This is a genomic window from Daejeonella rubra (assembly GCF_900103545.1).
Classification (GTDB): domain Bacteria; phylum Bacteroidota; class Bacteroidia; order Sphingobacteriales; family Sphingobacteriaceae; genus Daejeonella; species Daejeonella rubra.
Map to the genome: position 1 here is coordinate 1 of NZ_FNHH01000013.1, position 57671 is coordinate 57671.

Annotated in this window: 38 protein-coding genes and 1 CRISPR repeat array (1 of these 39 running past the window's edge); of the genes, 18 read left to right on the forward strand and 20 right to left on the reverse strand. The window is 38.0% G+C overall.

The annotated features are described in order from the left end of the window. Positions 1 to 126 precede the first annotated feature (126 nt). Positions 127 to 6321: direct repeats of the CRISPR family, unit length 46 nt; unit sequence GTTGTGATTTGCTTTCATTCTTTGAACTACTGATATTTACAACAAC. A 90-nt stretch (positions 6322 to 6411) separates the two neighbouring features. The 5 genes from cas2 to BLR27_RS10385 all read right to left on the reverse strand — a co-directional run bounded on the left by cas2 (position 6412) and on the right by BLR27_RS10385 (position 14868). Further along, positions 6412 to 6741, reverse strand: a complete 330-nt coding sequence (gene cas2 / locus BLR27_RS10365; protein WP_090704560.1) for a CRISPR-associated endonuclease Cas2 — start codon at positions 6739 to 6741, stop codon at positions 6412 to 6414. Positions 6742 to 6744: 3 nt separating this feature from the next. After that, positions 6745 to 7779: a type II CRISPR-associated endonuclease Cas1 gene (gene cas1 / locus BLR27_RS10370; RefSeq protein WP_090704562.1), complete on the reverse strand. Its 1035-nt coding sequence runs from the start codon at positions 7777 to 7779 to the stop codon at positions 6745 to 6747. Between the two features lie 97 nt (positions 7780 to 7876). Beyond that, on the reverse strand, positions 7877 to 9049 hold the full coding sequence (locus tag BLR27_RS10375; protein WP_090704730.1) for an ATP-binding protein: 1173 nt from the start codon (positions 9047 to 9049) through the stop codon (positions 7877 to 7879). A gap of 234 nt (positions 9050 to 9283) precedes the next feature. Next, the gene (gene cas9, locus BLR27_RS10380; RefSeq protein ID WP_090704564.1) at positions 9284 to 13561 is read right to left on the reverse strand and encodes a type II CRISPR RNA-guided endonuclease Cas9; all 4278 of its coding nucleotides are present in this window, start codon (positions 13559 to 13561) and stop codon (positions 9284 to 9286) included. Between the two features lie 389 nt (positions 13562 to 13950). Further along, on the reverse strand, positions 13951 to 14868 hold the full coding sequence (locus BLR27_RS10385; RefSeq protein ID WP_090704566.1) for a serine hydrolase: 918 nt from the start codon (positions 14866 to 14868) through the stop codon (positions 13951 to 13953). A 78-nt stretch (positions 14869 to 14946) separates the two neighbouring features. On the opposite strand from BLR27_RS10385, the gene lpxK reads away from it, so the two are divergent. The 3 genes from lpxK to BLR27_RS10400 are packed head-to-tail and all read left to right on the forward strand — an operon-like array spanning position 14947 to position 18810. After that, on the forward strand, positions 14947 to 16020 hold the full coding sequence (gene lpxK, locus BLR27_RS10390) for a tetraacyldisaccharide 4'-kinase (RefSeq protein WP_090704569.1): 1074 nt from the start codon (positions 14947 to 14949) through the stop codon (positions 16018 to 16020). Next, positions 15983 to 16798, forward strand: a complete 816-nt coding sequence (locus BLR27_RS10395) for a purine-nucleoside phosphorylase (RefSeq protein WP_090704571.1) — start codon at positions 15983 to 15985, stop codon at positions 16796 to 16798. The genes lpxK and BLR27_RS10395 overlap by 38 nt, the downstream gene beginning before the upstream one ends. Next, positions 16798 to 18810: a putative porin gene (locus BLR27_RS10400; RefSeq protein ID WP_090704573.1), complete on the forward strand. Its 2013-nt coding sequence runs from the start codon at positions 16798 to 16800 to the stop codon at positions 18808 to 18810. Before BLR27_RS10395 ends, BLR27_RS10400 begins: the two co-directional genes overlap by 1 nt. Before the next feature lie 103 nt (positions 18811 to 18913). On the opposite strand, the gene BLR27_RS10405 is transcribed toward BLR27_RS10400, so the two are convergent. Then, entirely contained in the window at positions 18914 to 20101 is a 1188-nt protein-coding gene (locus tag BLR27_RS10405) for an asparagine synthetase B (RefSeq protein WP_221406322.1), read from the reverse strand. 189 nt (positions 20102 to 20290) lie between these two features. On the opposite strand from BLR27_RS10405, the gene BLR27_RS10410 reads away from it, so the two are divergent. Further along, positions 20291 to 20728: a peptidylprolyl isomerase gene (locus BLR27_RS10410; protein ID WP_090704579.1), complete on the forward strand. Its 438-nt coding sequence runs from the start codon at positions 20291 to 20293 to the stop codon at positions 20726 to 20728. Positions 20729 to 20821: 93 nt separating this feature from the next. Then, complete coding sequence (locus BLR27_RS10415; protein WP_090704581.1) at positions 20822 to 21340, forward strand: DUF5606 family protein; 519 nt, start codon at positions 20822 to 20824, stop codon at positions 21338 to 21340. Positions 21341 to 21535: 195 nt separating this feature from the next. Here BLR27_RS10415 and rlmH read toward each other — a convergent pair whose 3' ends face one another. The 12 genes from rlmH to BLR27_RS10475 all read right to left on the reverse strand — a co-directional run bounded on the left by rlmH (position 21536) and on the right by BLR27_RS10475 (position 34970). Continuing rightward, on the reverse strand, positions 21536 to 22009 hold the full coding sequence (rlmH, locus tag BLR27_RS10420) for a 23S rRNA (pseudouridine(1915)-N(3))-methyltransferase RlmH (protein ID WP_090704583.1): 474 nt from the start codon (positions 22007 to 22009) through the stop codon (positions 21536 to 21538). Then, positions 22009 to 24543, reverse strand: coding sequence for a gliding motility-associated C-terminal domain-containing protein (locus BLR27_RS10425; protein WP_176767671.1), 2535 nt, complete (start codon positions 24541 to 24543; stop codon positions 22009 to 22011). The genes rlmH and BLR27_RS10425 overlap by 1 nt, the downstream gene beginning before the upstream one ends. A gap of 134 nt (positions 24544 to 24677) precedes the next feature. After that, entirely contained in the window at positions 24678 to 25544 is an 867-nt protein-coding gene (locus tag BLR27_RS10430) for an SDR family oxidoreductase (protein WP_090704588.1), read from the reverse strand. A gap of 102 nt (positions 25545 to 25646) precedes the next feature. Further along, positions 25647 to 27908, reverse strand: a complete 2262-nt coding sequence (locus BLR27_RS10435) for an aconitate hydratase (RefSeq protein ID WP_090704590.1) — start codon at positions 27906 to 27908, stop codon at positions 25647 to 25649. A gap of 182 nt (positions 27909 to 28090) precedes the next feature. Beyond that, positions 28091 to 28555 carry an OsmC family protein gene (locus BLR27_RS10440; protein ID WP_090704592.1) on the reverse strand — a complete coding sequence of 155 codons (465 nt, stop codon included), beginning with the start codon at positions 28553 to 28555 and terminating at the stop codon, positions 28091 to 28093. Between the two features lie 25 nt (positions 28556 to 28580). Further along, positions 28581 to 28967, reverse strand: coding sequence for a DUF302 domain-containing protein (locus BLR27_RS10445; protein WP_090704594.1), 387 nt, complete (start codon positions 28965 to 28967; stop codon positions 28581 to 28583). A gap of 142 nt (positions 28968 to 29109) precedes the next feature. Beyond that, entirely contained in the window at positions 29110 to 29466 is a 357-nt protein-coding gene (gene queD / locus BLR27_RS10450; protein WP_090704596.1) for a 6-carboxytetrahydropterin synthase QueD, read from the reverse strand. A gap of 96 nt (positions 29467 to 29562) precedes the next feature. After that, positions 29563 to 31587 (reverse strand): TonB-dependent receptor, encoded by a 2025-nt coding sequence (locus BLR27_RS10455; RefSeq protein WP_090704598.1) that lies wholly within the window; start codon positions 31585 to 31587, stop codon positions 29563 to 29565. A gap of 4 nt (positions 31588 to 31591) precedes the next feature. Next, positions 31592 to 32413, reverse strand: coding sequence for a FixH family protein (locus tag BLR27_RS10460; protein WP_090704600.1), 822 nt, complete (start codon positions 32411 to 32413; stop codon positions 31592 to 31594). A 159-nt stretch (positions 32414 to 32572) separates the two neighbouring features. Beyond that, positions 32573 to 32941 carry a hypothetical protein gene (locus BLR27_RS10465; RefSeq protein ID WP_090704602.1) on the reverse strand — a complete coding sequence of 123 codons (369 nt, stop codon included), beginning with the start codon at positions 32939 to 32941 and terminating at the stop codon, positions 32573 to 32575. A 232-nt stretch (positions 32942 to 33173) separates the two neighbouring features. Then, positions 33174 to 34010 carry a hypothetical protein gene (locus BLR27_RS10470; RefSeq protein WP_090704604.1) on the reverse strand — a complete coding sequence of 279 codons (837 nt, stop codon included), beginning with the start codon at positions 34008 to 34010 and terminating at the stop codon, positions 33174 to 33176. A gap of 342 nt (positions 34011 to 34352) precedes the next feature. Further along, on the reverse strand, positions 34353 to 34970 hold the full coding sequence (locus BLR27_RS10475) for a polysaccharide deacetylase family protein (RefSeq protein WP_090704606.1): 618 nt from the start codon (positions 34968 to 34970) through the stop codon (positions 34353 to 34355). 100 nt (positions 34971 to 35070) lie between these two features. Between BLR27_RS10475 and BLR27_RS10480 the strand changes: the two genes are divergently transcribed. From BLR27_RS10480 to BLR27_RS10490, 3 genes are all read left to right on the forward strand, one after another. Beyond that, the gene (locus BLR27_RS10480; RefSeq protein WP_245704492.1) at positions 35071 to 36420 is read left to right on the forward strand and encodes a TolC family protein; all 1350 of its coding nucleotides are present in this window, start codon (positions 35071 to 35073) and stop codon (positions 36418 to 36420) included. A gap of 30 nt (positions 36421 to 36450) precedes the next feature. Next, complete coding sequence (locus BLR27_RS10485) at positions 36451 to 37815, forward strand: efflux RND transporter periplasmic adaptor subunit (RefSeq protein ID WP_090704608.1); 1365 nt, start codon at positions 36451 to 36453, stop codon at positions 37813 to 37815. A 73-nt stretch (positions 37816 to 37888) separates the two neighbouring features. Beyond that, positions 37889 to 38896, forward strand: a complete 1008-nt coding sequence (locus BLR27_RS10490) for an NAD(P)H-dependent glycerol-3-phosphate dehydrogenase (protein WP_090704611.1) — start codon at positions 37889 to 37891, stop codon at positions 38894 to 38896. 475 nt (positions 38897 to 39371) lie between these two features. On the opposite strand, the gene BLR27_RS10495 is transcribed toward BLR27_RS10490, so the two are convergent. Next, positions 39372 to 41264 carry a DEAD/DEAH box helicase gene (locus BLR27_RS10495; RefSeq protein WP_090704615.1) on the reverse strand — a complete coding sequence of 631 codons (1893 nt, stop codon included), beginning with the start codon at positions 41262 to 41264 and terminating at the stop codon, positions 39372 to 39374. Positions 41265 to 41554: 290 nt separating this feature from the next. Here BLR27_RS10495 and BLR27_RS10500 point away from each other — a divergent pair, with 290 nt between their 5' ends. The 4 genes from BLR27_RS10500 (at position 41555) to BLR27_RS10515 (ending at position 47559) form a co-directional block, all read left to right on the forward strand. Then, positions 41555 to 42796, forward strand: a complete 1242-nt coding sequence (locus BLR27_RS10500; protein WP_090704617.1) for an amidohydrolase family protein — start codon at positions 41555 to 41557, stop codon at positions 42794 to 42796. A gap of 24 nt (positions 42797 to 42820) precedes the next feature. Further along, positions 42821 to 44110, forward strand: coding sequence for an amidohydrolase/deacetylase family metallohydrolase (locus BLR27_RS10505; protein ID WP_090704620.1), 1290 nt, complete (start codon positions 42821 to 42823; stop codon positions 44108 to 44110). A gap of 35 nt (positions 44111 to 44145) precedes the next feature. Next, complete coding sequence (locus BLR27_RS10510; protein ID WP_143007729.1) at positions 44146 to 45816, forward strand: aminotransferase class V-fold PLP-dependent enzyme; 1671 nt, start codon at positions 44146 to 44148, stop codon at positions 45814 to 45816. Between the two features lie 72 nt (positions 45817 to 45888). Further along, positions 45889 to 47559, forward strand: coding sequence for an aminotransferase class V-fold PLP-dependent enzyme (locus BLR27_RS10515; protein ID WP_090704624.1), 1671 nt, complete (start codon positions 45889 to 45891; stop codon positions 47557 to 47559). Here the strand turns inward: BLR27_RS10515 and BLR27_RS10520 are convergent. Next, on the reverse strand, positions 47504 to 49309 hold the full coding sequence (locus tag BLR27_RS10520; protein ID WP_090704626.1) for a glucosamine inositolphosphorylceramide transferase family protein: 1806 nt from the start codon (positions 49307 to 49309) through the stop codon (positions 47504 to 47506). The two genes, BLR27_RS10515 and BLR27_RS10520, sit on opposite strands and share 56 nt — an antisense overlap. 283 nt (positions 49310 to 49592) lie before the next feature. Here BLR27_RS10520 and BLR27_RS10525 point away from each other — a divergent pair, with 283 nt between their 5' ends. The 6 genes from BLR27_RS10525 to BLR27_RS10550 form a co-directional block, all read left to right on the forward strand. Beyond that, on the forward strand, positions 49593 to 50054 hold the full coding sequence (locus BLR27_RS10525) for a RidA family protein (protein WP_090704628.1): 462 nt from the start codon (positions 49593 to 49595) through the stop codon (positions 50052 to 50054). 229 nt (positions 50055 to 50283) lie between these two features. After that, positions 50284 to 50871, forward strand: coding sequence for an RNA polymerase sigma-70 factor (locus tag BLR27_RS10530; RefSeq protein WP_090704631.1), 588 nt, complete (start codon positions 50284 to 50286; stop codon positions 50869 to 50871). A gap of 111 nt (positions 50872 to 50982) precedes the next feature. Further along, positions 50983 to 51999 (forward strand): FecR family protein, encoded by a 1017-nt coding sequence (locus BLR27_RS10535; RefSeq protein ID WP_090704633.1) that lies wholly within the window; start codon positions 50983 to 50985, stop codon positions 51997 to 51999. Positions 52000 to 52190: 191 nt separating this feature from the next. After that, positions 52191 to 55649, forward strand: a complete 3459-nt coding sequence (locus BLR27_RS10540; RefSeq protein ID WP_090704634.1) for a SusC/RagA family TonB-linked outer membrane protein — start codon at positions 52191 to 52193, stop codon at positions 55647 to 55649. A 24-nt stretch (positions 55650 to 55673) separates the two neighbouring features. After that, on the forward strand, positions 55674 to 57221 hold the full coding sequence (locus tag BLR27_RS10545) for a SusD/RagB family nutrient-binding outer membrane lipoprotein (protein ID WP_090704636.1): 1548 nt from the start codon (positions 55674 to 55676) through the stop codon (positions 57219 to 57221). A 120-nt stretch (positions 57222 to 57341) separates the two neighbouring features. Continuing rightward, positions 57342 to 57671, forward strand: the beginning of a protein-coding gene (locus BLR27_RS10550) for a hypothetical protein (RefSeq protein WP_143007730.1). It continues 972 nt past the right edge of the window; 330 of the gene's 1302 nt are visible here — the first part of the coding sequence; the start codon lies at positions 57342 to 57344; its stop codon lies off the right edge, out of view.

Sequence of the window (57671 nt, forward strand, 5' to 3'; positions counted from 1 at the left end):
GGTAACCTTTCCCTCGGAATCGTGGCGTACTTTGCTTCGGAATGGGCGGCGTACTTTGTGTCGGAATCGTGGCGTACTATGGAGCGGAATATCCAACAGCATTGTGAGATGTAAGAGTAGGGTATAGTTGTGATTTGCTTTCATTCTTTGAACTACTGATATTTACAACAACTATTTGACCATTTTTATCATATTGAATAGAGTTGTGATTTGCTTTCATTCTTTGAACTACTGATATTTACAACAACTGGTAACATCAAAATGAACGGTATAATTCAGTTGTGATTTGCTTTCATTCTTTGAACTACTGATATTTACAACAACTTTTTGCTAATAATATATCGGTTGCACCCCGTTGTGATTTGCTTTCATTCTTTGAACTACTGATATTTACAACAACATATCTTCTGGATATATTGAGGATTCAATAGTTGTGATTTGCTTTCATTCTTTGAACTACTGATATTTACAACAACTAAAATCACTCACTAATGCGCCGCTTGATAGTTGTGATTTGCTTTCATTCTTTGAACTACTGATATTTACAACAACTTTTACGTACAGGGAATGTAATATGAAAGTGTTGTGATTTGCTTTCATTCTTTGAACTACTGATATTTACAACAACCCTACCAATGGAAGGGAAGTCTTTCGTATAGTTGTGATTTGCTTTCATTCTTTGAACTACTGATATTTACAACAACTTGTATCAGTTTCAAATGGCAAAAGCAATGGTTGTGATTTGCTTTCATTCTTTGAACTACTGATATTTACAACAACTAAAGTTGTTGTTTCCTGAGCCGCAGACTGGTTGTGATTTGCTTTCATTCTTTGAACTACTGATATTTACAACAACCACAGGATTTACAATGTTAATATCAGGACTGTTGTGATTTGCTTTCATTCTTTGAACTACTGATATTTACAACAACCATTGTTGTAAGCATTTGCGATAGCTTCAAGTTGTGATTTGCTTTCATTCTTTGAACTACTGATATTTACAACAACAGATAAGTATTGAAGCGTAGATGCTGACCAGTTGTGATTTGCTTTCATTCTTTGAACTACTGATATTTACAACAACCAGGACCTACCAAAGGAACCTTACTTGCTAGTTGTGATTTGCTTTCATTCTTTGAACTACTGATATTTACAACAACCCAGAAAACATCAGTAGCGATCCGTATTAGTTGTGATTTGCTTTCATTCTTTGAACTACTGATATTTACAACAACATTACAGGTGCAACGGTTACGGATTACATAGTTGTGATTTGCTTTCATTCTTTGAACTACTGATATTTACAACAACAAATCACAAATGAGGATAATATGGAATTGAGTTGTGATTTGCTTTCATTCTTTGAACTACTGATATTTACAACAACCTGAGTTCTGACCACCAACCAAAGATAATAGTTGTGATTTGCTTTCATTCTTTGAACTACTGATATTTACAACAACGGATAGCCAGAGGGATTATAAACGCCAATAGTTGTGATTTGCTTTCATTCTTTGAACTACTGATATTTACAACAACTTGATCCTGCGCTGGATTCCCTCGCCAAAGTTGTGATTTGCTTTCATTCTTTGAACTACTGATATTTACAACAACGTGTAAATAATGAATCCTAACAACTACATAGTTGTGATTTGCTTTCATTCTTTGAACTACTGATATTTACAACAACGCATGATAGGTTTTACGTAGTATCAATCCTGTTGTGATTTGCTTTCATTCTTTGAACTACTGATATTTACAACAACAAAAGACAAGATAAGAAAGTATGAACAAATGTTGTGATTTGCTTTCATTCTTTGAACTACTGATATTTACAACAACTATCATGGAATGAAACAAAAACCTATGATAGTTGTGATTTGCTTTCATTCTTTGAACTACTGATATTTACAACAACCCTGCTTGAAGCTAATGGGATAATGGATAGGTTGTGATTTGCTTTCATTCTTTGAACTACTGATATTTACAACAACTTATTAACAAATCCATTCGATCCAGTCAGTGTTGTGATTTGCTTTCATTCTTTGAACTACTGATATTTACAACAACATTATCCGTTTAATTATAAATTCAATTACTGTTGTGATTTGCTTTCATTCTTTGAACTACTGATATTTACAACAACGAGATAGTTTTTATATTAGGTTTAGGCTTAGTTGTGATTTGCTTTCATTCTTTGAACTACTGATATTTACAACAACTGTAAATAATGAACCCTTGCAACTACATAGTTGTGATTTGCTTTCATTCTTTGAACTACTGATATTTACAACAACGAAAACCACATTAACCTTTGAATCATATTGGTTGTGATTTGCTTTCATTCTTTGAACTACTGATATTTACAACAACAGCTGTCAAGTCCTCGGTTTCAGCTCTTTAGTTGTGATTTGCTTTCATTCTTTGAACTACTGATATTTACAACAACAAATGCTTCCGCATTAATGACTGATGCACTGTTGTGATTTGCTTTCATTCTTTGAACTACTGATATTTACAACAACCAAAGATCGCATCGTTCTTGGCATTAGATAGTTGTGATTTGCTTTCATTCTTTGAACTACTGATATTTACAACAACTACCAACATCCTCATAATAAACATCATTCAGTTGTGATTTGCTTTCATTCTTTGAACTACTGATATTTACAACAACAGGAAGCTTTGTTTATAGTTACTGGTTTCAGTTGTGATTTGCTTTCATTCTTTGAACTACTGATATTTACAACAACTGTAAATAATGAACCCTTGCAACTATATAGTTGTGATTTGCTTTCATTCTTTGAACTACTGATATTTACAACAACTTACACAAATTGCCAACTTTGCAGGAATTAGTTGTGATTTGCTTTCATTCTTTGAACTACTGATATTTACAACAACAATTTTTCCGCTTGGTGATGTAATTTTATAGTTGTGATTTGCTTTCATTCTTTGAACTACTGATATTTACAACAACCTTTATCCTTAGTGAATTTGGCATCTGCTAGTTGTGATTTGCTTTCATTCTTTGAACTACTGATATTTACAACAACACCAACCAAAGATAATACAGATCGTACAGGGTTGTGATTTGCTTTCATTCTTTGAACTACTGATATTTACAACAACTAGGGGAGCTGAAACTATTGTCAGCCCCAAGTTGTGATTTGCTTTCATTCTTTGAACTACTGATATTTACAACAACGGCAGCATTATTTGGCGTTCAGGAAGAAAGGTTGTGATTTGCTTTCATTCTTTGAACTACTGATATTTACAACAACTTACTAAAGGATTTATATACTTATCCATCGTTGTGATTTGCTTTCATTCTTTGAACTACTGATATTTACAACAACTTCCTTTAACTTTAATTTAGCTAATGCAGAGTTGTGATTTGCTTTCATTCTTTGAACTACTGATATTTACAACAACATAAATCAAGTGCAAGTAAGCGATCTTCTAGTTGTGATTTGCTTTCATTCTTTGAACTACTGATATTTACAACAACGCAGAAGTGTCTAAATATAGGATTGAAGTAGTTGTGATTTGCTTTCATTCTTTGAACTACTGATATTTACAACAACTTGTTTTCAATAACTCATTATGGATGTGTAGTTGTGATTTGCTTTCATTCTTTGAACTACTGATATTTACAACAACTTCAATGGCTTGCAAGTCATTCCAACAGTTGTTGTGATTTGCTTTCATTCTTTGAACTACTGATATTTACAACAACCCTACCAATGGAAGGGAAGTCTTTTGTATAGTTGTGATTTGCTTTCATTCTTTGAACTACTGATATTTACAACAACTATTTCAATCTGTTCTTTATCTGCCAGTAGTTGTGATTTGCTTTCATTCTTTGAACTACTGATATTTACAACAACGCAGTTGGCTCTTAAGTTTGCGGCCTGGTTGTTGTGATTTGCTTTCATTCTTTGAACTACTGATATTTACAACAACCTCTATTTATTCAACAAGTTTAATTGAGCAGTTGTGATTTGCTTTCATTCTTTGAACTACTGATATTTACAACAACAAAATATTACGAGCGATTTGGATATATCTAGTTGTGATTTGCTTTCATTCTTTGAACTACTGATATTTACAACAACTAGGGGAGCTGAAACTATTGTCAGCCCCAAGTTGTGATTTGCTTTCATTCTTTGAACTACTGATATTTACAACAACCTGAGTTCTGACCACCGACTAAAGACAATAGTTGTGATTTGCTTTCATTCTTTGAACTACTGATATTTACAACAACTACATTTTCGTATGACTTAATCATTGACGAGTTGTGATTTGCTTTCATTCTTTGAACTACTGATATTTACAACAACTTGCCCCTGGAAGCTTCCATTCGGGCTTGGAGTTGTGATTTGCTTTCATTCTTTGAACTACTGATATTTACAACAACTTAAATAGGGATATATTTCAGGGTCATTTGTTGTGATTTGCTTTCATTCTTTGAACTACTGATATTTACAACAACTGCTCGTAAAGCATTGGTTACCGATATTGTGTTGTGATTTGCTTTCATTCTTTGAACTACTGATATTTACAACAACGGGGAATGTAAGTATGAAGGGGTGCTCTGTGTTGTGATTTGCTTTCATTCTTTGAACTACTGATATTTACAACAACGAAAAGCTTTAAAGACCTCGGGATCACTCCGTTGTGATTTGCTTTCATTCTTTGAACTACTGATATTTACAACAACAGTATTTCAGTCATCCATCCATCCCGTTCAGTTGTGATTTGCTTTCATTCTTTGAACTACTGATATTTACAACAACTTAAAACTATTGAAGAATCCAAACCCAATGGTTGTGATTTGCTTTCATTCTTTGAACTACTGATATTTACAACAACTTAGCCTGTATTGCCTTATTGATTCCATTTGTTGTGATTTGCTTTCATTCTTTGAACTACTGATATTTACAACAACAATTCAATTTTTAGTTACAGGCGATACAGAGTTGTGATTTGCTTTCATTCTTTGAACTACTGATATTTACAACAACGCATCAATCATTGCTTCTGTCAGCTGTGTGGTTGTGATTTGCTTTCATTCTTTGAACTACTGATATTTACAACAACTAGTATACGCAATTTGCTGCCCAATAACAAGTTGTGATTTGCTTTCATTCTTTGAACTACTGATATTTACAACAACTTTTTAAGTAATCCTAAAGTATCAACTGCAGTTGTGATTTGCTTTCATTCTTTGAACTACTGATATTTACAACAACAATTGGCGTTGAATATACTCAATCAAATGAGTTGTGATTTGCTTTCATTCTTTGAACTACTGATATTTACAACAACATTATTGCATAAATGGTTGCGTTTGACCGAGTTGTGATTTGCTTTCATTCTTTGAACTACTGATATTTACAACAACTTGTTTTCAATAACTCATTACGGATGTGTAGTTGTGATTTGCTTTCATTCTTTGAACTACTGATATTTACAACAACCTACCAATGGAAGGGAAGTCTTTTGTATAGTTGTGATTTGCTTTCATTCTTTGAACTACTGATATTTACAACAACCAATATATATTTCCATTACCAATTTTATAAGTTGTGATTTGCTTTCATTCTTTGAACTACTGATATTTACAACAACTCCTTTAATCCTTTAGATGCTAATTCAATAGTTGTGATTTGCTTTCATTCTTTGAACTACTGATATTTACAACAACTCACTCGGTTTTGAAATTGAACAATCTGGAGTTGTGATTTGCTTTCATTCTTTGAACTACTGATATTTACAACAACATCAATATAATCCAAACTAACAGGCAAATAGTTGTGATTTGCTTTCATTCTTTGAACTACTGATATTTACAACAACGGCTTTATGACAAAGCCTCTTCGAGTAATTGTTGTGATTTGCTTTCATTCTTTGAACTACTGATATTTACAACAACAAATAGCTCGCGGGCATTGGTTTATGAATAGTTGTGATTTGCTTTCATTCTTTGAACTACTGATATTTACAACAACTTAATTCAATTCCTACTATGGATCGATTGAGTTGTGATTTGCTTTCATTCTTTGAACTACTGATATTTACAACAACCTAAAGGGCTGGATGAATCTTATTTGTATGGTTGTGATTTGCTTTCATTCTTTGAACTACTGATATTTACAACAACATCGAGCGGAGTACGAGAAAGTAAATCGGAGTTGTGATTTGCTTTCATTCTTTGAACTACTGATATTTACAACAACTACTGTTGCAGCTACATGGGAAAGGTTAGGGTTGTGATTTGCTTTCATTCTTTGAACTACTGATATTTACAACAACATACCATGGTTCAAATTATTCATTATCAGTTAATTAAGTTCAGAATTAGGAATTAAAAAATCCGGTTGCATAGCTTCCGGATTTTAAATTCTAAAACAATTCCAATTGCTGTGGGGTATCCGGAAGCTCTTTTTCTTCCTTTCCATAAAATAATTCCATCATTCCGAATTGTTTATCTGTTATCGTCATGATACCTATATGGCCTTTTGGAGGCAGATTTTTTTTAACACGTTTGATGTGTACATCGGCATTTTCGCGACTGCTGCAATGCCTCAGGTATATGGAAAACTGGAACATAGCAAAACCATCTTTCATAATATCCTTACGAAATCTGCTTGAAATTTGCCTGTCTTTTTTTGTCTCAGTTGGCAAATCGAAGAAAACTAAGACCCACAAGATCCTGTATTCATTTAAACGCATTTATCAAAAAGGTAATTCCTTTTCATTAGCTGTATCGCTATTATTATCCTCTGGATCTTTTGACTCATTAACTTCATAATTATTCTCCGAATCCTTATAGTCAGTTATATTTTTTGCCCCGAAAATTTTAATTGCCGGATAGTTAATTCTTCTTAAGCTGCCTTCATAGCATTTTGCCAATGAGGATGTTGTGTTTTGCAGTCCAACCATTAATGGGCTTCTCCCTTTTTCAAACTGAACATCTAGAGTGGCTATTCCTAATAGTTGCGATTTGATGGAAGTCCCCAATTCTAAAAAGTTTTCACCTTTATCTATGATCTTTAATACAATCCGGTCGACATATGGACGATAAGGTTCCATAATATCATCGGCAAGGCAGTAGGCATTGTATTTATTTCGATGATGGATACCCAGGGTAGGGAGCAGGCCGGAACAAACCAATCCCCTTGCCACGATCGCTCTTAAAATGGCATATCCATAGTTTAACAGGTTATTGGGCGGATCACCTTCTCTTCCGCGAAAAAATTCTATTTTTTTCGGGAATACATTCTTCCAGTAATATGCTGCTGCCCGGCCTTCGTAATTATCCGGATCGCCCGAGCGTACAGACCGGGCCCAGTAAAGCATATTCTCATGTTCAATATTTCGTTCTGACAGAACCGCCGCTTGATTGAGTATTTTTGCCTGTATGGTCTGCTGCCAGAGTTGTTTTTTTAAAGGCTGAGATGCATCTATCTGGTATCTGAACCGTTCACTTTGTATATCATGGCCATCAATGGGCAGCATCATCCCGGTTGGGTGATGGGTATGGTTGCAGGTAATGATTGCCGCATTGTTCTCTAAGAGGGCAGCTATGGCGCCATGGGTGATTGTGATCTGCTGATGGTCAAGCAATACAATTCCAATATCTTCTATTGGGACAGTTTTTTTCGACTCTTTTTCTCCGGGAACTTTTAAATGGGGGAGATCTATTAATAGTTGATCCTGTTGCAGACTGAGATATGCCGGGTTTCCAAAATGTAAAGTTCTTTTTATCATATGGTCCCTATTTGACTGAAGATGTTATGCTTATATCACATAAATATAATTTATTACCGTGAAAATCAAAAATTTAATTTTTGATTTTCACGGTAATTTAGTGCAGATTCTGTAATTTATCAGTTAAAAAGTACGTCAAATTACTGCATTCTACTTTGCCATTTATTTTAAATGGCTTGCCTGACGGAATAATTACCCAGCCCTGATCCAGCCTAAGATCCTCCATCACCGAATAGAATCCTTTGGTGAGAACCGGGCTTGAGGAGTATTTGATCTCCAGTGCAAGTACTGGCTTAATGCCGTTTACAAGTAATACATCACATTCAGCACCGTGATGCGTACGGTAGAAATACAGGTCTAAATGATCTGGTTTTAGCTGAAAGATCTGTTCAATAACATATCCTTCCCATGAGGCCCCTACTCCAATGTTTAGTGGAAGTTCTGCCGATGTTCTTACCCTGTTCATAACATGCAGTAGTCCGCTGTCACGCAAATAAATTTTCGGTGATTTGACCAGCCTTTTATTGGTATTGACAAACCATGCAGGTAACTGCCGAATCAGAAATGCTCCTTCCAGAAAATCAAGATAGCGTTTTATGGTTGGTGCACTTATTCCTAATGAGCGTGCATATACTTCTGCATTCCATATACTTCCATTATTTGCTGCCAGCATATGCCAGAAATTGCGGATAAGTTTCTCCTGAAGGGCAACTCCAAATAATTGCGACAGATCCCGCTCGATATAGGTACGAATGAAATTTTCGGTCCATCGAATAAATGCCTGTTCAGTCTTAGCAAGCAGGGCAAGCGGAAATCCGCCCCTGAACCAATGCTGATCCTGACTAATACTGCTTTTTTTAGCTTCTAACAGGTTAATTGGGGCAAGCTCAATAAATGCAATTCTGCCTGCTAAGGATTCAGATACTCCTTTAATGAGATCTGGTGAGGCAGAGCCTGTAAGAATGAATCTCCCGGGTTTACGATAAGAGTCTATGATTGGCCGTAATTGCGCAAATAATTTGGGTGCACGCTGCACTTCATCCAAAATAATGCAATGATCTTTATACTGATCGAATATGTACTCCGGGTCCTGAAGTTTTGCAGCATCCGAATCGCTCTCGAGGTCAAAATATAAGATCTCTTTCTTTTGCTTTTTAACCAGGTCTTTTGCAAGAGTTGTTTTACCAACCTGCCTCGGACCTAAAAGTGCAATAGCCGGGAATTCTTTTAATAGGACGCTAATTTCTTTTGCTGCTAATCGTTTGATCATGAAAGCAAATATAATCATTAACCGTGAAAATCAAAAATTGAATATTTGATTTTCACGGTTAATGATTGGTGAAAACTGGAATAAAAAGAATACATATCCTTAATATGTTTTGATATATCAGGTAGACTCATTCCCAAGCAAAACATCCCCAGGATTTGCTTTCAACGCTTTCAGCCAGTATTGTTTAACGCTTCCGAGGTGCCTCAACCTAAATGGTACCCGACGAAGTGCGAATTACTTCCAATTTATCGTGCCATCCAAGTTAACTTTAAAATCATATTCCTCTACGTAAAAGTCATATTTTGCATAACCGAATCGTAATGTTGGTTTAGGTATTTCAAAGTCAACTTCAGATTCTGAATATTCTTCTTCAATTTTACTTCTTGCTTCTAAATGGTATTTAAAATTTAGACGGCCATCTTTTTCAAAGTTAGTATAGACATAAAGTCTTTTTGTCAATTCATTATTTGATATTTTCTTTAAATCATCATCCTTATCTCTTTTAAAAATTATTTTCATTCCATTTTCTAATACGTAGGTAAGTGTAAGATCCAATTGTTTTTTTCCTTTTGTAATAATAATTGATGGTTCAAATAGATCTTTGCCACTTTTTATACTGTTTGTAGACAGTACTTGTGCTGTTTCTAAAAGGTTTCTAAAGTCAAAATCTTTTTTATCATCTCCAATATATATTGCAAAATAACTATTTGTGGCATTGCTTGCATAATAGTTTTGCTTATAAGCTATTTTTGAAAGATTAGTTTGTTTTTTAATAATTAAAGGCTCTGAAACACTTGCCCAAACGCGAATGTGTCTTATCTTATTAACTTTATTACCCTTCTTATCAAACATATAGATTCCTTGCTCGAAAGCATCCTTTAAGTCACCTGCTTTTTCTACCTGCTTTCTTATCTGTGCTTTTAAGCCTTCGTCAACTATCTGCTTTTCTATTTCTTCTATTGTTTTAAATCCTGGAGTATTGCTGTCTTTTTTGTATTGAAATGGAACTCTAATTACATATTTAATTTTCTCGTCCAGAATAAAACTTCCTTTATCGTCTTTCAAAATAGTTCCTTTTTCATCTCTTTTTGCGGGCTTAATAGCGCCATAAAAAGTTTCTTGATGCAGTTGACCCCTGATACTATCTCCAGTTGCCCACATTGGTTGATTTGTTCCATCAATAAATTGTTCTTTTCCCCTTTTCCTGATTTTTCTCTTCGCTGGTGTTAATGCTTGACCGTTGGTAATGTTATTTATGAGTACTGAATCATCAATACCCCAAACAAACTCTCTTTTAAATCCTTTGTAGGGTTCTGTTTCAGTAAAAGGTTTTTTATTCTCTTTACATTCATAATATTTCTCCAAGACTGCATCACGTTTGGCAGCAATTGGAATTAAGGTTAGAACGGCTGCGTCTTTGGCATGGTGAGAATGTTTGCTCCTATCTTTCTTTTCATCAGGTACCTGTAGTTGATATATCTTTCTGAAGGCTGCCGTTACACTACCTTTTTGCACATCTACCTTTTCAAAAAAAGTTTTGAGGTAATGAAAGGCATATTTCGATATTAGCTGAGAATCTATCAGCTGGCTATTTTTGAAGCCGCTGGTAATTTCTACTAAAGTAAAGCGATCCACTTTGTTTTTCCAATAATCTAATTCCATTTGCCATAGGTGACGTTGGCGGATTGCATCATCTTTCCACTGTTTTTCAGATGCAGTCTTAGATTTAGTTTTCCAAAAATCAATTTGTTGTTTAATACGTTCTACTTTTTCTTTCCATTTTTCAATTCGTGGTAGAATTTCATCGTAACAATTTAACGTAAATGGGATTTGATTCTTTTTTACAGTGCGATTAAAATCGGCATAGCAAACGGTCATATTCGCTAAAGAGTTATCGAATGATTTACTTCTTGGTAATGTGTGTTCAAAGTCAATTACATTTTCATTAAATAGGTCTGAAATACTAATTATTTTGCCAGTATATATACATTGGCATCCTTGTTCCTTCCAAAGTCTGTATTTGTCAATCAACAATTTTTGCGTCGAAATTTGTTTATAAGATGATTTGATATTTTCTGACCATTTTATTCCCTTAACTTCTTTTTTTGCATCGGCAATTGCAGGCACAGTTTCTTCGTCGTTCTGTTCGTACCAGAGACGCATCTTATCTATGTCATTCTCATTTTTGCTATTAGCAGATATTTCCGGAATAGCATTTATAAGTTCTTCAATAGCCAATGCAAATTCTTGATTTTCAGCTTCACGTTGTCTCTGCCATGCTTCGATCGCCCACCGTTTGTTCGAGTCGTTTAATTCTCTAGCAACCTCTACTACAATCCGAGTATCACTATCTATTTGATCGGTTTCAATCATATAGTTCATCAATTTGCGTAATTCATGCAGTGTACGCATTGCCATTGGATTTTTAAAAGAGCCCGTTTTAGGACTTCCCAATTTTAAAATGCCATTCTCGTCTGGTTTCGCAGGGGGGTAAATATTTATTTCGGAAGGATGGTAAATTTTTTTTAGTTGCCCATCATTTACGTCAAAATGTACTTGAAGAAATTCAACTACTGTATCAATCAACTTCGGTAGCCGGTAGTAACCTGAATCAGTTTTATAGTAAAAATGATTGTCTGATATTATTTCGAAGTGCCTTTCACCTTTAATATCCTTTCTTGTTAAGCCGGATGTTTTAAAATATGCTTGGTAACACCTAGTAACAGTATTTACAATTTGCTCTTTATCTGCATCATTTTTTTCCTTCCATTTTTTTGATCCAAAAGTATCTTCAATTGCATTAAAAATATCTTGCTTATCTGAACTATTGAGTTGATAAGAACTGTCTTTAAAGCCAGATTTTTGATCCTGATTTTTATGTTGTGAAACAAGGTTATTTACAATATTCAAGATTGTTTTCTGTCGCCTGTTTTCATTAATTAAATCACTAATGTTCTCTAAAAATAATTGTTCGTTTTTGGTCCATAACTCATTACTAATTATAGACGGAATATTTGCTAATAGTACAGCTTCAGTATAAATTAGTCCTTTCTTTAGAAAATTATTAATTTTATTAATCGCATTAATGCTTAACATTCCATATCCAACGGGCATAGCATTCCATGCAATTACAAATTGTTTTGTTTGTACATCGTTCAGATTAAGTTTTTCTGTCGCAAATGCTGAAACAAATTCTTGATCTTCATAACTGAACAATACATGCCATATATCTTCAATATCGTAGTAAGACTTATTTGATTTTAGTGCTTTTTGTTTGGGGATTTGTATATGCATGTAATCCTCACCAAAAATCTCTTTAAGTCTTGCAGAAACAGGACAGCCTGTGACAGTGGTCTTAGGTTTGTAATTCAGTTCCCAATTATTTCCTTTAGTTATGATAAACTCAGCAATTTCCGCAAACGGAAAATAGCTTTTTGATTTCCTAAAAAACTTGTTTATATATATATCCTTTTTTAAATCAATTGGTAATGGTTGCCAATAGGCAGCTTTATCTTCAAGGGGTTTGTATTTAATATTGTTCAAAAAAGACCATGCTCTAAATGTTTCAAAATTGGGGTGGCTTACAGGAGCTCTATATTTACCAAGCTCTAAGGTGCATTTACCTATTAATCCTTTTTGCGAACGCAATGGACGCTTATAAAAGATACTGCCGTCATTTTTGTTTTTACCACTTTCTACCAACTTCATAAAGAGTTTATGATTTAAGTCTAGGTCTTGAAAATTAAAGATGTATTTAATTTCATCTTTATAATTTTCTCTTATTGCATATTGTGCAATACTTTCCCTTATCCTAACATTGTCGTTTTCTAGCAAAGCAAATAAATATCCTATGGTACTCGCTTGGGAATATTGTTTAAAAAGTTCACTAATTACTTTATTTTTCTTTTTTTCAGAATATTGCAAATCCACTACTTCGTTTTCGTCATCCTCTCTTTCCTTAACATCATCGGCCCCTTTACGACTACTTTTAAAACCTCTGCGCTGAGCTATATGGTATAATGCCCTGCCTAGCTTAAACCTATTTTCTTCTTTGTTAAAGTCAAGTTTTACTTCAGCCAATTCCTTGCGTAACTGGTAAGGACTTGAATATTCTGGTTTACCACAATTATTGAAGTCCAATTTTATCCAAGCATCAAATACGAGGTTATCGATAGGATAAACTCTTCCTCCATTATTGTTATTGAGTGCTTCTTCTTTACTGTAATGTCGCCATTTATTTAGGTCTTCCATACTCAAAGGGCAGTACCCTTCATTTATTAAATTTTCAAGCGTAGCCCACAACCTATATTTCCTTGATTGGTACAATCTGCGCATTGAACGTTTTTTTGTACGTTCAGCAGCATACGAGTATTCCCCAGTTTTTCCTAAGCCTACACCTTTATTAAAAGTCAATACACCAAATTTTTCAATTTGATTTTCGGTGAGATCAGGGTTTCTTAAGGCCCATCCTATTGAATTTGTACCTAGGTCGAGAGCGAAAATTTTTTTCATATTTTTTTTAAATTAATAACTATCTTTGAGTTGCAAATCACAATAAGGCTATAAGCCGAAGATTTTCTTGGCCCTGCTTCGGTGGGGCTTTTTTGTAGTTAAGATGAATTCAGCAGGCGTTAATTTGACTTATTTATAAAACCTTAAAATACTAATTGAAATAGCAATTAATTATATTTTTAATTAAGATTGTCGTTAACGTATTTCAACTAATTTAATATTTTTAATAAATAATCAAGGATTTTTCAATAGTAATTATTCCGTTGTGAAAACATTAAGTTGCCCTCGACTTTAACGGGGGCATTTTTTTTGAAAAAAAAATACAGTTGAAAAACTGTAATTTTGATCAATTAGAATTAAGAAATTTTATAGAATTCCTATCCATCTCTTCAATCCCCATACCTCTCCAACCCCATCGCAGGCTTCCACCCGGATTTAGGTTCATAATAGTTCCATAACAATTTAGAAAGGTTTCTGATTAGCCGGTAACCTTCATTATCCGGAGTCCAGCTTTCATCCTCCTGGTTTTTGGTGGCGATGCAGAATACATAATCGCCATGCGGGGCGTTGACCAGTACTACCTCTGATCTGGCACGGTTTACAGCGCCTTGTTTAGATGCCGCCTGTATATAGGGTGGAATCTCTGAAAGGGCCTCAGCATCCCAATAGATCCTGATCATGTTGCGATACATACGCTCGCTCGCTGCAGGGCTAACTGCCTGCCCTTCCCTGATCTTTTTTACTAATAAAGCCATTTCTCTGGGAGTGGTTTGTCCCCAGCCATAAAGCTTCTGGTATGCTTGTCGTCCGGCGGTTCTCGAATTCAGGCGGGTATGTTCAAAACCGTTTTCAGCCAGCCATTTATTGATATGCTCAGAACCAACTAGTTTTTGCAGCCATAAACTTGCAGTATTATCACTCGTAGTGATGCTGAGCATCTGAACCTTGCTCAACTGTATCTTTTCACCATCCTTGAATGAACCCAGAATATCTTCTCCAGCATAGAGTAAACTATCGCGATAAGTAAGGCTCTGATGATAGCTTAATTCTTTCTTTTCAATTTTATCAAATACCCCGCACATAATGGGAACTTTTATCATGCTTGCCGTTGGAAAAATGGTGTCTGCATTGATGGCCGCAACTCTGCCGGTTCTTAGGTTTTGCACGTAAATTCCGGCATCGCCCTTGAAATCCTTTACGAGCTTATGCAATTCTTTTGTTAGTCTTTTGTCCGTTCTGGTTTGAGAGCCAGCTGTATAAACCAGACATAAAAGTGTAACAAAAAGTACGATCGATTTTCTTATCATAATGATTAATTCAATTAATCAAACATCAATAAATATAAGCTTGAAATCAAATATGTATTTTTGTCAAAACCTGAATTCATGAAATTTCTTCGTTTGCTCTTGTTTCCATTTTCAATCCTTTATGGTATTGGGGTTTTACTTCGAAATCTGGCATATGATTATGGGATATATAAGTCCAGGAAATTTCAATTGCCAGTTATTTCTGTAGGTAATTTAGCCGTTGGAGGTTCGGGTAAAAGTCCTATGACTGAATATCTCATACGCATATTGAAGTGGGATTTTACACTTGCAGTGGTTAGCAGGGGCTATGGAAGGAAGACAACCGGATTCCGCTTTGTTGATATAAGAGATTCTTTTGAAGATACAGGAGATGAGCCACTTCAGATCAAACGAAAATTTGAGGGTATAACTGTAGCAGTTTGTGAGGACAGGGTGGATGCGATCGAATACATAGCATGGGAAAATGAAGTGATCATTCTGGATGATGCTTTTCAGCATAGGGCAGTAAAGCCCGGTTTAAATATTCTGCTCTTTGAATATTCCTCTTTTCAGAGCTTTCAATTATTATTGCCTGCCGGAGATCTGAGGGAACCCATGTCAGCAAAGAAAAGGGCTGAGGTGATTGTGGTTACTAAGTGTCCGCAGGGCATAGATGAATCCCAAAAACAGGTAATTGCTAAAAAATTAGATCTGAGACCAGAACAACATCTGTTTTTTTCATTTTTGAAGTATGGAACTTTGAAGTCTCTGTATGACGACAGGCTTTCAAGGCCACTTAGTTCATTGAATAATTCAGAGAAGATCATTTTGCTGTCCGGAATTGCTAATCCCATTCCATTACTCAATGAGCTGAATAGTTTTAATGCTGAGGTGACTCACCATGAGTATCCCGATCATCATGATTTTACCGGGAAAAATATTGCTAAACTTGTACGGGCATTTAACAAGCTTGAAGCCGGAGAAAATGTGATCATAACAACCGAAAAAGACGCCCAGAGATTAAGCTCAAAAGAGTTTCAAAAACAATTGTCAGGTATTCCTGTTTTTTACCTTCCTGTCGAAGCGGATTTTAATGAACCGGAAAAAACTTCCTTTAATAATTTAATAATAGAATATGCATCAAAACCTGCAGTTAACAAAGGATTATATTAAACGTAAAATCGGCGATTTTGAGCCGGAAATAGGAATTATTTTAGGTACAGGCTTAGGCGGACTGGTAGAAGATATTGAGATTCTGCATAAATTGATGTATTCCAATATTCCAAATTTTCCAATATCTACCCTTGAGTTTCATTCCGGAAAATTAATATTTGGAATCCTTAGCGGTAAGAGGGTAGTTGCCATGCAGGGCCGCTTACATTATTATGAGGGCTATGATATGAAGCAGATCACCTTTCCTGTGAGGGTAATGAAACTGCTTGGAATCCAGAAATTATTTGTTTCCAATGCAAGCGGTGCATTAAATCCGGCTTACAAAAAAGGAGATCTGATGATCATAGATGACCATATCAATATGCAAACTGACAATCCTTTGCGCGGACGTAATTCAGATGAATTGGGACCGCGATTCCCTGATATGAGTGAGCCTTATAATAGGGAGATGATCGCCAGAGGTATGGGAATAGCAAAGAAAAACAATATTACCTGTCATCAGGGAGTTTATGTGTCTGTGAATGGCCCTAATCTTGAAACCAGAGCGGAATACCGGTTTTTGCGTAATATTGGTGCCGATGCTGTTGGAATGAGTACGGTACCTGAGGTAATTGTTGCTAATCATATGTCATTACCTGTTTTTGCGATTTCGGTTCTTACGGATGAAGGTTTTCCGGATACCCTACAGGCTGTTTCACTCGAAGAGATAATCAAAACTGCTGTAGAGGCAGAGCCAAAAATGACAAAGATTTTAAAAGATCTTATCCTGGAACTTTAATGATCAAACGCTTAGTATTCGGGTCTTTTTTATTGCTGTATATCTTCAGCTCTGATGCTTTTGCTCAGCGGACTATCCGTGCAGAAGGTGGCGGCGGAGCAGGTATGCGATCAGGTTCAGGCAGAGATTCAGGAACGGGTACGCAGGATGGTCAGGAAATGAAGGAAGATTCAATTATTTATACCTCTAAATATATCAGGTATACTAATCTAAAAATATTAAAGGATGGAACTCAAACCCGTCCGATAGATACCACACTCACTAATTTTCAGAATTATAGTCCCATTTATAGATTTGACAAGCCTACTGTCGGACTGGGAAGTGCAGGACTTGCCTACAGGGAATTGCTTTTCAATCCTACTAAGACCATTGGATTTGATGCCGGTTTTCATTCGCTGGATGCCTATCGTCTAACCCAGGACTCAATGAAGTTTTTCAGGGCAAGAACACCATATACAGAGCTTTATTATGTCAATGGCCGGACTCAGGAGCAAACATTCAAAGTTATTCATTCCCAAAATATTAAGCGCAATCTCAACGTAGGTGCAATGTATAACCGTTTGGGTGCGGAAGGTTTATACGTAAATCAGAAGGCCGATCATCTGAATGCAGCTTTGTTCGCCTGGTATGAATCGCCAAATAAGCGTTATAATATCATTGGGGATGTGATCTTTAATACAATAAAGGCCGGAGAAAATGGTTCAACAACCAATGATACTATTTTTAAAAGTGATCCGATTGATAAAATTGCAGTACCTGTTCGTTTAAAGGCCACTGGAACAGATCGTCCTATGCAGATCTGGCGACAAACACAGTTCTTCTTTAAACAATTCTATTATATTGGAAGAATAGACAGTCTGCCTGATACGGAAGCTGCCGAGAAAATATTACCTACCCAGCGTTTTTCGCATGCCTTAACCTATACCAAAGATCGCTTTAAATTCTATCGGAATGAGGAGGATGTTTTTGGCGCATTTCCGATACTCCCTTCCCAATCATTTACTGAAACCAATGATTCTACAAAGGTGTCGAATCTAAGGAATGAATTTAATTATAGTTTTTACCTGAGAGGAAAGGCACTTAGTTTTATAAAAAATGAGTTAAAGCTTGATCTGGGATTACAAAATGATATTTACCGGTACGAACAGCTTGATTACAGATCGAATTTTTCAAATACCAGCTTAAAGGCCGGCCTCGCATACAGGTTCAGCGATAAGGTAAGTATTGAAGCAGACCTGAACCAGGTCGCACAGGGAAAGCATGCAGGCGATTTTCTGTATGAAGCCAATACGAGCTTTTTATTGAGTAAATCTGTCGGGAGGATAATACTTGGTGCCTATGTTCAGAATAAGTCGCCTGAACAGATGTATGAACGGGTAAACTACCAATATCATAGCTGGGACAAGAGTTTCGACAGGACAAAAGTGAGTAATCTTTCCTTTTTATACGAAAATCTAAAATATAAACTGGCTGCAAAAGCCGAATATTTCCTGATGAATAATTACTTGTATTTCAAGGAAACAACCAGTGCAAAGCAGATTCTGCCTGAACAAACCGGTACCAATATCAATTTGATTAAGATCACCCTTTCCAAAGATTTCAGGATGGGCAAGTTTAATCTCAATAATTATATTGTCTACCAAAAAACTGATTTTCAGGATATTTTAAGAACTCCGGAGATATATTCTTACAATAGCTTTTTTTACGCCACTAAGTTTTTCAAAGTATTATCAACAAACATAGGTTTTGATGTGCGATTTAATACACCATTTAAAGCGCCTGCTTATGCGATCAATGTAAGCCAGTTCTATAATGATAATGCATCACTTGAATACTCAACTTATCCGGTTGTAGATGTATTTGTTAGAGCGACATTAAAACGCTCCAATCTGTTTATAAAGTACGATTATGTCAATCAGGGGATGCTTTCGAACGGTTATTATACTGTCAGGGGATATCCGATGCAGGATAAATTATTGAAGTTCGGGGTAAGCTGGAAGTTTTATAATTAGTTGTTACATGATGTCTGAGGTATGAGGTCAGAAAAGTTACTGCTAATTTTAGATTAGCACTTCATTGTCCTGGTTCCTGGTTCCATTTGTCTGTTATCTGTAATCAGGTTTTCTGCTTTTTTTTCTTTGCTGCAGGGAATAGGACATTGTTCAGGATTAGTCTGTATCCTGGTGAGTTGGGATGCAGATTCAGGTCGGTAGGAGGGTCTCCAACCATGTGCTGATAATCTTCAGGGTCGTGCCCGCCGTAAAATGTCCATTGGCCCTTACCAAACTCACCATGAATGTATCTGGCTTCATCGCTTGCCTTGGTTTCACCCATTACTAAAACATTTGGCTTGATCACGTTTTTTCTGAAGGCAGTTGTTTGACCCATAAAGCCCTTCACCACTTTATCATGGTTTTGGGTAAGCATAGTTGGTACGATATCCCATTTGGCAGAGAAATCAAAAAGCGTAAAAAAGTCGTTCGTTCTGTTTAAAGATTGGGATCGTACAGGAGTAGCATCAATATTTGAAAATTCATTGTTTGCCGGATTAAGATCGAGACTGAAATTCTGAAAGGCCAGTGTTTGGTTGAAATCGAGTTTTGACTGAGCTTTAGGATCTGCAGCATCTCCGTCAAAAACGCGTTCAGCAATATCGGTTCCATTGGCTGCCAGGGCAATATCAATTGTTTCGGGGCCCGAGCACATGGCAAACATAAAACCTCCCCCTGAACAGAAATTGCTAATATTTCTGGCAACTTCCAGCTTCATTTCCGAAACCTTTTTGAAGCCATTTCTCTTTGCTGTAGCTTCCTGAAGCTTAACATCTTCAATATACCAACCTGCATTTCTGAAAGCACTCCAAAATCGGTTGTATTGTCCTGTGAAATCTTCATGATGCAGGTGTAGCCAGTCGTATTTGGGCAGGTCGCCCTTCAATACCTCATCATCATATATTATTTCGTAGGGTATTTCAGCATAGCTGAGTACCATGGTTACGGCATCATCCCAGGGTAATTTATTTTTCGGAGAGTACACCGCTATTTTGGGTTCTTTTTCGAGCTTGACCATTTCCATGTTTACCGAAGGGTCGGTAATTTCATTTAAAATGGCATTCACCTTTGCATCGGCAATAACTTCATAGGAAACTCCACGGATCTTACATTCAGATTCCATGGTCTGCGAATATTTCATGAGGAAACTACCACCGCGGTAATTCAGAAGCCAGTCGGTTTCAAGACCATTTTTCAATGCCCAATAGGTAATTCCATAGGCCTTTAAATGATTTTTCTGTTCTTCATCCATAGGAATGAGAATAGAGGCAGCCCTGCACACTGTAGTAAAAAGTATTATTAGAAGCGTTAAACGGGCTTTTAGCATGTCAAGTATTAACGTTAAGATTGTATTAAAGTTATAAAAAGAAGAAGATATTCATAGAATTTTAGCAATTGCCTGAAATAATTAACTTTGTCAACCAATTATAAGGATTGAACTATGAGCAAAGCAATTATAAAAACTGAAAAAGGTGACATGACCGTGCAATTTTATGATAAAGATGCCCCTAATACAGTGGCAAATTTTCTGAAATTAGCGAAAGAAGGTTATTATGATGGTGTGACATTCCATCGTGTAATCAATGACTTTGTTGTTCAGGGTGGTGATCCAACAGGAACAGGCGCTGGTGGTCCGGGTTACAGTATTGATTGTGAACTGGAAGGCGAAAATCAATTTCATGACAGGGGTGTCCTTTCAATGGCGCATGCCGGAAGAAATACAGGAGGTTCCCAGTTCTTTATCTGCCATAGCCGCAATAATACAGCTCACCTTGATCGTAATCATACTTGTTTCGGCAAGGTTGTTGAGAATGTAGATGTGGTGGATGATATCCGTCAGGGCGATAAGATATTAGGAATAGAAATAATTGAAGAATAGATATTAGATTTGAGATATGAGATTTGAGTATTTACAAATACTTTTTCAGAAATCTCATATCTCATATCTGATATCTCAAATCTAAAAAAGCATATGAATTTAAGAGGACTAGTTTCCGTTTCCGGCAAACCGGGGTTATTCAAATTGATCGGCCAGAATAAATCAGGCTTTATCCTGGAAACACTGGATGAACTTAAGAATAAAATTGTAGTGAATATAAGTACTGCAAAAATGGCCTCATTAGAAGATATTACCGTTTTTGGTGATAATACAGATCTGAAATTGAGCGATATATTTTCCAAAATGAAGGAAAGTAAGAATATTCCTGATCCTAAATCTGCGGATGGTAAGGTATTACGTTCTTTTTTTACAGAAGTTGCCCCAGAACATGATCAGGAACGTGTTTATGCTTCAGATATGAAAAAGATCATTACCTGGTTCAACACCATTAAGGATCTTCCATTATTTGAAGAAGCTGCACCTGAACCTATTTCAGAGGGTGCTGCTACTGAGTCTTTAGTTAAAAAGCCTGAGCCTGTCGCTATGGAGAAACCAAAGGCTACCAAGGCTCCCGTGAAAAGTGCAACAAGGCTTTCTCAAAAATCTAAATAATTAGATATACCATATTCAGGGTACTATTTCTCCATAAGAGAATAGTGCCCTTTTTTATTGGATCAGAAGAAGTATAAGATTGCAGCTCCTAAGGCCAGGCCAATCAGAACAAAGATCCAGAATTGCTTCTTTTCCTTACTTGGATTGGCGTATTTGAACCTATAGTTTCTTTTATAATCTGTCATATTTACTGACTTAATCGTGATGGTAAGGTTCTCCCTTTAATATGGTATAAGCACGATATAATTGTTCCGCAAAGAACAGGCGAATCATCTGGTGTGAAAATGTCATTTGCGAAAGCGATATTTTATCATTACTTCTTGAATAAACTTCATCACTGAAGCCATAGGGGCCTCCAATGATAAATACCAGATGCTGCTGACCGCCAACCATTTTCTTATTTAAATATACGGAAAAGTCTTTGGATGAAAACTCTTTTCCATTCTCATCCAGCAGAATAACATGGTCTGTACTTTGAATGTTTTTAAAGATCAATTCAGCTTCCCTGCTCTTTTGCTGTTCTTTTGAAAGGCTTTTAGTATTTTTCAGTTCCGGTATCTCAGTAATCTTGAATGGGATATAATGTTTCAGCCGTTTAAAATAGATATCAATACCCTCAATAAGATATTTGTCCTCTGTTTTGCCGATGGTGAGAAGGGTGATCTTCATTATCTCAATAGGGTTACCGAACCTGATTTTTTAATGATGTTTGAATTGAAATCAGTGGCATCAATTACATAGTAATACGTTCCTACTGGCAGGAGCTCGTTTTTAAAAAATCCTTTCCAGTGATCAAATATATCGTTTGAAAGAAACAAAGGTACTCCATAACGGTTAAATATCTGGATCCTGTAGGTTTTAATATTGGTCATGCTGATCACAAATTCATCATTCACCGCATCGTTGTTGGGAGTAAATGTATTTGGGACGAACAGGATATTATCTGCGCTGATCATGAATTGCCCCTTGACAATTGAAGCGCTGCAGACAGAACTTTTAAACACAGTAAGTGTTACGTCAAAATTCCCAACACTGTTGTAGATATGCTCGGGATTCGTATCGGTAGAGGTATTCCCATCCCCAAAATCCCATAAATATGCATCAGCATCTTTTGATTCATTAAAAAATCTGACCCGTATTGGAATGGATAACCTGGATGGTAATCCAGGTTCTGCCCGGAATGCAGCAGTTGGGTTCTGATAAATGGGTGGCACAACTACACTTACAGCCTCTGTGCTGCAATTTCCTCTACTGATGGTTACTGTGTAGGTTCCGGCAACCAGGGGACTTGTAACCGCTACCTGTGGTGTTCTTTGGTCGGATGTGAAATTATTGGGCCCCGTCCAGCTATAAACAGCATCTGTTTGTAAGGGTGTGCTTAGACGGATGGTATCCGCTAAGCAAAAATCTGGTTTGTTGACCGTTATTACCGGGCGAAGGGGACTTAATGCAACGATTAGTTCCTGGCTAAAAATGCTGATACAGCCTGAACTTCCCTCAGCCTCAAGAATAATGGTTTTTACCCCGGAACTTGAATAAGTGATGGTGTTTATAGGATTGCTGTTACCCGGTAAAATACTTGCGCCTTCTCCAAAATTCCAGCGCAGTCTTGTATAATTCTGTGAACTGTTAGTAAATGTAAATGTTTGCTGTGGCGTACATGGATTGGTGCTTGAGCTGATAAATGATGCTGTTGGAGTTTGCCCGATAGGAGGGACTGTAACTGATCTGGGGTCTGAAGTACAGCCGTTGATCGTCACGCTAAGGGTATAAATACCTGCTTTATTTGCATTGTCAACCAGGATATTGATTTCCTGTAAGCTTGAAGTAAATCCATTTGGTCCTGTCCATGAGTAAGTTGCATCAGCCTGTAAGGGGGTATTCAGGATGATATTTTCGCCAATACAATACCTGGGTTTCAGGCCATTGATCAAGGGGAGATCAGGTTTTAGTCCAACCAGAAAGGATTCTGTTATTCCAACTGAGCAACCATCTTCATTAAAAACCTGTAGAACGGCAGTTTTAAAGCCAGGGCTTGAATAACTGATCACCGGTGGATTAGGATCTGTTGATGAAGCAAGGCTGGCTCCTTCGCCAAAAAACCATTGTACCCGTGTATAGTTTGCAGATCCTGTACTCGTAAAGGTGAAATTCTGGTTAATAGTGCATGGCTGGTTTTTAGCGAGATTAATTTTAGCTACCGGCCCTTCAAATTCACCCATTCCTCCGAACTCAATTTTAAAGCCATTATTTCCGTTCGAGAAATTGTCAACCAATAGAGCATAGGTATGTCCCTGCTGCATGTCTATATATTTTAGGTATCCGTCTTGTCCGCCACGTCCGCAGCCCGATAATTCGGATAGGTCGGTCGAGGTCAGGTTCATTCCTGTTTTAAAATAAAGGGGTTCGTTTGGGCAATCCCTATTATCCACACCATGTCCTACGGCACATCTTAACAATGTTTTTGTATTAAAGTCACCCGATGGTCCCAGATCATATAAGATCCAGTCGATATCATCTGTATTAACCGTTGGAGTGATGTCCATGGTCAATGTGCCATTGTTTGCGGCAGTCCATTTATACCAAACGGAATTGGATTCGGTGCCTAGACATGAACCGGCCGATTCTGTATTTTTTGTACCAGCACCTGAAACGTTACTTTCTGTAAAGGTTCTTTTATCACATAAAATAGAGGCGGTTTCAAAATCCTGCCCGGCTTTTAATGGGGCAAAATAATTATCGATACATAGTTTAAAGGTTCCTGTATTGTTATTTCTGGCACTCACCCGGATGTAATATTGTTTTCCTACGATCAGGGCTCCTTTATAATAAGTAGAAACAGATGTCCCGGCAGCAAGGGATCCAACCTGAGAGGAGAATGATGTAGAATTGCCCAGAGTATCAATGGTATAAAGGGCAATAAGTGGATTTTGAAGGGTGCCTCCGGTTGTTCCTCCACCAGTGCTGTTACCTGTTACTGTAACATTGAGATCATATGCACTGGCTGTAAATTTGAACCAGACATCCCTGCCTGTTTCATTTGCTGGCCATTGCGGTGCGGTTCCAAAAATGCCTTCATCTATTGCATTAAGATTTGAGTAGCCTGCTTCAGCAGAGCATTTCGATGGGTCTGTTAAAGGAATGGCCTTGTCAAAACTGTCGTTCGCAGGTTGGGCATAGACAATAGAAATTGTGGTGGACAAAAGTAAAAGGAGTAAAATGTATTTCAATTTTATGATCATGCCTGTTACGAAAATACGTAAAAGCCCTCCACATATGTTTATGAGAGGGCTTTTTAATTTATTATCCTGATCAGATTTTATTGAATTACCGGAATTTATTTGTTCAATACCCCTTTTCTTACCTGTGTTTTTAATATCTCCCCATCCGGATCGAGGCTTGTTTTTACCTTCGTGAAAGCGGCTACACCTTCCGATGTCATGTATCTCACTTTTGGTTGCGGATCGTTCATGCATTTAATGATCACTGCAGCGATCTGAGCAGGTTTCTGGAATGCTTTTTCCTTTACTTCATCAGTAAAAGTAGCTCTGTAGCCCATGTAGTTTTCCATCAAAGGCTTATAGTCATCATTTAAAATGCCTCCGGTATTTTCAAAATATTTGGTCAGGCTATTGCCGAATTCTGTGATCACTCCACCGGGTTCAATTAATGAAACATGAATCCCGAAATATGGCTCCATATACGTGGCCAAACTTTCTGTTAAGCCCTCCAATGCGAATTTGGCTGCACAATAGATCTCATTAATCGGTTGGCCAACCAAACCGCCAACAGATGAAATATTGATTATATGACCGTGCTTTTGCTTGCGCATAATGGGTAAAACTGCCTTGCTGCAACGAATCGGACCATAGAAGTTTACATCCATTACCTGTTTGATCTCATCCATGCTTGCCTGTTCCATAGTTCTGATAAAGCCAGCACCTGCATTATTGATCAGCACATCGATCGTGTTTTCAGTTTTCATGATCTCAGCAATACAATTCGCCACACTTTGATCATCCTGTACATCCATTTGAAGGATATTCAGGCTTACATTTCTTTTTTCAGCTTCCTTGTCAAGGAGAGTTCTCTTTTCGAGATTTCTCATAGTAGCATAGACCTTATGGCCCTGCTCAGCGAGCTGAATTGCAGTTTCAAGTCCGATGCCTGTTGAAGTGCCGGTAATAAGGATAACTTTTGACATGGTAAATATTGTTTAGGGTGATGAATTTAACTGTATAAAAAAAGCTTAAAACCTTAAGTGAATAACTTTTGGCTTTAAGCTTTTAAACTATTGTTTTATATCTTATTGATTCATTCTGATGATATTCAATGCGCCACCAGCTTTGAACCACTCAATTTGTTGTTCATTGTAGGTATGGTTAACATTAAATGTATCAGTTGTTCCGTCGATATGATGAAGAACAATGCTCAATGGTTTTGCAGGTGCAAAATCATTTAAGCCTGTTATATCAATTGCATCATCCTCACGAATTTTGTCGTAATCATTTGCATCCGCAAATGTTAAAGCAAGCATTCCCTGCTTTTTCAGGTTGGTTTCGTGAATACGGGCGAATGATTTCACAAGAATTGCACGAACACCAAGGTGTCTTGGCTCCATTGCTGCGTGTTCGCGTGATGATCCTTCACCATAGTTTTCATCTCCTACAACGATACTTCCAATGCCTTCAGCTTTGTAAGCACGGGCTGTTGCTGGTACCGGACCATACTCTCCGTTGAGCTGATTCTTTACAGTATCCGCTTTATCATTGAAGAAGTTGGTAGCACCGATCAGCATATTGTTAGAAATATTATCAAGGTGACCTCTGAATTTCAACCATGGACCAGCCATAGAAATATGATCAGTTGTACATTTTCCTTTTGCTTTGATCAGAAGTTTTAATCCTGTAATATCAGTTCCTTCCCATGCTTTGAATGGATCAAGTAATTGAAGACGCGCAGATTTTTCATCTACAATCACACTTACTTTACTTCCATCTTCTGCTGGTGCCTGATATCCGGCATCTTCAACAGCAAAACCTTTGATTGGCATTTCAAGACCTTGTGGTTCTTCAAGCTTAACCTGCTCGCCGGCTGAGTTGGTCAGCGTGTCGGTCATTGGATTAAAAGCCAGGTCTCCTGCAATGGTCATTGCTGTAACAAGTTCTGGTGAAGCCACGAATGCATGTGTATTCGGGTTACCATCGTTACGCGACTTGAAGTTTCTGTTGAATGAAGTGATGATCGAATTTTTGCGGGTAGGGTCATCGCTATGACGAGCCCATTGTCCAATACATGGTCCGCAGGCATTTGCCAGAACAACACCACCCATATTTTCAAATGTGCTCAGGAATCCGTCACGCTCTACAGTATAACGAACCAGTTCAGAACCAGGAGTAATAGTAAATTCAGCTTTAGAAACCAGTTTCTTATCTACCGCTTGTTGTGCAATAGATGCGGCTCTTGAAATATCTTCGTATGAAGAGTTTGTACATGAACCTATTAAACCAACTTCTAAAAGTTGTGGCCATCCATTTTCTTTAACAGCTGCTGCAAATTGTGATAGCGGCCATGCCATATCCGGAGTAAACGGACCATTGATATGTGGTTCAAGTGTTGAAAGGTCGATCTCAATAACCTGATCGAAATAATTATGCGGGTTAGCATAAACTTCATCATCACCTGTTAAATGTTCTTTTATCTCATCGGCAAGGCTGGCAATTTCTGCTCGCTCAGTACCTTTTAAATAGATAGCTATTTTTTCATCATAACCAAAAACTGAAGTAGTAGCTCCAATTTCAGCACCCATATTACAGATCGTTCCTTTTCCTGTTGCTGAAAGAGATCTTGCACCTTCGCCGAAATATTCAACGATAGCACCTGTGCCACCCTTTACTGTAAGGATACCGGCAACCTTAAGGATCACATCTTTTGCAGATGCCCAGCCAGACAATTTTCCGGTTAGTTTAACTCCGATTAGTTTAGGAAATTTAAGTTCCCATGCCAGTCCAGCCATCACATCACATGCATCAGCACCACCAACACCAATTGCGATCATACCCAAACCACCTGCATTAGGTGTGTGGGAGTCAGTACCGATCATCATTCCACCCGGGAATGCATAATTTTCCAAAACTACCTGATGGATGATACCCGCTCCTGGTTTCCAGAAACCAATGCCGTATTTGTTTGAAACAGAAGCAAGAAAATCATAAACCTCTTTATTTTGCGTATTGGCTGTTGCAAGATCCTCATCAGCTCCAACCTTCGCCTGAATCAGGTGATCGCAATGTACAGTAGACGGAACAGCAACTGTTGGTCTTCCTGCCTGCATGAATTGCAATAAAGCCATTTGAGCTGTTGCATCCTGCATTGCTACGCGGTCTGGTGCGAAATCTACATAAGTGATGCCGCGTTCATGTGCCTGAGTGGCATTACCCTCCCACAAGTGGGCGTATAATATTTTCTCTGTTAATGTAAGTGGTTTTCCAACTACTTTACGGGCAGCCTCAATACGAGGGCCGTAGTTGTTGTAAACCTTTTTGATCATGTCTAAATCAAATGCCATGTTATTTGCTTGATTTTAATTTATTTCTAATTTAACTGCGAGCGAAGTTACAAAAAACGACCTGAAAAATGAATAGTTCAGCACATTCAAAGTGTAATAAATCTGCGATTTCAGTAAAAAAAGGATCGATTCTCAGTAAAATAATTGCCTGAGGTTAAACTCAATAAATTAATAAGAGCAAATTATACGCTTAGTTCCGGAATTTCTTCCGCTTTATTACTAAAGATCTGGCTGCCATTATAGGATACTTCCCAGGTTACCGGCAATGCCTTTTTCAGCATACTGCTAACACCGCAGTATTTTTCCTGCGAATCGTTAACAGCTTGCAATGCCGCTTCCATATTTTCATTTTGCCCCTTGAAATTGTAGATCACATGAATAGCAATATACTCAATAGGAGCTCTCTTACTTATCTCACCTATAACCTTTATGTCGAAATCATCCACTTCTTTTTCTGCCTTTCTGAGGATGGCCACAATATCCATACCGGTGCATCCAGAAAGAGCTGTTAATATGAAAGGCTTCGGAACAGGTCCGTTGTCTTCCCCTCCAACTTTTTCTGGAGCATCCATAATAACTGTATGTCCGTTAACTAAGGCATTAAATTGCATTTTACCCATCCACTGGGCTTCAATTTCGTGTACCATGATCTATGTAATTAGGTTTTAAGGCTTAAAGATTATTAATGACCCTGTTCAATTTTTCTCTTACTTCGGATGCTATAGAAGCAAGAGAGCTGTTCTGCACGGATACCATGGATGCCACAGGGTCTACCGCTGAAACCTCCACTGTTCCATCTTCTTGTTCCTGAACGATCACATTGCAGGGAAGCATGGTGCCGATCTTGTCTTCAGCCTTGATTGCCTCAAATGCAAATGTTGGATTACAGGCACCCAGGATCCTGTATTTTTTAAAATCTATATCCAGTTTCTTCTTGAATGTTGCCTGTACGTCAATTTCCGTTAGAATTCCAAAACCTTCTTTTTTAAGCTCTTCGGTAACTTTTGAAATGGCAGTTTCGAAGTCTTCATTGATTCTTTTTGTGAAATAGTAGCTCATTTTCTTGCGATTTAATGATTAGATTATATTTTAAAATTGCCTTTTTTATTGTTAGGTATCTGTTACTTCTGTTACATTCAACAAGATTCCTGCCAACTAAATCGAGTTTTAAACTTTATTGAAATTGTAAGGATCTTCAATATTAAAAACCTTCATAAATTACACCGGAGCTTGGGGTCTCTTTCAATTCAATTTTCTTTAATCCCATTACCAGGGGTTTAATTTTGTTCCAAAGCCAAATAGATAAATTTTCGCTCGTTGGATTTTCAAGTCCGGGAATATCATTCAATAAATGATGGTCGAGTAATTCAATTACTGGCTGAATTTTCTTTTTCAAATCACCATAATCAATGATCCAGCCGCTTTTTTCATCAGGCTGACCCTCAATAAATACAATAAGCATATAAGTATGCCCATGCATATTTCCGCATTTATGCCCTAAAGGTACAGCCGGAAGGAAATGTGCTGAATCAAAGGAGAATTGCTTATAAATTATCATTGGGCAAAATTAGGTTTAATAAAAACTCACAAAAATGATTCAGATCAGTTTTATGAGTTTTTTACTTGCTTTTTTAATCAAATTAGATCCGGATGATTAGAATTTCATGGTTAACATTCCATAAATATTTCTTCCCGGACGGAGCATTCTACCCCAGTCAAGGTGCTCATAATAAGCCTTATCCAGCAGATTTTCAGCGCCTGCAGAGAAATCCAGATTGTATTTTTGCATCATGAATGAATAAGTACCTCTCACGTTTTGAATAGAATAGGCCTTACTTGCCCTTTCCCCGAATTCAGTATTGATTCTGTTCTGGGCCGAAGAAATTTCGTTTTCTGCCTGGATCAGGAATGAGCCATGAACAAAGCGAAGACTGGTAATTGACTTTAACGGAGAAATAAGAGGCAGTGGTTTGTGATTATTATCATTAGCATAGATCCATTTCAGGGTATTATTAAGCGTCAGGTGCCTGTTGGCAAACTGATAGTTCAGGCTGCTTTCGGCTCCGCTTATTGTTGCAGACTGAATGTTTTGGTATGCTCTTACACCACTTGCTCCAGTGGTCATGACACTGAGGCCGGAAATGGTTTTTCCAATAATGTAATTCTGAAAATAAGTACTGAACCCGCTTAGCTTAAAGGAGAAGTTGTTTTCTGAAAAAAGCAGGTTTAATTCGGCATTAACTGCCCGTTCATTTTTCAAATCCGGGTTGCCTATATAATCATAGTTGTCCATTCTGTTAAACAGATAAAAACCATATCGTTCTGAAGTAGTGGGTAATCTTTCATTATAACCGGCACTGGCATAAAGTGTAAACCGCTGTCCCAGATATCTGGTGTAACCCGTATTGATATTTTTTAAAATACCGTTTGAGGATTTGGAAACATCATATCCTAAGACTGCAAACTGGTCAATGCCCATTTTATCAGTTATTTTAGAAAAGGCAGCATCAACTCTCACTTTAATATCGATGTGGCTTTTATCATCAATTGAGATTAAATCCTGTAAATATAACCCTGCGACTGTCTGGTGGTTCTCCGGCCAGGTAAGCATGTACATTGGGGCACTATTAGCCGGATACATGGTCATGTCGGCTTTAACCCTATTATGATAGGTGTCAAGTTTTAAGTTCAGAGTATGCCTTCCGAGCTTGCCGAATTGTGTTTGAACAAATGCTCCCTGCGTATTGCTTTGCCCCGGCATATCCATATGAATTGGAACAAGAGGGCGTCTGGTATCATCCATAGCATGGCTGATGCTATTGGCATAAGCTTTTGCCTCCAGATTCTTTAAGAATTTTTGCGGAGTGCTTAATTTGTATGTAAGAGCTGCAATCCTTGCCCGTGCAAAACCAACATCCATGGGAAGTGCGGGATAGCCAATATTCCAGCCATCATCCAGTAACAGATCCGCTTTGATGGTGCTGTTTTCATTGATCCTGTATTTTCCCGAAATACTTGCATTGGTCTTTTCATATTGTGAAAAGTCAACTAATTGATTGGATCCGTTACGGTAGTTTCCTGCTTTTCTGTATACTCCACTCGCTCTCATGGCCCATTTTTCTGAACTGTAATCCAATGCCAGGATATTCTGAATGGCCTTTGCTGCTGAATAATAGCCCGAAGCAACAGTTCCTGATAGTTTTTTATCGGCATTGAGTTCTGCTTCCGCCAGTTTCAGGTTAAGGGTTCCTCCAATTGAGGAACCCATAGCCATGCCATCTCCGGCATATTTGATATCAATACTCTTCAGGTTTACTGGTTCGGTATAAATGGTTACGGGATCCATCTTATCAGTACAGGCTCCGAAAAATTTCATTCCGTCAATCACAATATTGATCTGCCCTGCACTGAATGCCCTTAAGACCGGTTCCATTCCAATGGAACCCCGGCGGATCAGGCTTACTCCCTCAATTTTAGAGAGTATATCTTCAATGCTGGAGAGACTGGATGACTGATAAAAGGCTGAACCTGGATGTTTGCTTTGTGCATAGCCCTGTATATAAACTTCTTTCAATTCCAGTCTCTTGAATATAGTATCCTTTAACTGTTGAGCAAAGGCAGATGTGCCTGTTAGTAGTATGCCATTTATCAACAGAAATGCTTTAAATGAGCTTTTCATCGTTTTAAAATAAGATGTCAAAAAAAGCAGAGCTCGTTTTCCCGTCTTTTTTAAGTTCGAGATTTATTCTCCAGTCGCCTGTCATTGTGAAATTCACTTTCCCTTTATAATGCCCATTTTTAATGTGTATAGGGTTGACATTGTTTGGTGAACCATGGCCCATACTTGGCATTTCAGGAGTCATGACAATGGTATAGCTATCATCGCCCGGAAATGTCATCATATCCTGTTTGCGGCTAATACTGATCTCAAAATCATTCACTCCAACTTTTGGTTTGGAAGGCAAAATGTAGGCTATTGTTAGTTTGGTTCCATCAGCAGCTGTAATGTTTCTTACCCGCTCCGGGTTTGATTGTTTAACAGTTATTGGCATTTCTGCAAGTCCAAATTTGCTTTGTCCTTCTTTCTTAACCATAACCTTCATTCTCCATATCCCATCTGTGCCATTACTAGGCATGGTAAAAACAGCAGAACATGGAAAAAGCGTATTGATCGCATTGATGCTTTCCGGGCTTTCAAGGGGTGCAGAATGACTCATTTTCATTCCATTTATGTTCATATCCATCATTGGCATGATCTGAACAGTGGCAGTGCTTATTGCTTTGTTTGTTACGGAATCGTAAAGTGCGATAAATAAATTTTGATGGCCGGTGCTAAGTTCGGTATTCGACCATAACTCAACTTTAGCCGCTGAACCTATAGCATAGGTCTCTGAAATTTTCAGGAGCGAATTTTTTGGATCTACAATTTCAATATTTTCATCTTTTTGGCACGATGAAGTAGTTATTGCTGCGAATGCAATAATATACAGATATATTTTTTTCATGATTTTTTTTTAAAATAAATTATAGGTACAGACTAAACATTGCAGATAGTTCAATACTATCACAATTAGAATGCAGCTTGTAAAGTTCAGAGCATTTTTATAATGTCTGACTATTAATAAAATGGGTTATGAGGCTGAAATCAGGTTGATTTTGCTGATTCAGGAAATGGAAGGTGGGTGGAATATTGCCTTGCTCAAAGAGAGGGAATACAGATCTTTCTGATAACCTGGCAATATGATAATTTCAATATACCTGATGCTTTCCGGATGATATGAATTGCTGATAAATGCTGGTAATTCTGATTGTTTTAAAATGCCTGCTGATTGTTTTTCAGCCTCATCTGCTTTCCCCAGTTTCTTTTTCAGGTAACATTTTCCGTTACATTTTAATTCGGGTTTATCTTTATTCTCACAAAGTTCGCTGATGATGTATTCGATATTAATATTGTAATAAGCGATAAGGCCCAGTTTGCTAAGACATTGGAAACTTAGGGCCATTATTAATAATAAACTAATTACTCTGTTCATTCTATCTTTACAACACGCTTACCGGGTGTAAATTTACAGAATTTTAAGAAAGGATAAATGATTCTGATCGATTAAAAAGATGATTACTGTCACTTTATGAAGAACAGAATGTTAAAAGAAGCCATTGTGTTTTTTTAACTGAATTTGCTTCATTGAGGTTCTGATTAGAGAATTTTTTAATCGAATAGTATCCTGATATTGATAAGATCTTGACAACATGCAATATCAATACTTATACAGATATGTCAAAAAATGTTGATACTGTTTTCCCATCTTTCGTCAGGTTAATATTAATTCTCCACTTTCCATTTTTTGTCAAATTTACTTTTCCCTTATAATGTCCATTCTTATCATAGATTGGGTTTACATTATTGCTTGAAATAACTTTATTCAGGGGCATTTCAGCAGATATATCTATTGAATGGCTATTGTCGCAATGGTAGGTAAAAAGGTCTGCCGTATGGTTGATAATAATCTCAAAATCATTCAGGTCCAGTTTCGGATATAGAGGAGAAACGAATGCTATGGTGAGTTTTGTGCCATCTGCCTCAACTATTGTTTTTACCCGTTCATATGTTGAGGGCTTTACATAGATGGGCATTTGCACTTCAGCAAATTCATTTTGTCCTGCTTTTTTTAACCTGATCTTTATTCTCCATTGTGTCAGGTCACCATATGTTGGTGTAGTAAAAACAGCAGCGCATTGGAAAAGAGTTTCAGTAGCATCGAAACTTTCGGGGTTCTCAATGGGAACTGAGTAACTTATAAATGTGTCATTGATTTTTTTATCAATAATAGGTAAGATCTCTACAATTGATCTGGTTACAGGCTTTTTTGTAATGGAGTCATAAAGTGCTACATAGAGCTTTTGATAACCGGTACTTATTTCTGAATCAGACCATAATTCGACCTTGGTAGCAGAGCCAATTGCGTAGGCTTCAGAGATCTTAATAAGAGACGATTTAGTTGTATCGATCTCAACTGTTGGATTATATGTTTCTTTTTTGCAAGCGGTTAGTAGTATTACAGCAAGTATAAACGCAGATAAATAATGTTTTTTGAGAGACATTTTAATGAAATTTTGACTTTAATTTATTTTCTTAGCTTTTAATTATCAAGTTTTTGACTTGATAAATTCAAATGGTTTCATAGGCCCTGAATTTTGTTGAAAGCGAAAGTTTGCATTCTATTTCATAGCTACCATTTCTTTAAAAGCAAATTAATTAATTATTATACTGATTAAATATGACCTTTATCACTAAAAAAACTGATATAGATCGTACGTTCAAAACAGAGTGATTATCATTTATAATATTTGACAAAACAGTATTTAAAAAAAGGTAAGTTTTCAGGAACATAAATGAAAGGACTTTAATAACTGGATTGGGGGGGATTATGGGAAACGGAAGGCTTAAAGCGTCCTGAAAACAAATCCCTGAGCACTTAATTTTTCAAGAATAATGGGCAAGCTTTGCTCAAGCCTTCCAAAAGCTTTAATACTATCGTGGAAAACTATAATTGATCCATTTCTGGTATTTTTTAACACATTGCTGATGCAAGTCCGGGCACTGATCGTTTGATCAAAGTCTCCACTCAGAACATCCCACATAACTATTTCTGTCTCTGGAAATTGCTTATTGATCGCAGTAATTTGCGATTTTTTAATTCGGCCATAAGGTGGTCTGAAAAGTTGGCTGCCGGTAAGTTCAGAGCATTTTCTGACATTATTTAAATAATCATCATCTCTTGTATTCCAGCCCTTTAGGTGGCTTTGGGTATGATTTCCAACCGTATGCCCTTCTGAAATAATCTCCGAAAAGATCTCGGGGTATTTGTCAATATTTTCACCGATACAGAAGAATGTTGCTTGTGCATTAAACTTTTTAAGAGTATTTAATACATAGGGTGTAACAACTGGTATAGGTCCGTCGTCAAAAGTGAGATAAATGATTTTCTCCTTTCTGTTTTTATGCCAGGTTAATGTCGGGTAAAACCACTGCAACCAAAAAGGAGAACTAGTCAGATACAAATGCTTAATTATAATTTATCACGAAGATAAATATGTTAGGTAATTAATTGATAGTATTTTTACTTGGATTTATAAACGAATCAATTTTGTTGAATAATATATGAAACATATAAAACGTCAGTACTTTTTCAGATATACTGTCTTCACTCTTTTACTGGTGGCTATTTCTGCATTATCACTTACTGCTCAGGAGAGGATTACCTTAAAACGTGCTACAGAGCTGGTGATCGAAAATAATCTTCAGATCAAACAAGCTCAGTTTTCTGAAGCTATCTCAGAAGAAAATCTGCAGCAATCAAAATTAGCTTTGTATCCTACTTTAAATGCCAATACTAATTTGAATTTTAACTTCGGAAGAAGTATTGACCCATTGACGAATCAGTTTGTTAATCAGGCAATTACTTCTACAAGCGGAAATGTGTCCTCCGGAGCTGCTTTATTCCAGGGTTTTCAGAAAATAAACCAGATCTCACAGAATAAATTGCAGCTGGATGCTGATAAGAGTAATACTCAGAAAATCAAGAATGATCTGGTTTTGGCTGTAGTAACCAACTACCTTTCTGTATTAAATGCACAGGATCTTTTATTGGCTTCCCAACAGCAACTGGCTATTTCCAATCAACAGCTTGATATTGAACAAAAGTTTTTTGATGTTGGAAATAAAACACTGGCCGATCTTTCACAAGCTAAATCGCAGGTTGCTTCTGCAGAATTGAATGTTACAAATGCTCAGAATCAAGTTGACCTGGCCTTTCTAAATCTTGCACAGTTATTGGAACTTGACCCATCTTCAGTATTTGAAGTTGAGAAACCTCAGATTGAAGATATGTCAAAGGTTAATTCTGCCTATTCTGCAGTTGATGTATTCAAGTCTGCTTCCTCCAGTTTCCCTGATATCCGCCTGGCAGAATTAAGGAAGCAGGCTTCAGAGAAGGGTATAGAAATAGCCAGAGGAAATTATTTTCCTTCATTGAACCTTCAGAGTGGTTTTGGTACCAGATATTCAAACGGTTCTTTTGGAAACACCTCATTCAGTACTCAGGTAAAAGATAACTTTAATCAGTTCATTGGTTTCGGATTAAGTATTCCAATTTTCAATGGATTAGCAGCACGTTCTTCTGTAAGGAGGGCGAAGATAAATTTTCAGAATTCTGTGATCAACGAACAGCTGGCCAAAAACAATCTTAATAAGGTAATAAATCAGGCAGTATATGATCTAAGGGCTGCAGAGAAGCGCTATTATTCCGCACAATCTGCCTTTCAGTCTTCAAAAGAAGCATTTAATGTAATTGAGCAACGTTATACAGTTGGATTGGTAAATTCTCTGGACTATAATCAGGCACAAACAAACCTGAACAAAGCACAATTTGACCAGATACAGGCACGATATGATTTTATATTCAGAAGTAAAGTAATAGACTATTACCTGGGTAACCCTATAACCTTTTAATTAAAACCCCTTTTTCCTTATAATCGAAACATGGCAAAGAAAAATAATACATTAAAATATGTGCTCATTGGAGCAGGAATACTTGTAGCGGTAGCAGTTGCGGGGAATAAACTCGGCTGGTTTGGTAAAAGCGATGTGACTCAGGTAGCCGTTGAAAAAGTTGAAAAGCGGACCATTATAGAAACTGTTTCGGCAAGTGGAAAGGTACAACCTGAAATAGAAGTTAAGCTAAGTGCTGAAGTATCAGGAGAGGTTGTTGAGCTGCATGTAAAGGAAGGTGACGTAGTTAAGAAGGGTCAGCTATTATGTAAGGTTCGTCCGGATGTACTCCAGTCGGGTTATGATCGTGCTGTTGCATCTTTGAATAGCCAGAGGGCTTCACTTGCAAGTACTCAGCAACAGTTAAAACAAGTAGAGGCTAATTTTGCCAATATCACTGCCAAGTTCAAACGTAATCAGGAACTTTTTGCTAAAAAAGTGATATCTGCAGCTGAGTTTGATGCGGTTAAGGCTGAGTATGAAGGTTCAAAAGCGAGTCTTGAGTCAACCCGTCAGAATGTTGTAGCTTCCAGGTTCGGTGTTGAACAGTCGAATGCAGTTGTGAAAGAAGCCGGTGCGAACTTAGCAAAGACTACCATCAATGCACCTGTTGATGGTGTTATTTCCAAATTATCGATTGAATTGGGAGATCGTATCCTTGGAACTTCTCAGATGGCAGGTACTGAAATTATGAGAATCTCCAACCTGAGTTCAATGGAAGTGAGTGTAGATGTTAATGAAAGTGATATCAACCGTGTTTCAGTTGGGGATCTGGCCGATATTGAGGTTGATGCTTTTCAGAATCAGAAATTTAAAGGCGAAGTTACGGAGATCGCAAGTTCTTCAAGTGTTGTTGGAACATCCACTGATCAGGTTACTAACTTCACGGTGAAGGTTCGGATATTGCCTGATTCTTATGCTAAGCTTGTTCGTTCTGATGCCGCAAATCCATCTCCATTCCGTCCGGGATTATCTGCTACAGTAGATATTCAGACTGAGCAATTTACTGGAATTGCCGTTCCAATTCAATCAGTAACAACCCGTGAAAAGAAAAAGGAAGTAAATGAAGCTGAAAAAGGTGCAAAACCGGCAACAGCCAACGATGAAAAAAATAAATTAAAAGATGCAGAGCCTATAAAAGAATACGTATTTATTTACAATGCGGGTAAGGTTAAACAAGTTTTAGTGACCACAGGAATTCAGGATGATACTTATATTCTGATAAAATCAGGATTAAAAGGCGGTGAAGAAGTTATATCACTTCCATTTACAGCTATTTCCAAGACACTGAAGGATAGTGCCGTGGTTGAAAAAGTAGATAAGGAAAAGCTTTTTGCAGGCGAAAAGAAAGAGTAATTTCTAAGAAATACTTAACTTGTCCCGATCGATTTATTGCATCATAAGCAATTGATCAATCGGGATTTTTATTATGTCGCATATTCAAAAAAAGATAGCCGTTGTTGGGGGAGGTAGCTGGGCGACCGCCATTGTAAAGATTTTATCTGATAATTTTATCGATAAGGAAATTTACTGGTGGATGCGTAGTGATGAGGCAATAGAACATATTCGCCGGTATAATCATAATCCTCATTACCTAAGTTCTGTAGAGATAAAAGTGCCGGATGATAATTTGAGTTCTGATCTTAAGGCCATCATATCGGCCTGCGACCTGATCCTGTTAAATGTTCCGGCGGCCTTCTTAAAAGATGCATTAAAAGGCATTAGTGCCGATGATCTAAAGGGTAAAAAGATAATCTCTGCTATTAAAGGAATAGTGCCTGATGAAAATATGATCATTGGAGAATTTATGAACCAGCATTATCATATCCCCTATAGTGATATTATAGTGATCAGTGGTCCCTGTCATGCTGAGGAAGTTGCACTTGAAAAATTATCCTATCTGACGATAGCTTCTCAGGATAGTATATTAGCAGCGCATTTTGCATCTATGCTAAATACACGTTACATTAAAACCAATGTTTCGGATGATATTTATGGAACCGAATACGCAGCGGTGTTAAAAAATATTTATGCCGTGGCCAGCGGAATCTGCCGGGGTATTGGCTATGGGGATAATTTCCAATCGGTACTAATTTCCAATGCGATCCGTGAGATTGAAAGTTTTGTTAATGCAGTGCACCCAATCGACAGGGATATTAAGGAATCAGCTTATCTTGGAGATCTGTTGGTTACTGCTTATTCTCAGTTTAGCCGTAACCGTACTTTTGGAAATATGATAGGTAAGGGTTATACAGTAACTTCTGCCCAGCTTGAGATGAATATGATCGCTGAAGGTTATTATGCAGTGAATTGCCTGCATCAGATCAATAAGACCTATAAAGTAAATATGCCAATCTGCAGAGCAGTTTATGCGATCCTCTATGAAAGACATTCGCCGCAGATCGAGATGAAATTATTGTCTGAACAACTGACTTGAGTTGAGCAGGGTATAAGGTATAGGGTATCAAGAGCCAAGAATCAAGAGCCAAGATGAATCTGTTTAGTATTTTGATTGTTGATCTTTGATTGAAATTACTGGTGCCGAAAAATAACCTGTTCAGGTTGCTGACTCTATTTGATTTAAGAACCAAGAATCAAGAGTCAAGACAGCGAGGTGTTAATTTGAGATCAGTAGGATTTCGTCTGATAACAGACAACTGATAACTGATAACAGACAACAGACCAATGAACAAGGAGTCAAGACAAATTGCAGTCCTTATTCCTTGTTCCTTCATCCTTGCTCTATTTTAACTAAAGAACAAATAATAAAGTATAAAAACCTAATCCAGTCCTGGTTCCTGGCTCTTGGTTCCTGGATCTAAAAAATGGTTCCTGGTTCTAACAAAAAAAAGGAGTAAAAACTCAGGTTATACCTCTTGTTCTTACTCCTTGTTCATTAATCTTTATTCTTCCTAGATTCGTCTGCGTCTTTCTCCGCTTCCGCCTTCACGACGTCCGCCAGCACTGCTGCTTCCGCCACGATCTTCACGGCGCTTGCCTGAAAAATCGCGGAATCCACCACCGCCGCTTCCGCCTTCACGACGTCCGCCACCACTTCCGCTTCCGCCACGGTAACCACCGCCGCTTCCACCTTCACGACGACCACCGCCACCACCGCTTCCGCGGTATGAACCACCACGTTCGCTGCTTCCGCCTTCACGGTCGCCAGCAAGTTCTATTCTCACATCTCTGCCCTGGAAATCAACAGATTTGAATCCTTCGATAACCTGATTAACAGCAGATTCTTCAACTTCAAAGAAGGTAAATACACCTTTAAGGTCTATCTTGCCTACGCTTTTTCCGCTGATCTTAGTATTGTTGCAAATAAAGCCCAGCATATCTCCACGAGTGAAATCATCAACAGATCCCAGGTTCATGAAAAGTCGGGTGTAACCCGGACTTGTACTTGACTTGAATGCACGATCTCCGCGTTCAGCGCGATCACCTCTTTCAGTACGTTCATAGCCACGATCATCACTGGAAACGTTAAGATCAGGTGCTTTAGAATAATATTCAAGGAAACGGTTGAATTCAAGAGAAGCAAATCTTTTGATGATCGCTTCTTTATCAAGATCTTTAAATTCATCCATTATTCGTGGAATGTATTGTTCGATCTGTTCTTCGTTCACTTCCACATTATGAACCTTGTGGATCATAGCAAATAATTGCTTTTCACAAACATCAAATCCGGTTGGAATTTCAGCTTTTGTAAACTGCTTTCCAATGCTGCGTTCGATATGACGAATCTTACCGAGCTCTTTAGAGTTAATGATCGCGATAGAAATACCTGTTTTTCCTGCACGTCCTGTTCGGCCGCTTCGGTGGGTATAGTTTTCGATCTCATCAGGTAATGAATAGTTGATCACGTGAGTTACGTCATTCACATCAATACCCCTGGCTGCAACGTCTGTAGCGATCAATAATTGAAGGCTACGGTCGCGATAGCGTTTCATAACCTTATCGCGTTGTTGTTGAGACAGATCGCCGTGTAATGCATCAGCATTATAGCCATCTTTCATCAAAGACTCAGCAATTTCCTGAGTTTCAATTTTAGTACGGCAGAATACTATCCCGAAAATTTCAGGATTGAAATCTACAATTCGCTTGAATGCTGCGTATTTATCACGGGCCTTTACGATATAATATTCATGTTCGATATTGACATTTCCGGTATTTTTAGTACCCATGGTCAGCTCGAACGGATCTGTCATGTATTTTTTTGCAATTCTGCGAACTTCAGTCGGCATTGTTGCAGAGAACAACCAGGTTTTTTTATCTTCTGGTGTAGTTGATAAAATGCTGTCAATGTCTTCCTGGAAGCCCATGTTAAGCATTTCATCCGCTTCGTCAAGTACTACGAATTGAACCTGACTGAAATCAATTGCTTTACGGTTAATAATATCAAGCATACGGCCTGGAGTGGCCACAACGATCTGTACACCACGCTTGATCTGGCGTAACTGATCTGAAATGTTAGCACCGCCATAAACAGCAACAACGTGAACGTTCTTCATGTTTTTGGCGTAATTGTTAATGTCGCTGGTGATCTGTAAACAGAGTTCACGTGTTGGACATAGAATTAGCGCTTGTGGATAATTTTCTTCAAAATCCAATAATTCTAATAGGGGGAGGCCGAAGGCTGCCGTTTTACCGGTTCCTGTTTGAGCTAATCCGACAAAATCGTTGCTGCCTGAAAGTAATACCGGGATAGATTGCTCCTGGATTGGTGTGGGATTTTCGAATCCCAGTTCAGTAATGGCATTAACAATATCATGACGGATACCCAAGGTACTAAATGGGTTCATGATAATTTATAAGTGCTCACAGCCTTATTGCTGAAAGCGCCGCAAAGGTACGGTTATTATTTGGTATTTCAGCATGAAGCTTTAGCCAAAAAATATTAGTCCCCCGAATTACCTGATGAACATGGTTATTGACCTAAAATACTTGTCCATGCTTCAGTAACAATTGTGATAAATCTGTAATTTACTTTGGATGAACTGTTTATAATCGTATTTTCAAATGCTCGAAAAAAATATCAATTGGGATCATCCCGGTTTTTGTCGTACAATAAAATTCATCAATGAATTGATATATGCCTAAAATACATTTTCTGATTGTTTTCTTCCTGTTCTGTCAAACATCACTATTCTCCCAATCAGTAAGCAAGATCTACGGAATAGTTATCAAGGGGGCTCATGTTATCGATCCTAAAAACAGGATCAATGAGCAAATGGATGTAGCTATCAATGATGGAAAGATCGCACTTTTAGCGAAAAATATTGATGCTGGACAGGCTACCCAGGTGGTGGATGCTAAAGGGATGTATATCGCACCGGGCCTGATCGATATTCATTCACGCATGGGCTTGAATTTGCCTGATGGCTATACTTTAAGAGTTGGTGTAACTACGATCGTTGATGCTGGTGATGCGGATCTGAATTCCTTTCATGATTTCAGGAAGAATGTCATAGATCGTTCTGTAACCCGCGTTTTATTATTTCTTAATATTAAGGGTGATGGGTATAAAGGCGGGGCATATGAGAAGAACTCCGGCGACAAAATAGCTGCGGAAACTGCTAGGTTAGCCCTGGCAAACAGTAAGGATATTGTTGGTTTCAAGGTAGATTTCACAGGGCCAGACTGGACTCCTGTAGATCGGGGAATTGAAGCCGGTAATCTGGCAAAAATGCCTGTAATGCTTGATGGTGGAAGAAATCACCCCCGACCGTCTCTTAAGGAACTGTTTTCTAATCATTTACGTCCGGGAGATATCTACACACATACTTATACCATCATTGAAGATATAAACGCCCGTGAGTCAATTGTTGACCAGCAAACAAAAAAGATTGGCTCCCATTTTCTTGATGCACAACAAAAAGGGATCATTTTCGATGTTGGTCATGGATCTGCTTTCAGATATTCAAATGCTATTCCTGCTAAGGAGCAGGGTTTCTTTCCGAACACGATCAGTACAGATAGTTCAATGGGCAGCATCAATGCCTTCATGAAAGATATGATGAATGTCATGTCCAAATTCCTTACCATGGGAATGAGTTTGCAGGATGTGATAAAAGCGAGCACCTGGAGTCCGGCAATGGCTATAAAGCGGGAAGAGCTGGGTCATATTTCTCCCGGTGCGATCGCTGATCTTATTGTTTTTAGTTTGCGTGATGGAAAATTCGGATATTATGAAACCGCAGGATATAAAATGGAAGGGAACAAGAAATTTGAATGTGAAATGACTATCAAAGGAGGAAGGATCGTGTATGATCTCAACGGTATCGCAAAACCTCTGAATAACTTTTTTCGGGAAGGTAATCAGTTCCGGCAATAATATTTATCTATAAACTTAACATCTATGAATCTTTCCAGAAATTTTTACCGCTTAGTTTTTTCAGTGCTGATCTCCTTAGGGGTATCAGACCTGGTATTTGCCCAGAAAATAGATATTCTATTGAAGGGGGGGCATGTGATTGATCCCAAAAACAATATAGACGCCGTGATGGATGTTGCTATTTCTGATGGGAAGATCCTCAGGCTTGCCCCTCAGATAGATGCTGCAGGCGCCATAAAGGTCATAGATATAAGTGGTTTATATCTTAGTCCCGGTATTATTGATATTCATGTTCATGTTTTTGCTGGAACAAATAAAGCTCAGAAATATATGGACGGACCCAATTCCCTTCCTCCTGATGGTTTTACGCTCAGATCAGGAGTTACTACGGTGGTAGATGCGGGAAGTGCCGGATGGAAGAGTTTTCCATTATTCAAGAAAAATATCATAGATAACTCAAAAACAAGGGTACTGTCCTTCCTGAATATTGTAGGCGACGGGATGGGTGAATTCGAGCAGGATACTATGGATATGGATCCTGAAATGGCAGCCTCAACTGCTAAATTTTATGATGATCATATTGTTGGATTTAAAGTGGCTCACTACAATGGAGTACAATGGATACCGGTCGACAATGCCGTTGCTGCAGGAAAATTAGCGCAAAAGCCTGTAATGATCGACTGGCGGGGTCTTCCTCCTGTCAATTCTTTTGAGGAACTTTTGTTGAAGCATTTGCGTCCGGGGGATATTCTGACACATATGTATCATGCGGGCAAAAGCGTGGGAGCTGCAAGTCCGCTTTATAAGGAATCTGTACTTGATGAAAATGGAAAAGTGAAGCCATATGTTTTCCAGGCACAAAACCGCGGAATTATATTCGATGTTGGTCATGGTGGAAATGGTTTCGTATTTGGACAGGCGATTCCTTCTTTGAAACAGGGCTTCCGTCCGAATACTATCAGCTCAGATCTGCATATCGGAAATATGAATGCCGGAATGAAGGATATGGCCAATATCATGTCTAAATTTTTAAATATGGGAATGTCTGTTCAGGACGTGATCGCCCGTTCGACCTGGAATCCGGCCCTAAGCATCCAAAGGAAAGATCTGGGCCATTTAAGTGTTGGTGCAGAGGCTGATATAGCGGTATTTAACCTGAAGAACGGCAATTTTGGGTTTATTGATTCTCATGGTGGTAGTTTCAGGGGGACGAAAAGGCTGGAGGCCGAGTTAACTATCCGGGCAGGAAAGGTTGTTTGGGATCTGAATGGGCTTGCCACCGATGCATGGGATAAGGCGGCAAAATCAAAATAATTTTTAAGTATGAACGAATCATTGAATCATAGAAGATGAAACGCAGAGATATTATCAAGGGCTTAACATTACTCCCATTTGCGGGTAGTACATCGGCCGCAGTTTTAAATACAAAGGGTCCGGTTAACAAAAACGGATTTGCATTTTTGTCTGGTGTTTCAAAAACTCCGGATGCTGAATTGGCAGAAAGAGGACGAAAGATCCTTAAATCCATCGGAGTTGAGCCTTTTGTTAATTGCAAAGGAACCAATACTATTATGGGTGGATCAGTTGCAAGACCCGAAGTGAGATTAGCCATGGATGCAGTTGCCACTCTGAATGTACAGATGGATGAACTGGTAGATGGGGTAGGGAAGCGCCTGGCTGAACTTACTGGAGCAGAATGGGGATTGGTAACATCAGGTGCCGCGGCAGGAATAAAGCTATGTACGATTGCCTGTATCACAGGAGGGAATCCGGAAAAACTCATTAGGATTCCGGATCTAACAGGATTTGAAAAAACTGAGGTAATAATTCCAGGTGGTTCAAGAACTGTCTACGATCAGGCTGTCAGGAGTACCGGAGTTAAAATTATTACGGTTGAAAACGAGGAGGATCTCAAAAAGAAAATTGGTCCTCGAACAGCGATGATCTACATTGATGCAGAAAAAGAAAGCTTTTTACCACTGGAGATCATATCGAAAATAGCCAGACCTCTGAATGTGCCTGTTTTTGTTGATGCTGCGGCCCATATTCTTACATTTCCTAATGTACATCTGTCAAGAGGCGCAGATGTAGTTGCTTTCAGCGGCGGAAAGGGGCTCAAGGCTCCGGGTAGTTGCGGACTATTATTGGGAAGAAAGGATCTGTTGATGTCTACCTGGCAGGCAGCTGCTCCTCATCATGGGCCTGGACGCGATAATAAGGTTAGTCGCGAAGAACATATTGGCATGCTTGCAGCTGTTGAAACCTGGGTTCAGATGGATCATAAGAAAGAGATGCAAACCTGGGTAAACTGGCTTGAATACATTGGAACGCAGGCCGCAACTGTGAAGGGAGTGAGTTTTCGAATCAGGATGCCTGATCCTAAATTGGTTCATCATGTTACCCCATACCTTTTCATTACCTGGGACCCGGATAAGCTTCATGTGAGCGGGCAGGAAATATCTGAAGAATTAGGAAATACCTATCCCAGAGTTGGTGTGGCAATTTATAGGGATGAGCCTGGTCTGACCGGTATTAGTTTGGTGGGTTATATGATGGTTCCCGGAGACGATCAATTGGCTGCTTCCAGGATCAGGGAGGTGCTATCTAAACAGAGAAGCCCTAAGGCATCTATTCCAATGAAATCTCCTGTCACAAATATGCTTGGTCGCTGGGATATGGAAGTTCAGTTTTACAATAGCCGGGAGAAACAGGAATTATTCATAGATAGTCAGGAGGGAAATTATTTTTCCGGCACCTATAAATCTCAATTTTCAGAACGAATAATTAACGGGACAATTGACGGAGATGTCGTAAAAATGCAAAGTATCTGGGTTGTTCCGGGTGATAGGATCCAAACAACTTTTCAGGGTTCAGTTAGTGGAGAAACTCTTTCTGGCGACATCGATATGAATGAATTTTTGTCGGCGAAGTTTAATGCCAAAAGAAAACAGTCAGTGATCCTTAAAAAGCCGGTTGCATTCCCTAAGGGGCGACCCCAGGGAGGTAATTTCCTCATCTGATGGATATTATAATAATAGGATTTTGATAAGCCGTACAATAATGCATTTTTAAGATTGAAAAAAGAAATATCAATGAATCGTAGAAAACTAATTAAGGGATTAGCAATGCTTCCCATTGCTGGCGCAGTAATTTCAAATGAAAACCTGATTGCAGCAGTCCCGGGTACTTCAGAAGGCAGTTTAATGAATTCAGTTAAATCTGATTCTGAACAGAATACCACTTTCACATCATTTATGGATGAAACAAATATTTTTCGATCCATTGGGGTTGAACCAGTCATAAATTGTATGGGAACCTTTACCATTATCGGAGGATCACTGGAACGCCCTGCTGTAAGGGAAGCAATGGAAGCAGCATCCCATAATTTCGTTCAGTATGATGAGTTAGCTGATGGGATCGGTCAACGCCTGGCCGAACTGACCGGTGCTGAGTGGGGTATGGTTTCAGCCGGTTGTGCAGCAGGTCTTAAGCATATTACTGCTGCCTGTGTTACCGGAGGGAATCCTGAGAAATTAATCCGGATCCCTGATTTGACCGGTTTTGATAAGTCTGAAGTGATCATTCCCGGGTTTTCCAGAAATGCCTATGACCATGCCATCAGAAATATAGGTGTTAAGATTGTTAGTGTAAATACTCCTGAAGAGCTTGAAAAAGCGATAAACTCACAAACTGCCATGATCTATATCAGATCAACGGATACAGATACCTTTACCGGACAACCCCTGTCATTGGAAGAAATTGCCCGTATAGCTAAACCCCATAAAGTTCCTGTTCTGGTAGATGCTGCAGCTGAAAATCTGACACTTCCGCCTGTACACCTGAAAAGAGGTGCAACAATTGTCGCTTATAGTGGAGGCAAGGCTATCTGCGGTCCGCAATGCGCCGGATTGATGCTGGGCGATAAATCCATTTTAATGTCGGCATGGCAAGCGAGTTCACCCCACCATGGACCAGGGCGCGACAATAAGGTTGGCCGCGAAGAAATGATTGGGATGATGGCCGCAGTGGAAGACTGGGTTAAACGCGATCATGCTGCCGACTGGAAACGATGGTTATCCTGGCTGGATATTATCGCCAGAAGGCTCTCTACTGTTGAAGGTGTGAAAACCGAAGTAATTGAGCGAACATTACTGGATAATAAATCACCGGTATTAAAAGTTAGCTGGGATTCTTCAAAGCTTCATTTTAGCGGGTTTGATGTGGCGGAGGAGCTGGGAAGGAATAAACCAAGGATTGCTGTTTGGGCAGAAGATGAAAATAATGGTGAGAGTTTTTTCAATGTAACTACGGGACAAATGCAGGCCGGCGAAGAAAAGATCGTTGCTGAAAGGTTATATAAAGTGCTTTCACAAAAACGCAGTCCTAAACCTGGAATGACTGTACCATCAACCAATCTGACAGGTGCCTGGGATGTAAGGGTCCAGTTTTTTAGCAGTAGTAGCCAGCATAGTTTTACAATTGTACAGGATGGAAACTGGATCTCTGGTTCACATAGAGGTGATATGGATGTTATGAACCTAAGCGGTACAATTGAAGGAGATCAGATAAAATTCAGTAGCTCAAGGCGAATTACCGGGGATCATCTCGAATTTCTTTTTAAAGGTACAATCAAAGGTGATAGTATGTCAGGGGATATCCATTTAGGAGAATATAGGACGGCAAAGTTTACAGCCACACGTAATGCCTCTAAACCAGCTCGTAAAAAAGTGATGATACCAGCAGGTCCACCATTGGCCACTTAAGTGAAAGCGTTTGCAGCATGAGGTTGGTTTTCAATTTATAAAATAATAAAGACGTATTGTAAGCCATACCCCGTGCTCTTTTCAAAATTTTATTCTGTTTTTTTCTCCTGATCCGAGCATCAATAATAGTTAAATTGTCTGCTGAATTTAAGGTATGTGTCGCAATGATATGGTCATCCCATTCCGGGTAAATTGAATCTACTTCCTTTTCTTTGTAGGTAGTTTCATTAAGTTCAATTACCTGATTGATTTTCATTCCATATCCATAGTGTTTCAGGCCATTTTGAGATGGACGATAAAGTTTATTTTTATAGCTGAATAATTTGCCCGCTGGCCTGGATTTTTTAAAATCGGACACTATTGGATTAAGCGGATGGCTTTTCCATGTATCAGAGATCAACGTATCTGAATAAAATAAACAGAGTTCATCTTGTGCTGATGGACCCGGACTTTGTGTGATATTACAAAATAACCAATACTTATTGTCTTTGAATAGGATGGTAGAGTCAACCGCCTTAATATTGTTCATTAAGACTTTTTCCAGTTCCCATTTCAGTGGAAAGTTTGTGCATTTATACAACTCAATGGTATTGTTTTGTTTTGATTCCGGAATCATATAAAGTTCCCCATTGTCTTCGATTAAAAAAGGATAGGACAAATGATAATTTTGCTCTAATACTTTGACTGGTTCTGTATAGTTTCCCAGCTCATCCATTTCTATTAAACATATGTATCCCTTGTTTTCCTTATAAATTAGTTCTTCAATGAATATGTAATACTTGCCATTTCTGCTGATCACAAACGGGTCTGCCCAAAATCTGTCCTTTGGCGGTATCATCTTTTGAAACCGAGAATACTCAGTTGAGATTTTATTAGTGGAGCCAAGACCAAACATAAGTATCCACTGATAGTAATGAAATGTGAAGTCTATCTTATTTTTAATTTTTTGAAAAATTAATTTGGGAGCATAGGTTAGCATCTCCTTGTTTGTTGGAGTAGAATATTCTTTTTTTGAGTTGAAATTTGGACGCTTATTAAGTGCCTTTACTTTCTCGAAAAACAATTCCTCCCCCAGGTGATGAAGTTCCTGAATTTTAATGGGCATAATGGATAGTGCTTTCCAGTAATAGTTATTTCTGTTTCTATTGATGCTAAAGCAATCAGTTGAGAAACTGGTTTTGTCCAAAAAGATTGCTTTTTTGCGATTTCCAATAGTAGTTTGCAAAATTATTTCAGTTTCATCTGTTCCTTGCAGGACCTCTCTGATCCCTGCCGGACCTTCTTTAATTAGATCATTTTCAAATTGATTAAATGACCAAATTCCAAATCGGGCAACTTTGGTCAGTTTTTTATTGCATGGACTGAATCCTATTCTGATCAGAATATCAAGTTTATATTTTTTTATTGCTTCTAATTCAGACTCGTTTAAATGATCGTTGTTCATTTGAATACTGATATAGGTGGTATCTGCAGACAAAAGATCTTTTAAATTTTTAGGTTCAAACGCATCCGGACTGTACTCGCTTAATCTTTTGTCGATCATCGACCAAATCCAAAACAGACCGGCTTCACTGTACTTTGAAATTTTTTCAAAAGTGTTTTTCTTAGACTTTTTTTCTGGTTTGTTTCTTAATGCAAGAATGAGCTCGCAATATTGCTTGCTTTTTATAGCTTCAATCATTTTATATGACCAAAGGGGTATCATGATCTCATCAAATAGAACCCCGATTCTCAGTTTTCCTTTTTCCATATGAATTAGTACAGGCTATTTTTTGGCGGATTTACAGAATTAACTTTTAGGTTAATCCTTGCCATGTATAGAGGAACAATTACAGTCCTTAGGATCAATAATCACCAAAGAATCCTTTCATTTTATAAACACTTGTTATAGCTATTCTGTTTTAACTCATTGAAAAAAATATTTACTCAGGTATGGATTTATTTTATAGGGTATTGGGCTTTGTTTTTAAAAAAGATATATTTATAATATGCACAGGATGAGATAATTGGACTGTATTATTTAATAAGAAAATATGAAATCTTCAAGAAGATCCGTGATCGGGAAAATTATGTCAACTTTTGCCGGTTTGGCCGGATTTAACTTAGTAGCTAAGGCTCAGGAAAAAAAGAGTAGCGCTCCTTTATTTAATAGAGACTCGCCCGATGTTACTCTTTATCCAGGTTCTCTCAGGTATGGTAATCTGGTATTTGTATCAGGTACAGGGGCTGATGCAGAATCGGTGTTCGAGATCAGGGCGGATACGGAGTTTGTACTCAAAAAGATGGAAAAAAGATTAATTGCTGCCGGCTCTTCTATGGAAAAGGTGTTAAAAGTGACTGTTTTTCTCAGCGATATGTCTGATTTTCAGGGGATGAATGAAATTTATAAAGGCCGCTTCGGAAAAAATCCTCCTGTTAGGTCGACAGTGGCAGTTGCAAAAGGTGGAATACCTGGAAATTCAATCTTAGAAATCGATTGTATAGCATACGTATGATGCATAATTCTGTAATAACCTATCGCCATGCACTTTATAATTATACTGTTTAGTAATTTAATGAATCAATATTGCCGAATTAATTATTTATTGATCATAGAACGAAGTTTGCTAATCATTAAGAGAATTTAAAGTGAAATGCATTCAAGAAAATAGTGAACTATGATTTAATTCTTTGTTAATAGAAAGTAAAGTTTTTATATTGGGTTATAATTTAGATTGGTAAAAATTGAAAGTTCAAATTTTGCAGAATGAGTTAGAATTATTGGGTCTCATTTCAGAAGGGAATGAGCACGCTTTTCGTAAAATTTTCAACCATTACAGCGACAGGTTATATACTTATGCGTTTAGAATTACGGATAATGAAGAGCTGGCAGAAGAGATCGTGATGGATGCTTTTATGAAAATATGGTGTAATCGTGTGGAGCTTTCAATGGTAAATCGTTTCGACTCTTATTTATATGCTATAGTTCGGAATCATGCCTTTACAGCTATAAAACGAAGGGCACATGAATCTTTAATTATCAACCAGTTAAGCCTGACTAAAACCGAGTATCAGGATTGTACTGAAGATACTATTGTCTATAATGAATACCAGCACATTCTGAGTAATGCTGTAAATCAGTTGCCTCCCCAGCAAAGGTTGGTTTATAGTTTAAGTCGCGATGAAGGTCTTAAATATGATGAAATAGCTGATCAGTTAAATTTGTCAAAAAATACAGTAAAGGCTCATCTCAAAAAAGCTTTATGTACTCTCAGGATCGTGTTTTCCAATTTAATGGTATTTGCAATTGGAATTCTTTTTTTCCTGGGCTGATAATCGCTCATTATCTGAAAAAATATTTATTAGTCTACTAACCCTTTTTTATTTCTCAATTGTCTTTATCTATAAGGAAGGATATGCTTGAGTTTATCTAAAAGGAATAATATGTCAATTCATAGGTTTAAATACCTTTTTCAGCAATTTGTAAATAAGACTGCCACGTCTGAAGAGGTCGGGGAGTTTCTTTCTATGATGAAGAGGGATGACTATAACAAAGAAGTTCAGGACCTGCTGGATGAATTCTGGAATGAGCCCTCCTCCATTACTCCGATGGGCGAAGAAAATGCCGAGAGAATTTTTAATCAGATCATGGCAAATTCTCCTGCTGAAGAGCCGGTTAGGGTATTTAGCATAAAAGCTAATTGGTATAAAGCTGTTGCAGCAATTCTGGTTATTGGCTTATCTGTCTTTTTTTATAAAGTGAATAGTCCGGGTTCAGAAATCAGGACTGCAAATGTAAATAGCATAATAACAGTTAAGCCGGATAAACCAGGCCGCCGTTTTATAAATTTACCTGATGGCAGTTCGGTTATTCTGAATGAGAACAGTAAAATTGAACTTGGTAAAAATTTCAATTCCGATGGGAATAGGGAAGTATATTTAAACGGAGAAGCATATTTTGATATCGTTCATGATGCAAATCATCCTTTTATTGTCCATACCGGAAAAATAAAAACCACTGTTTTAGGTACCGCATTTAATATTAAAGCAAATCCTGGAAGTAAGCTTATTACAGTAACGGTAACCAGAGGTAAGGTTAAGGTTGGAGACGATGATCATACCTATAATGTTATCGTTCCTGATGAGCAGGTTGTTTTTGATCAGGTACTGAGTAATCATGTAAAAAAGCCAATTAAAGCAGAATCTGTAATTGAATGGACCAATGAAGATATGTATTTTGATGATGTAAGCATAAAGGATGTAGCTAATCAATTACAGGAAAGGTTTGATGTTAAAATTGTTTTTTCAAATGAACAGATCAAATCCTGTAAGTTTAGTGCTACTTTTTTAAAGACTCAGAGCCTGGAGCAAATATTAAATATTATCGGGGAATTTAACCAGATCAAATACCAGTTTCAGGGAGCCAAAACTGTGGTGCTTGATGGCTCCGGATGTCAGTAAAAAATAGTATTTCTATAATTAAAAGAAACATAAATGAATACGACATTACCACCATAAAAATGAAAACCCTCTGATTTCTTCACGGCAATGAGGATCTCAGAGGGCTTTTGCTATCGGTTTTAGACCTTTAGCAGTTTTTTAATTTAATTCATCCAGAGAAAGGATATTAATCAAATAAACCATGTAAAAATATGAAATATTTTACAATAAATGCGCCAGGGGCTACCCTTGTAAATTTTTTTGCAGAGAATTCTAACCGGAAACAACTTATTAAACAAATTATGCGGATCGGCTTTTTATCATTAGCCTTAGTATTAACTACTTTACAGTTGTTATTAGCCTTGCCGGTTAAAAGTCAGAAAATCGGTTCAGTTGAAGTCCGGCTGGAACTCAAAAATGAGACACTGCTAACGGCTTTTAAGAAAATTGAACAGCAAACTCCTTTTCGATTTGTATATAGAAAAGGAGAATTGATGACTTTGCCATCAAGGAACATAAGTGCTTCAACCTATACGGTTGAGCAAGTGCTCAACATGCTTTTGGAGGATACTGATCTTTCTTACAAACAGGTTGATAACAATGTGCTTATTCAAACCAGTATTAACCAGCCAGAAAAACCTTTGAAATCTGAAGAGAGTGAAAATGCGCTTGCAGATATTGTAATACGGGGTCAGGTTTCTGATACCAGGGGTGAAACGCTTCCTGGTGTAAGTATCAAGATTAAAGGCACAACAATTGGTGCTACTTCAGATCTTGATGGACGTTATACGATCAACGTTCCGGATAAAAACAGCGTGCTTGTCTTCACCTATATTGGCTATGTCACTCAAGAGCAAAAAGTGAATGAGCGGACAACCCTGAATGTAAAATTGGAAGCTGCTAACACTGCTTTAACTGAAGTAGTAGTTACAGCATTTGGACTTTCCAGACAGAAAAAAGCACTTGCATATTCGGTGACCGAAGTTAAAGGAGAAGAGTTCACTACAGCCCGTGAGAATAACGTTGCAAATGCTTTTTCCGGTAAAATAGCAGGTGTGAACGTTACCGGTATGTCTTCTGGTCCAGGAGGTTCCAGCCGTGTAATTATTAGAGGAAACGGGTCGCTAAGTGGAAACAATCAGCCATTATATGTGGTGAACGGTATGCCAATGAGTAATGTTGCCCGTTCCCAGGCACAAGGTGAGGGTGCTACTATATTAGATCGGGGGGATGGTATTTCATCCATTAATCCTGATGATATTGAATCGATCAACGTATTAAAAGGCGGACCGGCAGCAGCACTTTACGGAAGTCAGGCTTCAAATGGAGTAATTTTGATTACTACAAAAAAGGGTGCTGTTCAAAAAGGTGTGGGAGTAGAAGTGGGAAGTAATTTCACTGTTGGATCACCATCAATGTACCCTGATCTTCAATATATCTACGGACAAGGATTAGATGGAATTAAACCAAGAACTAAAGCAGAAGCAATCAGTTCTGGTCGTTTGTCATTTGGTGCCAAAATGGATGGAACAGACTACGTTCAGTTTGACGGTGTCATGCGTCCATATACTGCGGTTAGGGTTAAAGATAACTGGCAAAATTTTTACAGGCCAAGCACTAATCTTACCAATAATATCGCATTTTCAGGAGGAAACTCAAATGCACTCGTTTACCGATTAGGGTTATCAGATCTCAGAGCAAATGCTCTTGAGCCCGGCTCAAGTTATAACAGACAGTCGGCTAATATGGACTTACGTTCCGAACTTGGTAAAAAAATCATCATTGAATCTACATTCCATTATAATTCTGATCAGGGTACAAACAGACCAGGTAATGGGTATGCAGATAATACCACTTCCTGGGCTACTAATTTACTTGCTAATACCGTTGATATCAGAAATCTGGCTCCGGGCTATGACGCGAACTTCAATGAGGTGCAATGGCAACAGGTTCCTGAAGCCCAGAATCCATATTTCGTGATCAACAGAATGGGGAATTCGGATAAGAAGAACCGTTTTATGGCACAGGGAAGTATTCAGTATAATTTCCTGAAAAATCTCTTTGTAAAACTAAGCGGAATGAGAGATATCGATCGTTTTGAATCGATGGATTATATGCCTGTTGGAACTGCTAAAAGGCCTAAGGGACTCTTCAACTCAGGTACATCCTTTGCAACAAAAACAACTGCTCAGTTATTGGTTAATTACAATACCACATTCCTGGAAGATTTTCAGGTTACCACAATGGCTGGTGCTAACATTGATAGAAATGTATTTAACTCAACTTATAATGGAGGAACTGAGTTCATCGTTCCTAATTTTATAAGTTATTCAAACTTAGCCTTACAATCAGCTAATGTCGGATTCAGTCAATCTGGTCAGAATTCTGTTTTTGGATCAGCAGATCTGAGCTATAAAGGCATATTCTATTTAACTGCTACTGCAAGGCAGGATTGGTTTTCTACTCTGAATCCAGGTAAGAATTCAATTTTGTACCCCTCTGTAGGTGCAAGTGTAATTCTGTCTGATGCTATTAAATTACCATCTCTGATCAGCTTTGCTAAAATCAGAGCTTCCTACGCTCAGGTGGGTGGTTCAACGGTAAACCCATATCAGATTAATCAGAGCTACAGTTTTCAGCAAGGCGGACATCTTGGTCAACCTGTTCAAACTACCTCAACAGCTTTGTCTAATCCTGATTTAAGACCATTGACATCAACAACCTATGAAGGGGGTATCGATATGCAATTCCTCAACAATCGCTTAGGTTTGGATTTCACATATTACAACCGTAAAACAACGGATGATATTTATAGTACAGCTATTGCTTCTTCATCAGGTTATACCTCTGCATTATTAAATGTGGGTGAATTGAGTAATAAAGGGATTGAGGTATTATTAACCGGTCAGCCAATCAAAACAAGTAAATTCAATTGGGATGTGAGCTATAATTTTGCATATAACAAAAGCGAAATTGAAAAACTTTCATCTGGTTTAACTTCCATTGCCGGCGTTGAAATAGGAAGGCCATACAATACCATTCGGGGCAGAACCTATTTAACCAATGCCAGCGGACAACGTGTATATAATAAACTAAGTGGTTACGAGGTTCAAGGCCCGGAAATTGAATATGGTCAGGGGGTTCCTCCATATACTATGGGGTTGACCAATAATTTCAGGTATAAGAATTTCTCATTCAATTTCTTAATTGATGCAAAATTTGGAAATATCGTACAATCAGGACTTAGCCGGTACCTTTATCGTTTTGGTTTATCAAAAAATACCTTGCCTGGCAGAGAAAGCGGTTTGACTGTTTCTGGAGTTGATCAGGCAGGTTTACCATTTACCAAAACCTGGCCGGTAGTTGAAATTGACACCTATTATAATAACCAGGCTTCTATCAGTCCTTTAACGACTTCTGTATTTGATGGCGACTTTGTGAAGTTGAGGAGTGTGGTGATGAGTTATAATTTGCCTGTGAACAAACTTAAGTTCGTTAAACTTCAATCAGCTAATCTTTCATTGGTCTCTCGTAATTTGGCTATACTTCACAAGAAAATCACTGACTTTGATCCGGAATCTGCTTACACTATTGGTAATAACCAGGGTGCTTCCTCCAACACAATTCCAAGGACACGTGATATCGGCTTTAATTTAGTTGTGAAATTTTAATTCTCATTACCTAAAATTTTGAATATGAAACTTAATCGAATTAATAAAATAGTTGCGTTTCTTACAATGGCCATTGTTCTTACAGCTTGTTCAGATGAGTTGGCTGAATTGAACAAAAATCCAAATGCGTATGAAACCGTCAATGCTAAATTTCTGTTTACCAGAGCTCTTCTAACTCAGGCAAATCTGAATCCAAACGGAAACCGTTTTAATAACATGCAAATGTTGCAACAGGAAGCTACCTATAGTGAGGTAACAGCACCAGGCGATAAATATTTTGCTGAAGGATATGTCAGGAATAATTGGGCTGCATATACCGGTTGTTTGAAAGATATTAACCTGGTAATCGATGAAGCTTCGAAAGATCCGGCAGATGTCAATCTGAAAGCGGTTGCAAGAATATGGCGTGTTTATATTTACCATCAATTAACTGATTTATATGGTGATATTCCCTATTCTGAAGCTAATAAAGGCCTTAACGGATCTTATACTCCAAAATATGATATCCAATCTGATATCTATAAAAATATGGTCGTTGAATTAGATGAGTCTGCAAAATCACTCGATGGATCTAAAACAACCTATGGCAGTTCAGATTTGATCTATAGCGGAAATACAAGCAGTTGGAAACAATTTGCCTATTCCTTAATGTTAAGAATCGGAATGCGTTTATCTAAAATTGATATGGCAGAATCAACCAGGGTTGTGAAAATGGCAATTGCTGGTGGCCCGATCACTTCATCAGGTGCACTGGCAAAAATACCTTATGCTGATGGTGCGCTAACAAGAAATCCCCTTTCTGATCAGGCACGTATTCTGGATTATGTGGATGGACAAAATCCATTGAATGTTCAGGGGTCAAAAATGTCTAAAAGGTTGATCGACCATTTGAAGGGAAATTCAACAACTACAAAAGATCCCCGATTGAATGTAATGGCGATTCTATGGGTTAAACAGGCAGATAAAACCTATAAAGCTGATACAGCAACTGCCTTACAAAAAGGAATGCAAAATGCTCAGTTCAATGGTTATCCGGCTGATTTTGAAACGTATTCTGAACCAAATGTTGACGTAGTATACAGCTATTCTGCTCCATTTGTGGTTATGGGTCCTGCAGAAGTTAATTTTTTACTCGCTGAAGCAGTTGTACTGGGTATGCATACAGGTGATGCTGCAGCCTATTATGCAGAAGGTGTAAAAGCTGCGATGGCACAATGGGCCCTTTTTGGTCCGGGTGGTGTTATTTCAACTGATAAGGTCAATACTTATCTGGCATATAATCCATTCAAATCTGCCGGAACTGCAAATGAAAAGATAGAGCAGATCTCTACTCAAAAGTGGGTTTTGTTTTACCTCGATCAGATTGAAAATTTTGCAAATTGGAGACGCACCGGATACCCTGCATTAATACCTACGAACTATCCTGGAAATATTACCGGTGGCCGAATCCCAAGGAGATATATAGTTCCTGAATCAGAAGAAACGCTGAATAAGGTAAACTTCCTGGCGGCAAAAGCCAGACAGAGCGGAGATAATACTTTGTTAAGTCGCGTTTGGTGGGATAAACCATAATATTCCCTGATTAACCTTTATTAATTAGTCCAGGTTATTTTCAAAATACATAAAGTATTGAAAAAAATAACTTGGATTATTTTTTTCAAATTCACTAAGTTTAGGAATAAAAATGCTGCTATGAAACGTAGAAATCTTTTAAAATATCTTTCCGTTTTGCCTCTCTCGGGCGCGGTCATTGGTGTCGAATCTGCTTTTAAGCCATTAATGGCTGAAGAATTGGAATTTCTGCCTCAACAACAAAATACAAATCAGCCCCGGCGAATTGCTGCAATATTGACTGAGTATCGTCCTAACTCACATGCAGATGTGATAGTTGGGAAATATCTGGAAGGGTATAACCAGGATCAGATGGCCCCTTACCCGGAGTCTAAGATCGTGTCTATTTTCACTGAGCAGGTTCCTGAAAATGATATGAGCCGTCCTATGGCTAAGAAATACAATATTCCC

Bases quoted from the DNA above. Each gene is read 5' to 3' on its own strand.
- cas2 (WP_090704560.1), bottom strand. From the start codon at position 6,741: ATGCGTTTAAATGAATACAGGATCTTGTGGGTCTTAGTTTTCTTCGAT.
- cas1 (WP_090704562.1), bottom strand. From the start codon at position 7,779: ATGATAAAAAGAACTTTACATTTTGGAAACCCGGCATATCTCAGTCTG.
- BLR27_RS10375 (WP_090704730.1), bottom strand. From the start codon at position 9,049: ATGATCAAACGATTAGCAGCAAAAGAAATTAGCGTCCTATTAAAAGAA.
- cas9 (WP_090704564.1), bottom strand. From the start codon at position 13,561: ATGAAAAAAATTTTCGCTCTCGACCTAGGTACAAATTCAATAGGATGG.
- BLR27_RS10385 (WP_090704566.1), bottom strand. From the start codon at position 14,868: ATGATAAGAAAATCGATCGTACTTTTTGTTACACTTTTATGTCTGGTT.
- lpxK (WP_090704569.1), top strand. From the start codon at position 14,947: ATGAAATTTCTTCGTTTGCTCTTGTTTCCATTTTCAATCCTTTATGGT.
- BLR27_RS10395 (WP_090704571.1), top strand. From the start codon at position 15,983: ATGCATCAAAACCTGCAGTTAACAAAGGATTATATTAAACGTAAAATC.
- BLR27_RS10400 (WP_090704573.1), top strand. From the start codon at position 16,798: ATGATCAAACGCTTAGTATTCGGGTCTTTTTTATTGCTGTATATCTTC.
- BLR27_RS10405 (WP_221406322.1), bottom strand. From the start codon at position 20,101: ATGGATGAAGAACAGAAAAATCATTTAAAGGCCTATGGAATTACCTAT.
- BLR27_RS10410 (WP_090704579.1), top strand. From the start codon at position 20,291: ATGAGCAAAGCAATTATAAAAACTGAAAAAGGTGACATGACCGTGCAA.
- BLR27_RS10415 (WP_090704581.1), top strand. From the start codon at position 20,822: ATGAATTTAAGAGGACTAGTTTCCGTTTCCGGCAAACCGGGGTTATTC.
- rlmH (WP_090704583.1), bottom strand. From the start codon at position 22,009: ATGAAGATCACCCTTCTCACCATCGGCAAAACAGAGGACAAATATCTT.
- BLR27_RS10430 (WP_090704588.1), bottom strand. From the start codon at position 25,544: ATGTCAAAAGTTATCCTTATTACCGGCACTTCAACAGGCATCGGACTT.
- BLR27_RS10435 (WP_090704590.1), bottom strand. From the start codon at position 27,908: ATGGCATTTGATTTAGACATGATCAAAAAGGTTTACAACAACTACGGC.
- BLR27_RS10440 (WP_090704592.1), bottom strand. From the start codon at position 28,555: ATGGTACACGAAATTGAAGCCCAGTGGATGGGTAAAATGCAATTTAAT.
- BLR27_RS10445 (WP_090704594.1), bottom strand. From the start codon at position 28,967: ATGAGCTACTATTTCACAAAAAGAATCAATGAAGACTTCGAAACTGCC.
- queD (WP_090704596.1), bottom strand. From the start codon at position 29,466: ATGATAATTTATAAGCAATTCTCCTTTGATTCAGCACATTTCCTTCCG.
- BLR27_RS10455 (WP_090704598.1), bottom strand. From the start codon at position 31,587: ATGAAAAGCTCATTTAAAGCATTTCTGTTGATAAATGGCATACTACTA.
- BLR27_RS10460 (WP_090704600.1), bottom strand. From the start codon at position 32,413: ATGAAAAAAATATATCTGTATATTATTGCATTCGCAGCAATAACTACT.
- BLR27_RS10465 (WP_090704602.1), bottom strand. From the start codon at position 32,941: ATGAACAGAGTAATTAGTTTATTATTAATAATGGCCCTAAGTTTCCAA.
- BLR27_RS10470 (WP_090704604.1), bottom strand. From the start codon at position 34,010: ATGTCTCTCAAAAAACATTATTTATCTGCGTTTATACTTGCTGTAATA.
- BLR27_RS10480 (WP_245704492.1), top strand. From the start codon at position 35,071: ATGAAACATATAAAACGTCAGTACTTTTTCAGATATACTGTCTTCACT.
- BLR27_RS10485 (WP_090704608.1), top strand. From the start codon at position 36,451: ATGGCAAAGAAAAATAATACATTAAAATATGTGCTCATTGGAGCAGGA.
- BLR27_RS10490 (WP_090704611.1), top strand. From the start codon at position 37,889: ATGTCGCATATTCAAAAAAAGATAGCCGTTGTTGGGGGAGGTAGCTGG.
- BLR27_RS10495 (WP_090704615.1), bottom strand. From the start codon at position 41,264: ATGAACCCATTTAGTACCTTGGGTATCCGTCATGATATTGTTAATGCC.
- BLR27_RS10500 (WP_090704617.1), top strand. From the start codon at position 41,555: ATGCCTAAAATACATTTTCTGATTGTTTTCTTCCTGTTCTGTCAAACA.
- BLR27_RS10505 (WP_090704620.1), top strand. From the start codon at position 42,821: ATGAATCTTTCCAGAAATTTTTACCGCTTAGTTTTTTCAGTGCTGATC.
- BLR27_RS10510 (WP_143007729.1), top strand. From the start codon at position 44,146: ATGAAACGCAGAGATATTATCAAGGGCTTAACATTACTCCCATTTGCG.
- BLR27_RS10515 (WP_090704624.1), top strand. From the start codon at position 45,889: ATGAATCGTAGAAAACTAATTAAGGGATTAGCAATGCTTCCCATTGCT.
- BLR27_RS10520 (WP_090704626.1), bottom strand. From the start codon at position 49,309: ATGGAAAAAGGAAAACTGAGAATCGGGGTTCTATTTGATGAGATCATG.
- BLR27_RS10525 (WP_090704628.1), top strand. From the start codon at position 49,593: ATGAAATCTTCAAGAAGATCCGTGATCGGGAAAATTATGTCAACTTTT.
- BLR27_RS10535 (WP_090704633.1), top strand. From the start codon at position 50,983: ATGTCAATTCATAGGTTTAAATACCTTTTTCAGCAATTTGTAAATAAG.
- BLR27_RS10540 (WP_090704634.1), top strand. From the start codon at position 52,191: ATGAAATATTTTACAATAAATGCGCCAGGGGCTACCCTTGTAAATTTT.
- BLR27_RS10545 (WP_090704636.1), top strand. From the start codon at position 55,674: ATGAAACTTAATCGAATTAATAAAATAGTTGCGTTTCTTACAATGGCC.